Origin of the sequence: Litoribrevibacter euphylliae (assembly GCF_042646085.1) — a bacterium.
GTDB lineage: Bacteria > Pseudomonadota > Gammaproteobacteria > Pseudomonadales > Litoribrevibacteraceae > Litoribrevibacter > Litoribrevibacter euphylliae.
The window spans coordinates 1-57,671 of record NZ_JBHRSZ010000005.1 but is presented as its reverse complement, the minus strand read 5'-3'; the positions used below and the strand labels follow the sequence as shown (position 1 = coordinate 57,671).

51 protein-coding genes (1 of these 51 running past the window's edge) are annotated in these 57,671 nt (G+C 45.0%); 39 read left to right on the top strand and 12 right to left on the bottom strand.

What is annotated here, in order from left to right; translation table 11 throughout:
* The 4 genes from alr to ACFOEK_RS13075 all read left to right on the top strand — a co-directional run.
* A protein-coding gene (gene alr, locus ACFOEK_RS13090) for an alanine racemase (protein ID WP_386721660.1) crosses the window boundary here: on the top strand, nucleotides 1–222 show its final stretch. It extends 855 nt beyond the left edge of the window; 222 of the gene's 1,077 nt are visible here — the last part of the coding sequence; the start codon falls outside the window, past its left edge; its stop codon occupies nucleotides 220–222.
* Nucleotides 223–255: 33 nt separating this feature from the next.
* On the top strand, nucleotides 256–1,083 hold the full coding sequence (locus ACFOEK_RS13085; RefSeq protein WP_386721658.1) for a methyltransferase domain-containing protein: 828 nt from the start codon (nucleotides 256–258) through the stop codon (nucleotides 1,081–1,083).
* 309 nt (nucleotides 1,084–1,392) lie between these two features.
* A complete protein-coding gene (locus ACFOEK_RS13080; protein ID WP_386721656.1) occupies nucleotides 1,393–3,195 on the top strand; it encodes a sensor domain-containing diguanylate cyclase in 1,803 nt (600 codons plus the stop codon).
* A 124-nt stretch (nucleotides 3,196–3,319) separates the two neighbouring features.
* Entirely contained in the window at nucleotides 3,320–3,775 is a 456-nt protein-coding gene (locus ACFOEK_RS13075) for a DUF4288 domain-containing protein (RefSeq protein WP_386721654.1), read from the top strand.
* Nucleotides 3,776–3,835: 60 nt separating this feature from the next.
* On the opposite strand, the gene ACFOEK_RS13070 is transcribed toward ACFOEK_RS13075, so the two are convergent.
* Complete coding sequence (locus tag ACFOEK_RS13070) at nucleotides 3,836–5,197, bottom strand: adenylate/guanylate cyclase domain-containing protein (protein ID WP_386721652.1); 1,362 nt, start codon at nucleotides 5,195–5,197, stop codon at nucleotides 3,836–3,838.
* Between the two features lie 215 nt (nucleotides 5,198–5,412).
* Here ACFOEK_RS13070 and serB point away from each other — a divergent pair, with 215 nt between their 5' ends.
* Nucleotides 5,413–6,627, top strand: a complete 1,215-nt coding sequence (gene serB / locus ACFOEK_RS13065; RefSeq protein ID WP_386721650.1) for a phosphoserine phosphatase SerB — start codon at nucleotides 5,413–5,415, stop codon at nucleotides 6,625–6,627.
* Between the two features lie 91 nt (nucleotides 6,628–6,718).
* Here the strand turns inward: serB and ACFOEK_RS13060 are convergent, their stop codons facing one another.
* The 3 genes from ACFOEK_RS13060 to epmB all read right to left on the bottom strand — a co-directional run bounded on the left by ACFOEK_RS13060 (nucleotide 6,719) and on the right by epmB (nucleotide 11,940).
* On the bottom strand, nucleotides 6,719–8,806 hold the full coding sequence (locus ACFOEK_RS13060) for an EAL domain-containing response regulator (RefSeq protein ID WP_386721648.1): 2,088 nt from the start codon (nucleotides 8,804–8,806) through the stop codon (nucleotides 6,719–6,721).
* Between the two features lie 78 nt (nucleotides 8,807–8,884).
* On the bottom strand, nucleotides 8,885–10,717 hold the full coding sequence (locus ACFOEK_RS13055) for a GTPase (RefSeq protein WP_386721646.1): 1,833 nt from the start codon (nucleotides 10,715–10,717) through the stop codon (nucleotides 8,885–8,887).
* 215 nt (nucleotides 10,718–10,932) lie between these two features.
* A complete protein-coding gene (epmB, locus tag ACFOEK_RS13050) occupies nucleotides 10,933–11,940 on the bottom strand; it encodes an EF-P beta-lysylation protein EpmB (protein WP_386721644.1) in 1,008 nt (335 codons plus the stop codon).
* Nucleotides 11,941–11,974: 34 nt separating this feature from the next.
* Here epmB and efp point away from each other — a divergent pair, with 34 nt between their 5' ends.
* Both efp and epmA read left to right on the top strand, forming a co-directional pair.
* Nucleotides 11,975–12,541 carry an elongation factor P gene (gene efp, locus ACFOEK_RS13045; RefSeq protein WP_386721642.1) on the top strand — a complete coding sequence of 189 codons (567 nt, stop codon included), beginning with the start codon at nucleotides 11,975–11,977 and terminating at the stop codon, nucleotides 12,539–12,541.
* Between the two features lie 96 nt (nucleotides 12,542–12,637).
* The gene (gene epmA, locus ACFOEK_RS13040) at nucleotides 12,638–13,603 is read left to right on the top strand and encodes an EF-P lysine aminoacylase EpmA (RefSeq protein WP_386721640.1); all 966 of its coding nucleotides are present in this window, start codon (nucleotides 12,638–12,640) and stop codon (nucleotides 13,601–13,603) included.
* 40 nt (nucleotides 13,604–13,643) lie between these two features.
* Here the strand turns inward: epmA and asd are convergent, their stop codons facing one another.
* The 3 genes from asd to ACFOEK_RS13025 form a co-directional block, all read right to left on the bottom strand.
* Entirely contained in the window at nucleotides 13,644–14,501 is an 858-nt protein-coding gene (gene asd, locus ACFOEK_RS13035; protein WP_386721638.1) for an archaetidylserine decarboxylase, read from the bottom strand.
* Between the two features lie 162 nt (nucleotides 14,502–14,663).
* The gene (locus tag ACFOEK_RS13030) at nucleotides 14,664–15,512 is read right to left on the bottom strand and encodes a sulfurtransferase (protein WP_386721636.1); all 849 of its coding nucleotides are present in this window, start codon (nucleotides 15,510–15,512) and stop codon (nucleotides 14,664–14,666) included.
* A gap of 85 nt (nucleotides 15,513–15,597) precedes the next feature.
* The gene (locus ACFOEK_RS13025) at nucleotides 15,598–17,313 is read right to left on the bottom strand and encodes an HDOD domain-containing protein (RefSeq protein WP_386721634.1); all 1,716 of its coding nucleotides are present in this window, start codon (nucleotides 17,311–17,313) and stop codon (nucleotides 15,598–15,600) included.
* Between the two features lie 311 nt (nucleotides 17,314–17,624).
* Here ACFOEK_RS13025 and motA point away from each other — a divergent pair, with 311 nt between their 5' ends.
* Together motA and motB are read left to right on the top strand one after the other, a co-directional pair.
* Nucleotides 17,625–18,476 carry a flagellar motor stator protein MotA gene (gene motA, locus ACFOEK_RS13020; protein ID WP_386721632.1) on the top strand — a complete coding sequence of 284 codons (852 nt, stop codon included), beginning with the start codon at nucleotides 17,625–17,627 and terminating at the stop codon, nucleotides 18,474–18,476.
* 52 nt (nucleotides 18,477–18,528) lie between these two features.
* Nucleotides 18,529–19,581: a flagellar motor protein MotB gene (gene motB, locus ACFOEK_RS13015; protein ID WP_386721630.1), complete on the top strand. Its 1,053-nt coding sequence runs from the start codon at nucleotides 18,529–18,531 to the stop codon at nucleotides 19,579–19,581.
* Nucleotides 19,582–19,603: 22 nt separating this feature from the next.
* On the opposite strand, the gene rsgA is transcribed toward motB, so the two are convergent.
* A complete protein-coding gene (rsgA, locus tag ACFOEK_RS13010) occupies nucleotides 19,604–20,632 on the bottom strand; it encodes a small ribosomal subunit biogenesis GTPase RsgA (RefSeq protein ID WP_386721628.1) in 1,029 nt (342 codons plus the stop codon).
* 189 nt (nucleotides 20,633–20,821) lie between these two features.
* Here rsgA and orn point away from each other — a divergent pair, with 189 nt between their 5' ends.
* Nucleotides 20,822–21,367, top strand: coding sequence for an oligoribonuclease (gene orn, locus ACFOEK_RS13005; protein ID WP_386721626.1), 546 nt, complete (start codon nucleotides 20,822–20,824; stop codon nucleotides 21,365–21,367).
* 117 nt (nucleotides 21,368–21,484) lie between these two features.
* On the opposite strand, the gene queG is transcribed toward orn, so the two are convergent.
* Complete coding sequence (gene queG, locus ACFOEK_RS13000) at nucleotides 21,485–22,600, bottom strand: tRNA epoxyqueuosine(34) reductase QueG (protein WP_386721624.1); 1,116 nt, start codon at nucleotides 22,598–22,600, stop codon at nucleotides 21,485–21,487.
* A gap of 65 nt (nucleotides 22,601–22,665) precedes the next feature.
* On the opposite strand from queG, the gene tsaE reads away from it, so the two are divergent.
* From tsaE to mqo, 20 genes are all read left to right on the top strand, one after another.
* The gene (tsaE, locus tag ACFOEK_RS12995; RefSeq protein WP_386721622.1) at nucleotides 22,666–23,145 is read left to right on the top strand and encodes a tRNA (adenosine(37)-N6)-threonylcarbamoyltransferase complex ATPase subunit type 1 TsaE; all 480 of its coding nucleotides are present in this window, start codon (nucleotides 22,666–22,668) and stop codon (nucleotides 23,143–23,145) included.
* Between the two features lie 26 nt (nucleotides 23,146–23,171).
* On the top strand, nucleotides 23,172–24,608 hold the full coding sequence (locus ACFOEK_RS12990) for an N-acetylmuramoyl-L-alanine amidase (RefSeq protein ID WP_386721620.1): 1,437 nt from the start codon (nucleotides 23,172–23,174) through the stop codon (nucleotides 24,606–24,608).
* A 43-nt stretch (nucleotides 24,609–24,651) separates the two neighbouring features.
* On the top strand, nucleotides 24,652–26,565 hold the full coding sequence (gene mutL / locus ACFOEK_RS12985) for a DNA mismatch repair endonuclease MutL (RefSeq protein WP_386721618.1): 1,914 nt from the start codon (nucleotides 24,652–24,654) through the stop codon (nucleotides 26,563–26,565).
* Between the two features lie 148 nt (nucleotides 26,566–26,713).
* On the top strand, nucleotides 26,714–27,631 hold the full coding sequence (gene miaA, locus ACFOEK_RS12980; RefSeq protein WP_386721963.1) for a tRNA (adenosine(37)-N6)-dimethylallyltransferase MiaA: 918 nt from the start codon (nucleotides 26,714–26,716) through the stop codon (nucleotides 27,629–27,631).
* 147 nt (nucleotides 27,632–27,778) lie between these two features.
* Nucleotides 27,779–28,030: an RNA chaperone Hfq gene (gene hfq, locus ACFOEK_RS12975; RefSeq protein WP_386721616.1), complete on the top strand. Its 252-nt coding sequence runs from the start codon at nucleotides 27,779–27,781 to the stop codon at nucleotides 28,028–28,030.
* A gap of 160 nt (nucleotides 28,031–28,190) precedes the next feature.
* On the top strand, nucleotides 28,191–29,501 hold the full coding sequence (gene hflX / locus ACFOEK_RS12970; protein ID WP_386721614.1) for a ribosome rescue GTPase HflX: 1,311 nt from the start codon (nucleotides 28,191–28,193) through the stop codon (nucleotides 29,499–29,501).
* A gap of 87 nt (nucleotides 29,502–29,588) precedes the next feature.
* On the top strand, nucleotides 29,589–30,743 hold the full coding sequence (gene hflK / locus ACFOEK_RS12965; RefSeq protein WP_386721612.1) for an FtsH protease activity modulator HflK: 1,155 nt from the start codon (nucleotides 29,589–29,591) through the stop codon (nucleotides 30,741–30,743).
* Entirely contained in the window at nucleotides 30,743–31,615 is an 873-nt protein-coding gene (gene hflC, locus ACFOEK_RS12960; RefSeq protein WP_386721610.1) for a protease modulator HflC, read from the top strand. Before hflK ends, hflC begins: the two co-directional genes overlap by 1 nt.
* A 104-nt stretch (nucleotides 31,616–31,719) precedes the next feature.
* Nucleotides 31,720–31,917, top strand: coding sequence for a DUF2065 domain-containing protein (locus ACFOEK_RS12955; protein ID WP_386721609.1), 198 nt, complete (start codon nucleotides 31,720–31,722; stop codon nucleotides 31,915–31,917).
* A 46-nt stretch (nucleotides 31,918–31,963) separates the two neighbouring features.
* Nucleotides 31,964–33,133, top strand: coding sequence for an ATP phosphoribosyltransferase regulatory subunit (locus tag ACFOEK_RS12950; protein ID WP_386721607.1), 1,170 nt, complete (start codon nucleotides 31,964–31,966; stop codon nucleotides 33,131–33,133).
* Between the two features lie 86 nt (nucleotides 33,134–33,219).
* Nucleotides 33,220–34,512 (top strand): adenylosuccinate synthase, encoded by a 1,293-nt coding sequence (locus ACFOEK_RS12945; protein WP_386721605.1) that lies wholly within the window; start codon nucleotides 33,220–33,222, stop codon nucleotides 34,510–34,512.
* Nucleotides 34,513–34,656: 144 nt separating this feature from the next.
* The gene (gene rnr / locus ACFOEK_RS12940; RefSeq protein ID WP_386721603.1) at nucleotides 34,657–37,089 is read left to right on the top strand and encodes a ribonuclease R; all 2,433 of its coding nucleotides are present in this window, start codon (nucleotides 34,657–34,659) and stop codon (nucleotides 37,087–37,089) included.
* Between the two features lie 66 nt (nucleotides 37,090–37,155).
* A complete protein-coding gene (rlmB, locus tag ACFOEK_RS12935) occupies nucleotides 37,156–37,914 on the top strand; it encodes a 23S rRNA (guanosine(2251)-2'-O)-methyltransferase RlmB (protein ID WP_386721601.1) in 759 nt (252 codons plus the stop codon).
* A gap of 157 nt (nucleotides 37,915–38,071) precedes the next feature.
* A complete protein-coding gene (locus ACFOEK_RS12930; RefSeq protein ID WP_386721599.1) occupies nucleotides 38,072–38,566 on the top strand; it encodes a DUF2059 domain-containing protein in 495 nt (164 codons plus the stop codon).
* 156 nt (nucleotides 38,567–38,722) lie between these two features.
* Nucleotides 38,723–39,142 carry a 30S ribosomal protein S6 gene (gene rpsF / locus ACFOEK_RS12925; RefSeq protein WP_386721597.1) on the top strand — a complete coding sequence of 140 codons (420 nt, stop codon included), beginning with the start codon at nucleotides 38,723–38,725 and terminating at the stop codon, nucleotides 39,140–39,142.
* A 23-nt stretch (nucleotides 39,143–39,165) separates the two neighbouring features.
* Complete coding sequence (rpsR, locus tag ACFOEK_RS12920) at nucleotides 39,166–39,393, top strand: 30S ribosomal protein S18 (RefSeq protein ID WP_386721595.1); 228 nt, start codon at nucleotides 39,166–39,168, stop codon at nucleotides 39,391–39,393.
* Nucleotides 39,394–39,407: 14 nt separating this feature from the next.
* Complete coding sequence (locus tag ACFOEK_RS12915) at nucleotides 39,408–40,268, top strand: hypothetical protein (protein WP_386721593.1); 861 nt, start codon at nucleotides 39,408–39,410, stop codon at nucleotides 40,266–40,268.
* Between the two features lie 23 nt (nucleotides 40,269–40,291).
* Entirely contained in the window at nucleotides 40,292–40,738 is a 447-nt protein-coding gene (gene rplI / locus ACFOEK_RS12910; protein WP_386721591.1) for a 50S ribosomal protein L9, read from the top strand.
* A gap of 192 nt (nucleotides 40,739–40,930) precedes the next feature.
* Nucleotides 40,931–42,322, top strand: coding sequence for a replicative DNA helicase (gene dnaB / locus ACFOEK_RS12905; protein WP_386721589.1), 1,392 nt, complete (start codon nucleotides 40,931–40,933; stop codon nucleotides 42,320–42,322).
* A 288-nt stretch (nucleotides 42,323–42,610) separates the two neighbouring features.
* The gene (gene mqo, locus ACFOEK_RS12900) at nucleotides 42,611–44,092 is read left to right on the top strand and encodes a malate dehydrogenase (quinone) (protein ID WP_386721587.1); all 1,482 of its coding nucleotides are present in this window, start codon (nucleotides 42,611–42,613) and stop codon (nucleotides 44,090–44,092) included.
* A gap of 75 nt (nucleotides 44,093–44,167) precedes the next feature.
* Here the strand turns inward: mqo and ACFOEK_RS12895 are convergent, their stop codons facing one another.
* A complete protein-coding gene (locus ACFOEK_RS12895; protein WP_386721961.1) occupies nucleotides 44,168–45,001 on the bottom strand; it encodes an outer membrane protein assembly factor BamD in 834 nt (277 codons plus the stop codon).
* Nucleotides 45,002–45,150: 149 nt separating this feature from the next.
* Here ACFOEK_RS12895 and rluD point away from each other — a divergent pair, with 149 nt between their 5' ends.
* The 3 genes from rluD (at nucleotide 45,151) to clpB (ending at nucleotide 49,596) form a co-directional block, all read left to right on the top strand.
* Nucleotides 45,151–46,098 (top strand): 23S rRNA pseudouridine(1911/1915/1917) synthase RluD, encoded by a 948-nt coding sequence (gene rluD, locus ACFOEK_RS12890; RefSeq protein ID WP_386721585.1) that lies wholly within the window; start codon nucleotides 45,151–45,153, stop codon nucleotides 46,096–46,098.
* Between the two features lie 41 nt (nucleotides 46,099–46,139).
* Complete coding sequence (gene pgeF, locus ACFOEK_RS12885) at nucleotides 46,140–46,892, top strand: peptidoglycan editing factor PgeF (RefSeq protein WP_386721583.1); 753 nt, start codon at nucleotides 46,140–46,142, stop codon at nucleotides 46,890–46,892.
* Nucleotides 46,893–47,022: 130 nt separating this feature from the next.
* Entirely contained in the window at nucleotides 47,023–49,596 is a 2,574-nt protein-coding gene (gene clpB / locus ACFOEK_RS12880; RefSeq protein ID WP_386721581.1) for an ATP-dependent chaperone ClpB, read from the top strand.
* Nucleotides 49,597–49,707: 111 nt separating this feature from the next.
* Here clpB and ACFOEK_RS12875 read toward each other — a convergent pair whose 3' ends face one another.
* Nucleotides 49,708–50,784, bottom strand: a complete 1,077-nt coding sequence (locus tag ACFOEK_RS12875; protein WP_386721579.1) for an alpha/beta fold hydrolase — start codon at nucleotides 50,782–50,784, stop codon at nucleotides 49,708–49,710.
* Nucleotides 50,785–50,956: 172 nt separating this feature from the next.
* On the bottom strand, nucleotides 50,957–51,397 hold the full coding sequence (locus ACFOEK_RS12870; protein WP_386721577.1) for a DUF4124 domain-containing protein: 441 nt from the start codon (nucleotides 51,395–51,397) through the stop codon (nucleotides 50,957–50,959).
* Nucleotides 51,398–51,586: 189 nt separating this feature from the next.
* Between ACFOEK_RS12870 and ACFOEK_RS12865 the strand changes: the two genes are divergently transcribed.
* The 6 genes from ACFOEK_RS12865 (at nucleotide 51,587) to ACFOEK_RS12840 (ending at nucleotide 57,568) form a co-directional block, all read left to right on the top strand.
* Nucleotides 51,587–51,760 (top strand): hypothetical protein, encoded by a 174-nt coding sequence (locus ACFOEK_RS12865; protein ID WP_386721575.1) that lies wholly within the window; start codon nucleotides 51,587–51,589, stop codon nucleotides 51,758–51,760.
* A gap of 53 nt (nucleotides 51,761–51,813) precedes the next feature.
* Nucleotides 51,814–53,532 carry an acetolactate synthase 3 large subunit gene (locus tag ACFOEK_RS12860; protein WP_386721573.1) on the top strand — a complete coding sequence of 573 codons (1,719 nt, stop codon included), beginning with the start codon at nucleotides 51,814–51,816 and terminating at the stop codon, nucleotides 53,530–53,532.
* Nucleotides 53,532–54,023, top strand: coding sequence for an acetolactate synthase small subunit (gene ilvN / locus ACFOEK_RS12855; RefSeq protein WP_386721571.1), 492 nt, complete (start codon nucleotides 53,532–53,534; stop codon nucleotides 54,021–54,023). The genes ACFOEK_RS12860 and ilvN overlap by 1 nt, the downstream gene beginning before the upstream one ends.
* A 118-nt stretch (nucleotides 54,024–54,141) precedes the next feature.
* Nucleotides 54,142–55,161, top strand: coding sequence for a ketol-acid reductoisomerase (gene ilvC, locus ACFOEK_RS12850; RefSeq protein ID WP_386721569.1), 1,020 nt, complete (start codon nucleotides 54,142–54,144; stop codon nucleotides 55,159–55,161).
* A gap of 136 nt (nucleotides 55,162–55,297) precedes the next feature.
* Nucleotides 55,298–56,095 carry a CDP-diacylglycerol--serine O-phosphatidyltransferase gene (gene pssA / locus ACFOEK_RS12845; RefSeq protein WP_386721567.1) on the top strand — a complete coding sequence of 266 codons (798 nt, stop codon included), beginning with the start codon at nucleotides 55,298–55,300 and terminating at the stop codon, nucleotides 56,093–56,095.
* A gap of 177 nt (nucleotides 56,096–56,272) precedes the next feature.
* The gene (locus tag ACFOEK_RS12840) at nucleotides 56,273–57,568 is read left to right on the top strand and encodes a hypothetical protein (protein WP_386721565.1); all 1,296 of its coding nucleotides are present in this window, start codon (nucleotides 56,273–56,275) and stop codon (nucleotides 57,566–57,568) included.
* The last annotated feature ends 103 nt before the right edge of the window (nucleotides 57,569–57,671 follow it).

Genomic DNA, 57,671 nt, shown 5'->3' with positions numbered 1-57,671 from the left:
CCTTGTTATTTGAACGGTGTATACACCGAACTGGTTGGTAGAGTCTCTATGGACATGTTGACTGTCGATGTGAGTCATATCCCGGATGTTGCTCTGGGTGATCAGGTCGAGTTATGGGGTGAACACGTTCCTGTTGAGCAGGTAGCAGCGCACTGCGGCACGATAGGCTATGAATTGCTGACAGGTTTAACCAATCGAGTGGCGTTTCATTATGTGCGTTAATGAAATTCTGTCGTGTTGTTGGGTGTTTAAGGCATGAGTCACCTTGACCGAAACTTTGATGACATTGCTGAGCATTTCCAAAAGAAAATCTATGGTTCTCAGAAAGGGCATATCAGGCTCTCTCGGCTATGGAGTGATTTTCAAAATTACTTGCCTGAGCTATTTTCATTATCGAATTTGTCGGTACTGGATGCTGGTGGTGGTTTTGGACAGTTAAGCTTTGAATTGGCTAAGACTGGTCACAGTGCTGTGCTTTCTGATATTTCTCAAGAAATGTTATTGTTGGCCAAACAATCCCATCAAGAAAATATGAGTGAATCTGAGCTTAATGGTTCAATTGACTATATTCATGCGCCGATACAGGAATTGAATCAACACATTTCTCCTACTTCTTTTGACTTTGTGATGTGTCATGCGGTGCTTGAATGGGTTGTGGATCCGAAGGATGTACTTACTGATGTAATACATTTCTTAAAACCAGGCGGATGGTTCTCCTTTACGGTGTATAACAAAAGTGCGGTGTACTTCAGAAATCTTTTAAAGGGTAACTTTCGCTGGGTAGACCGGTGGATGGAACAAATGGAAGACCCTGATGCTGACCCGGCGCTGACTATGATTAAAGGTCGTAGTTTGACACCGCCAGGTCCAATTCATCCTGATACAGTGGAGGCTTGGCTGTTAGAATTGGATTGTCAGTTAATTAAGCGAACGGGCGTGCGAGTATTGGATGATTATTTGAATAAGCACTTAACCAAAGGGCACTCTCAAGAAGACATTCTGGAAAAAGAAGCGTATTTTGGGATTCGAGCTCCCTATAATAAAATGGGTCGATACGTTCATTTTATAGGAAGAAAGTTATAGTAAGGCGATGAATTCCGTATTGGGAGTTTATTCTGTTGTATACGATTAAGAACTGTTGGTGCTTGAGATTCGATGCCCAAAGAACTAAGGTATCGCTCAATCTTTTTCCGATCATAATAACGATTAAACGGTCATCTTTTGAGTTTGCTCTTTAGAAACATAATGCCTGGCTTGGCCTGTAAAGGTGGGCTAATCTCTTTTTGTTGCTATCTTGCTGCCTTAAGCATAATTGGCCTCTTTTTTACGTTTAATCACGCTCAGGCCGCTTCTGACTTTTTTCCTCGGCTGGATTTGGCTGGCCTGGATCGCGTGAGCGATCAACAAATCTCTGAAAACTTGTACGTCTATAAAGATATTGAAGGGCAGGCCAGTCTAGAGGAAGTTCTACTTTCTTCGCTGGAATGGCAAAGCCAGGTTAAAGGCGAATTGAGCGCTGAATTGCCCGTCGCTTGGCAGACTGTTGATCATAACCCTCCAAACTTTGGTTACTCTTCTTCCGTTTACTGGTTTCACTTGCCTTTACTGAATGCTGCGCACTTTGGATCTGAGTGGGTCGTAGAGGTGGCTTATCCCGTATTGGATTATGTGGACTTATATGTTGTTAAAGACGGAGATGTTCAGAGCTTTTATAAGTTAGGTGATAAGCAGCCTTTTTCTAACCGAGTGTTTGAGCATAGAAACTTTCGGATCCCTGTCACCTTATCGCCCCTTGATCAAGTCGATATTTATATTCGTGTGAAGACCAGTAGTGCCGTTCAAGTACCTGTCCGATTATGGGGGTATGGCGGGGTTATGAAGCATGATCAGCTAGATGTTCTGATTTTAGGCGTTTACTTTGGGTTACTGGTGGTAATGGCACTATATAACGCCTTGATCTTCTTAACCGTGCGCCAGAAAAGTAATCTCTATTATGTGCTCTACGTGGTGAGCTATGGACTCTTTCAGGCGTCCTTAATCGGTCTTGCTTATCAATATATATGGCCTTCGGGTATTCATTGGAATGATCAGAGTATTCTGGTGAGTTTGGCTTTGTCTTTGGTGTTTGGCACCATGTTCATTCGCTCTTATTTGGATTTACGACTTAGTTCGCCAAGACTTGAGTTGTTTTATCGTGCCGCCACTTGGTTAGGGTTGGTGTGCATCTTCCTATCTTTTGTTCTTTCCTATGACTTTATGATTCGGGTGATGGTCTACTCAAGTACAATTATTTGTCTGGGTGCTATGGCTGGTGGTTTGTATTTATGGCGTTCGATTGGTCGATCAATCCAGTATTTCACGTTAGCTTGGTTATTTTTATTTGCTGGTGGTTTGATATTGGCGTTGAATAAATTTGGTATCTTGCCTAGGAATCTATTTACTGAGAACGCCTCCCTTTATGGTTCGGCTGTACAAGTGATTCTGCTGTCGATGGCCTTGGTTGAGCAAATCAATATGGAGCGTAAAAAGCGATTTGCTGCACAGCAGCGAGCTATCGTTCAAGAGAGATTGGCGCGAGAAGCTCAAGAGCATGCCTTAACACTTCAACGCCAAGATAATGAGCGTTTGGAGCAGCGAGTGCTTGAGCGTACAGCAGAGCTTGAAGCGTTGAATGATAAGCTTCAAGAACTGACGATTCGAGACAGCTTGACCAGTTTGTATAACCGTCGTTATTTGGATATGAAGGCGGAAGAGGAATATAAGCGTGCTCAGCGTGACAGAAACGCCTTAGCAGTATTAATCATGGATCTGGATAACTTTAAGCAGATTAATGACTGTTATGGCCATCAATTTGGTGATGCTTGTTTAGTGGCTACCGCAAAAGTGCTGAGTGATAATGTTCAGCGAACTTCTGATACCGTTGCCCGTTATGGCGGTGAGGAATTTGTCGCTATTCTGCCAGGGGCTTCCAAAGAAAAGGCGCGGTACTTGGCTGAAATGATTCGCTTGAATATCATGTCACTTGAGATGATGTTTGAAGGCAAGCGAGTTCCCTTGTCGATGAGTATCGGTTTTGTATCGACCAAACCGAAAGAGGCGGGCCGATATGAAGAGCTCATTAAATTGGCCGATGAAGCTTTATATCAGGCAAAAGACGAAGGCCGGAATCGGGTGATTGGCGCTAACGAGTCTTAAGAGATCGCTGAAATAGCCATGAGTTTAGATTGAATATGGCTTCAAGAGTACAATGGATGAAAGAAAGCGATTGTAAGCTAAGCCAAATTTACTACAATGCGAGTATCTTACTTAGGAGCTCAACATGAACTGGTACGCCGTTAAAACGCTATATCGCACCTTCACCGATGGATTTGTGGAAAATCCAGATGAGGATTTTCGTGAAGATTTGGATATGCTCGAAGAGCGGATTGTTCTTTTAAGAGCAGATTCATTTGATGATGCCATTGAGCAGGCTGAGCGAGAGGCTCGTGAATATGCGCGTGTTGAGCAGACTAATCCATATGGGCAGCGTATTTGTATCAATTATATCGAAGCCTGTGACGCCTATATGTTGGGTGAAGCGCCTTCAGAGTCAGTGGAAGTCTTCAGTAGTACCTCGCTGATTAACCGTGAGACTTCGGATTCTGAAATCATGGATATGCGCTTAGGCGCAGTGTCAGATGATGACGAGCGTTTCAGTAAAAAGTTCTTAAGTCAGGAATTTGAATCAGAGGGTAATGACGACGATATCATCAATACCATTGATGAGGAGTGGTAGTCAGTAAGCTCTGCTAGTTTCTTTTAAGTGCTTTGTTCTCTATTGTGTAAGAGCACTTCCTCAGGCTGGTTGACGTAAGGACGCAATGTGTTTCACTTGTCGCTCAATCAGCTGATCGTAACTGTCTTCTAAGCTGCTCACTTGATATACCAGTAAACTCTGTTGAGTGCCTAGGCTGTAAGGTCCTTTGCATATCACCTTGTTTTCCAGTTCTGGCTCTTTTCTCGCCTGTTCACTGAGTAATATTTGCCCTGGTTTTGCCAGGCTAGCCAATTGCGCGGCCTCAAAAATGACATCTCCGAAGATTGCCATTGACGCTTGTTCTGGCGTATCAAAACAGAATACTTCACCTGAATGAATGGCAATTTGGAACTTGAGTAATGGTTTGGAGAGGGATAGCCGTTGTTGATTGTAGTTATTCAATAAACGGTATAAAAAACTTGCCGCGCAGACGGCGTGTAAACAGTGATCGTTCATTTTTTGGGGGGCGCCAAAGATGATTGTTAACCCGTTTGCTTGTACTTGAACGAAACCATTATAGAGCTTGGCAGCTTGCTGTAATAAATTGACGTACTCTGAGATTAGGCGTGCACTGTCGCGTTTGGATAATGTTGAATTGATATTCTCGAGTCCAAGCGCTTTTACGTACAGCACGGAAGAATACCGGGCTCGGACAGAAAGCTCGTTAGTTTCTGATTCTTTGGCGGCCTGATGTAGCGCCTGGGGATTCAAAAGTTGACTTAGGTTGTTATCTAATTCTTGTTGATCTAAAAGTTTTTGCTGAAATAGCACCACTTCATTCTCGAGCGGTTTAAGCTCTAAGAAACTGCTCTTATAGCTGTCTTCTCGTTGAGGTGACTTAATGCGATGAGCTAATGAAGTCACTTTCATTTCATAGATATGAAACAAAGAGCGCATCAAAATAATGCCAAGAATCCATACCGCCACGGAAATTAATATGATTTGGCTGGTGGTTTGATTGAGGATTTCCTCGATTGCATTTGTTGATAAAACGACAGTGACGCTGCCCAAAGTTGTGTCATTGGCGGTAATTTCGGATGAGCTGGTCACTCGTTTCGAGATGCTAGCCACGTTTTTTCGATTGGCGTATGCCAGAATTTCTTGAGAAGGGCTGTAGAAGGTGATGCTGTCCAGTTGCCGTTTATCAATGCTCTCTTGTGCATAAACTTGAAGGCTCAGACGATCATTGGTCTGGATCAGCGGGCGTGCAGTTTGAGCTGCTTGTTCGGCGGTAGTGGTGACAATCGAACGGTATTGATGAATTAAATCTGATCGGACATGAATGTCCAGTTGGTTCCAGGTTAACCAGCTGGTAACGCTCAGTAAGACGGTAAATAAAAGTACAAAGATGGTATGTAGCGACTTGAGTTTTGAAACGACTGCGGAGAAAAACTGTTTCACGGCTGAGTACACACTAAAATGAAAGGCTATAGTTATAATTGTTGTCGGAAATACAGGATTTGCATAACTGAGATTGGAAAAAACCAGTATATCGTGGGAGCGTATTAAATAGAATAAGAGCCTCTTATTTTCTATCGGACTCTGTTAACATTCGAACCTGAAATTTTTCATACTAAACGTCCATTTTAACGACGGCATTTCATACAGGTTTTGTAGTGAAAGAAATTATTCTGATCAACTTATCCGGTCCGGATAAGCCGGGAGTTACTTCTTCTGTAACAGCCCTTCTCGCTAAGCATAACGTAAATATTCTAGATATTGGTCAGGCTGTGATACATAACACACTTGCCTTAGGTATTTTGGCTGAGTTTTCGGGAGCTGATTCTTGGCCTGCATTAAAAGAGGTGTTGTTCTGCGTAAATGAAATGGGGATGCAATCGCGTTTCTCACCAGTCTCAGCAGAAAGTTATCAGGAATGGGTGTCTGACAAGGGGAAAGATCGTCACATTGTTACCTTGTTGTCCCGAAAGATTACCGCTGAGCATATTGCACGGGTTTCGTCGATTATTGCTGAATTCGGTTTGAACATCGATAACATCAGTCGTTTGTCCGGGCGCATTGGACTGAATGACAGCCGTGAACGAGAGAAAGCCTGTGTTGAACTTTCGATTCGAGGCGATGCGGAAAATGTTCCTGACTTGAAAGCGAAGTTTTTGGAAGTGTCAGCTGAACTGGAATTGGATATCGCAGTTCAAAAAGACGATATGTACCGTCGGACGCGTCGTTTAGTGTGCTTCGACATGGATTCCACACTTATTGAAGCCGAAGTGATCGATGAGTTAGCAAAGGAAGCGGGGGTTGGCGAGCAGGTTGCTGAGATCACTGAACTGGCCATGCAGGGCGAGATCGATTTTGATGAAAGTTTTAGGCGCCGGGTTGCATTGCTTAAAGGGCTGGACGAGTCGGTATTGGCGTCGATTGCGGATCGTTTGAAGTTGACTGAAGGGGCTGAGCAATTACTCAGTGCGTTAAACACTCTGGGCTATAAAACCGCCATTCTTTCGGGTGGCTTTACTTATTTTGCTCGTCATTTGCAGAAGAAGTTAAACATTGACTATGTTCATGCCAACGAGTTGGACATTAAAGATGGCAAGGTTACAGGCGACGTTACCGGTACGATAGTCAATGGCGATCGTAAAGCTGAATTGCTTAAAGAAATTGCTGAGCGTGAAGGTATTGTTCTTGATCAGGTGATTGCGGTTGGTGATGGTGCCAATGATTTACCTATGCTCAGTGTGGCTGGTTTGGGGGTTGCTTTCCGAGCGAAGCCTCTGGTTCGTAAGACCGCAAAGCATGCCATATCTAACTTAGGCTTAGATGCAATTCTTTACCTAATCGGAATGCGTGATCGAGACGAAGTGCACCTGTAAGGTAAGGTTAAACATTAAAAAAGCACCGATGGGTGCTTTTTTAATGTCAGTTATAACAGACTTGATGATGTAGGGTGACTTTAGAGGCTCCCTAGATGTCACCGCCAAAGTCATAGTCCATAGTGTTGGACGGTGCTTGTAGAAAGTACCCTTGGATATAATTTACCCCAGTTTGCCACAGTTGAGCCAGCGTCGAGGCACTTTCAATCATTGGTACAATAGACAGCTTTCCTTGTCCTTGGATGGTGTTGATCATATCTGTCAGCTCTTCGAAGCCTTCATCGCTCTTTTCGATTTGAGACGTATAAGAGCCGTCAATTTTGATGTACTCAAGCACAAGGTGTTTCAGAGTGTTGTACGGATTTGTGGCGCATCCAAAATGACTGATTGATACTTTACACTTCAGCTCGGCAAGCTTCTGGGTGAACTCTTTCGCTTGTTTCAAATGGGTAATGGCGTCTTCTTCAGCAATTTGGAAAACGATGGCGTCATTTGGTAATCGCGCGGCGCGTAATGCTTTACTGATCCATGAAGGTAATGTCGGTTCAAGTAAACTGGCGGCTGTAATGTTAATGAAGAGCACAGTGTGGTGACCTTTGGCTAAATGCGCACTTAACAGTTTAATGCTGTTAATGATCACCCACTTATCCATCGCCAGAGACATGCCGTGGAGATTGGCTGCTTTTAGGAATTCACCTGGTTCAACGTCGTTACCATCTTCATCAACCATGCGAATCAAAGCTTCATAGATTTCGCGAGAATCTCCTCTGAGACTGATGATTGGTTGGAATAAAACTTTTAAACGGTTATCTTCAATGGCTTGCTTAAGTTCTTCCGCCATTGCGCTCTCGCCAGAAAGTTTTGGCTTCTCTGGCACATAAAGCTCAACCACGTTTCCTTTTTCTTCGGCATTCGCTCGTGCTTTTACTACGGTGTCTGTGGCGCGAGTGAGAATTTCATTGGCACTGGTCGTGGTTTCATTAATGGGAACCAGTGAGATACTTGTGGTGACTTGAATCGTGCGATCGTTAACTTCTGAGAGATGATCTTCAATAGTTTGTCGTAAGGCTTCTGCATCTTCCTTACACTTATCTATGTCGGACTGTGGATACAAAAGGCCAAAATCATCGTCACCAATTCGTGCGCACAAGCATGAATCTCCGAGCTTGCTCTGAATAACCTGGGCTATGTCGCTTAGGATAATATCGAGGTCGGAAACGCTCACGCCAACGCTGGCAGTTGTGAAGTTATCCAGTTCAACGTACATAAAAGCAGAAGGTTGATTATGCTGAATGGCTCGTGAGCACGCGCTTTCAAGTTGTTCTGACAAGTGATTACGATTGTAGAGACCGGTTAGCAGATCCTGACTACTGATCTCTTTTAACTTGGCTTCTAGCTTCTCGTTGTCTTGATCCGGACGAATAATGACTTGGGTACAATGCTCGTTATCATAGGTGGCATCAGTAAACTCCATGATGACTTTAACATCGCTGTCGTCTGAACGAGTAACCAAACAATGGAATTCTTGTTTCGATGGATCGGTGCGATATTCTTTTAGGAATTGTTTGAATTCATCTTGGTTATTCGATGCCACCAAATCAATGATAGGGATGCAGGCAAGTTCGTCGGGATCGTCATAGTCGAACAGGTGCATGTAGGCATCATTGCTATAAATGTGCATGCCCTCATGAACGTAAGCAATCGCATCTTTTGAATTGGCGAGCAGTAAATTACAGCGCTTTTCCGCATCCTTGAGATTAATTAGAGTACTTCTTAGTTCTCTACGGTATGCGAGACTTTGTAGTTCTTTTTTGATAACGGGAAGAAGGTGATCAGAATCTTCACGCGGTGCCAAAGCGGATGCGCCATTCATCATGACTTCAACAACGCGTTCTGCTGAATACTCGTCTGTGATGATTACGCAGGGAATGTCTTTATCCTGTTTGAAGATTTCATCTATCGCATCATTGTAGGGGAGTGATTCGGCTTCATAGCGTGCAATCATTAAATCCCAGTGACCAGAATTGATGAGTTCTGAAAAAGTGTCTATAGAGTCGACGTACTCGGCACGGGTTGCGTGGCCAGAGTTTCGTAAATAACTGACCATGAGCTCGGCATCATTTTGAGAATGATCCAAAAGCAATAATTTTATGGTTTGATCAAACTTAATCTCGCGCATGTAGTGTCTAACTTAGTCCTAGTCGTTTTCTGTCCCGAAATTGACGCAGAATCATAACATGAATCGGTGGTGATGCTTCTAGAGGTTCGGCCACAGAGAATCAAAGTCATCGCCCAGTGGGGAAGATGATTTGGTTGTATTTGGTTTGTCGATATTGATGTTTGAGCTAGTAGATTTTAGTTGGAACTGATTAAAACTAGCCGTTGCTGTTAAGCGTTTGTTCAGTTGATATTGAGAGGTTTTTCCAGCCAGATTGACCATTACCTTATTGCCTACTCTGAAAGGCAGTCTAGGCGCGATAATCGACATAGGTTTGCCGATAGCTGCCAGTTCAGGGAGAAGCAGAGCGTGTAAAAACTCTGACATCGATCCGCTTTTTTGAATTAACCGAATAGCGCAAGGCGATGCAGACGGAGCCAGCAGTTCGACTCCCATCATAGTTCCTTTGTTGTTTATATGGCGTATCCAGCGGACAACCGCGATGCTCCAGCCTTGATGTTGGTTTTCTCTTAGAGCAATGATTTCACCCGACTGAGCCTTTAAGGGAACATCTGAGCTCCAGCGTAGACAGTAACCGCCAGGGCTGGTGTCCAAAGTTTCGATGACATGAATCGGTGCCTGGTGTTTTCGGATTCTTTCTCTTTCTTCTTCTGCGACCTGATTCGGCATGAAGTTAATGCTGCCCATGCCAACATCACCAAGCGAGGGCATTTTACCTCCGCCGGCATCAAAGGCGCTGGACCAAGCGTCGGTACCATTACCGACCCCGGATTGTTGGGATCTGCCGTGTAAAAAGGGATTTTCTGTGCCGCCGAGAACCACGGTTTCAACGTCTTGCCCAAGTTGTTCGTGTAGCGTTCGTTCTCCTGCTAAGTGAAAGTGCACAGACGCTAGGCCAATCAATAGTTCCATGGTGCCTTGTGCTGGTGCACGTGCAAACCCGCGTTCGGTCATGCGCCCCCAGGAAATCGTTAAATGCTGGAGTAGATTAGGCCCTATATCGTTAGGAATCTGAATGAAAAACTCGTCAGTTTTTTCCGGTAGGCTACTTTGGCGATTCAGTAAATCCACCAAGTGCTGCGTTTCTATGCCTCTCTGGGTGTCTTTATTGGAACTATTGGCTTTGATTCGATATATCGGAGGACAGTCTTCCGCAAGCAAAGCTACAAACAGTGCGTGCTTTTCGTCCGGAGCACAAACTTTTACCTGATCTACCCAAAATTCAAGCGCATCATAGGCTTTGAGTAGTTCTTGTTGTCGGATTTGGTTGGGCTTAGCGGTACCCAGCAAACAAATTCTCAGATAAGCATCTTCAATGGTTGAGTTTTCAAGTTTGCTGTTTGGCTTGTCGATGACTTTGTAATTCAGCAGACCTTTGCTTTCTGCCAGCAAGTAGAGTTGATGAATCTCTGTCCAGGTGTTGGCGGGTGTAGGTCGGTACAGTTGGTACGCGCGAACAATGGTGCGACCGAGATCCGAAATGGCTCTGTGTATACAAAAGGTCAGTAGTTTTCGATGCTTTTCACTGTTGGAAAGCTCGAGGCCTTGAGCGATGGCTATTTTGTAACCCGCTGCTAAATGAGACTGCAGGGCTTGAGCAAGATTGGCAATTTTGAGTGGCTTTTCCGGCATCACCACCGGTTGTTGCAGGTAATGTTTTCCTAGTGCGCGACAGATAAAGTAAATGGATGGGCGCAATAACTCCAATAACTGATAACGGACTTGAGGTGTTAAGTGTAAGCGGTTTAATTCAATGATGGCATGATATAAGCGTTTGGAGGTTTCACCTATGTTGGTCATAGGTAATCCGTCAACCCATGCTTGAAGACTTCGAACATTCGCGTCACAGAATGTTAATTGCGTCAGATCCTGTTCCGGGATGTTTAGCTTTATTGATTTTGGTGCACTCATGCCTAAGAACCAAGTATTCGCTTAACTGGAAACCTAAGTATAGTTTTATAATTCATGTTGGCTTAAAAATATTTCAACACAAACTTTTATAACCGCTTACGCTTTGTTTCAAGTTGCCCGAATGACAGTAAATTATTGTTATTGATATTACTTGATAATACCTTAAGAGCTAGGAATATCAACCAGTTAAACTAAGCCGGTAAAGTACGTTCAGGTCATTTTATAGGCTTTTTATAGGGGACTTCAGGCAGCTCTCGAACCAACTTTGGAACCAAGTAGCCTGAGGTGTGTTCCATCAGAGTATGAATTAATTTTAAAGCGTCTTCTTCTGGTACATCAAAGTGTTGGCTGCCTTGCACTTTATCCAGCACGTTTAGGTAATAGGGAAGAATGCCCGCCTGAAACAGTTTCTTGCTTAATAAAAGCAGAGTATCTAAGTCGTTATTGATGCCTTTGAGCAGCACCGCTTGATTTAACACCAGGCTTTTCGTGGTTTTTAAGCGTGTCACTGCGGCCGTGAATTCATCATTGATTTCACTGGGGTGATTGATGTGCATAACAAAAGTAATGGGTAAGCGGCTGGCGTTAATCCAGTGCAGCATGTCGTTATTTATTCGTGAAGGAATCACAACGGGTAAGCGTGTATGTACTCTTAATCGTTCAAGGTGTGAAATGTTATTTAGACGGCTAACGATTTGTTGTAACTGTTTGTCGTTATTGACCAGCGGATCACCGCCACTAAGAATCACTTCATCAATTTCGGTGTGATCTTCGATATACGTGATGATACGATCCAGCTGATGAGTACTCAGACGATTTTCCTGATAGGGGAAATGACGACGAAAACAGTAGCGACAGTTTACGGCACAGGCCTGAGCCCCAATAAGCAGTACCCGGTTTTTGTACTTGTGGATAAGTCCGGGAACCGGGTTAGCGTTTAACTCTTCTAACGGGTCGGTTGAGAAACCAGGGTGGTCTGCTTCTTCCTCAATAACAGGAAGTACTTGCAGTAAAAGCGGATCGGTTGGGTTGCCTTTTTGCATTCGATTTACAAAGGAAAGCGGGACTCTCAACGGAAATTGATGAATTGCTGCATCACTGAGGTTTAATTTCGAAGGATCTAACTCTAGAATATGCAGCAATTGATGAATCGACTCGATCGCGTTGGATAATTCGTGTTTCCATTGAGGCCGAGAGTCAAAGTCCGATTGGATCAGTTTCATTTTTACAACCAAATACAAAATAGAGCGAGTACGTATGGCGTCTTATTCTACCAATGATTTTCGTTCGGGTCTTAAAGTAATGTTGGATGGCGACCCTTGTGCCGTCCTTGAGAACGAATATGTAAAGCCTGGTAAAGGCCAGGCATTTAACCGAGTTAAGCTTCGTAACCTGAAATCTGGTCGAGTATGGGAGCGTACTTTCAAATCAGGCGAGTCTCTGGAAGCGGCGGATGTAATGGATATCGACATGGAATATCTGTACACCGATGGTGAATTCTGGCACTTCATGTTGACCGATGGTTCTTTTGAACAGCATGCGGCTGACGAGAAAGCGGTAGGTGAAACCATCAAATGGTTAAAAGAGCAGGATATCTACACTGTGACTTTGTACAACGGTGAGCCATTGAACGTATCGCCACCTAACTTTGTTGAGTTGGAAGTGACCGAAACTGACCCAGGTCTGAAAGGGAATACCGCTGAAGGTGGAAGCAAGCCTGCGACGTTAACCACAGGTGCTGTGGTTAAAGTGCCTTTGTTTGTGAATATCGGCGATAAGCTAAAAGTGGATACTCGAACTGGCGAATACGTTTCACGCGCATAGTTTGGAGCAATGAGATGTAGTTATTACATCTTAATCCAGAGAAGGTGGCCTAGGCCGCCTTTTTTGTTTCTACAGGATGAAAGTTTGGAATAAACGATGGTCGAAAATACATGGCAGGCGAGCGCCTCTTGGGAGGGGTTACAGCAAAGAGCGAAAACCTTATCCGAGATTCGCAGTTTCTTTTTCGAAAGAGACGTTTTGGAGGTGGATACTCCTGTGCTTATGCGCGGAGCAACCACTGATTTGCATTTGGATTCCATTGCTGCAGACGTTGATGTTGCGGGCGAAAAGGAAACCCTGTACTTCCAAACTTCTCCTGAGTTTGCATTGAAACGCTTGGTGGCTACGCATCATCGCAGTGTCTTTCAAATTGCGAAGGCGTTTCGAAATGGAGAGGCGGGGAGTCGCCATAATCCTGAATTTACGATGCTTGAATGGTATCGACCTGGTTTGAGCTTTCAGCAGCTGATGGATGAAGTTGCTGAACTGGTTGGTAGCTTGTTGTTGTTATCCCAAGTCTCCTATCATTCTTACCGCTCTCTTTTTAAACAGTATTTGAATCTTGATCCTTTCGCTGCCTCTCTTGATGTTCTTCGACGTGCTTGTATCGAACACACCGGGTGTGACATGAGTGATGAGCCATTGGAGTCGTGTTTGGATCTGTTGATGAGTCATTCGATTGAACCAAGCTTGGGGCAGGATGAATTAACCTTTGTCTATGACTTTCCGGCTGGCCAAGCGGCGTTATCCAAAGTGGCTGAGGTCGATGGTGTTTTAGTGGCCAAACGGTTCGAGCTGTATGTCTCAGGTGCAGAAATTGCGAATGGTTACGATGAACTTTTGAATGCACAAGAGCAGACGCGACGTTTTGAACAGGATAATGAGGCTCGAAAAGCGTATGGTAAGCCAGAATTACCTTGGGATAAAAAGTTGGTCGCTGCGTTAGACGCTGGGCTGCCTGAATGTAGTGGTGTTGCGTTGGGAATCGAACGGTTGTTGATGGTGCGATATGGCTATCAAAACATATCGGAGGTAATTGCCTTTCCGTATGCCAGAGTTTAATGCCTTCGATTCAAAGGCATTAAACCTGATAACAACGGGGTTAGCTGTAATCTGCGACCAGTTGACCCATACGAGTGGCGGAGCCTTCTTGTAAAGAGCCTTCCCACTCAATGCTGTCTTTCGGGAAGCAAAGAATAACGGTAGAGCCCAATTTGAAACGGCCAAGCTCATCGCCTTTATTGAGGTGAATCGCTTTTTCTCCCTCGCTTGGATAAGTCCAAGTGGTCAGCTTGCCTCTCGGTGGCGTTACTAGCCCTGCCCATACTGTTTCGATGCTGGCAACGATCATCGCTCCCACAAGCACCACCGCCATTGGACCGAACTCGGTATCAAAGATACAAGAGACACGTTCGTTACGTGCGAACAGGTTATCTACATTGTTAACAGTTGCTGGGTTTACTGAGAACAGTTTGCCTGGAATGTAAGTCATCGAGCGTAAGGTGCCAGTGAATGGCATGTGTACTCGATGATAATCTTTAGGCGAAAGGTAGATGGTTGAGAATTTACCTTGTTGGAATTCGTCTTCTAAGGCCGCATCGCCACCCAGTAATTCTTTTAGGCCAAAATCATGGCCTTTGGCCTGAAAAATACGGCCTGATTCAATATCGCCCAGTTGGCTTACCGCACCATCGGCAGGGCATGCGACGGTTTTATCGCCTTCAACAATGGTTCGGGCACCTGGCTTAAGGGCGCGGGTGAAGAAATCGTTAAAGTTTGCGTAGCTCGCAGGGTCTGGATTGGCCGCTTCCGACATATCGATACCGTATTGCTTAATAAAGGTATTGATAAATGGTGTTTTGATGGATTTAGCTTGAGATTCTGCGACTAAACGGGTCAAACGGGACAAGGCATGCTGTGGCATGATGTGCTGCGAAAGCGCAAATAAACGATCTTTCATTATGTAATTCACTTACTGTATTTGTGGGTCAGTATTTATCGTTGGTCCGTGCTTGATGATGATCGAAAGCAATGACTAAATAATGACGATGGTGTATTTCTTGTGCAGCGTGCCAATCAATATCGGTATTGACGATTCTGAGCAAGCTGCACTCAATGCTAATTAATCTTGTTCAACCGGGGTGTCAGGATCGTTGCCCCATTCGGACCAGGAGCCATCATACGCTTTATTATTTGTGTAGCCTAATGATTTGGCGACCAAATAGGTTAAGCCTGAACGACGATGGGTTTGGCAGTGCGAGATAATGGTTTTATCTTGAGTAATACCTTTGGCTGTCAGTAATTTCTTCAATTCGTCCTGAGGGCGCAAGCGGTTGGCGTTGTTTTTGTCCAGCGTGTCGGTCCACTCCAGATGCGTTGCATTCGGAATGTGGCCACCACGCGCTGCTAGAACTTTGGTGCCAGTGTATTCATCGCGTGAGCGTGCATCCCAAATGATGTGTGAGTCTGGGATGTCCGATAAGTTCTCTAGGATGAATTCTTTGGTAGCTCTTACTTCAGGGTGGACAAATTTCGCTTCGTAATCGGATGGTAAGATGTTCGGTGATTCATTACTGAGATCAAATTTCCCTGCCATCCAGGCATCTCTGCCGCCGTTTAAGAAAGAGCTTTGTGTATGGCCGAGTAGGTCGAGAGTCCAGATGAATCGACCTGCCCAAGGTCCGCCTTCATGATCGTAAACCACAACATGAGCGTCTTCTTCTAGACCAATGTCGGACATTAGCTGAGACAGTTGTTCAAGTTCAGGTAGGCGTCCGGGTGCTGGTGGCTGTGCGCACGTGAGTCGCTTGTGATCGACATAAATAGCACCAGGGATATGTCCCAGGTTGAATAATTCCTCAGTGGATAGATCCAGAATAATTAGCTTGTCTGAGATTTCGGGTTGCTGTAATGCTTGGTTGAGCTCTTCCACTTCCAGAATCAGTGGAAGCAGTGGTTTTGCAGTGGCCACGATGTTCAATCCATTAGTAAGTTGCTTTAAGTCGTCTTGTATTCTATCGAAAAACAGCCGTTAGAAAAGAGCTCAAGAGATAAACTTAGGTTGAGATTTGCTGGCTTTTTTTCAGTGTTGCTTTGCGGTCAGAGAAGTGTTCGACGCAATGACCTAATGCACGACAAAGGATTTTGAAGTATTTATAGTCTTCTTCTGTCAATTCTGAGCCTCGTTCTCCCGAATCGGCATAAATGATCACGACAGGTTTATTCTTGGCAAAAATCGATTGTATAAAAAAGTGATGAGATTGGGATGCGTTGACCAGTGCCGTTGGAATGGCGTTCCTCATTTTTGGAAAGTTGGATTGATTAATCCAGGTGCCTAATGGTTTCTGAGCAAGTTTTTGGAAAAGGCTTGGCTTGGTCAGATCAATCACTAAATCGGCCAGCTTAGGGCTGTCCATCATGCCTGACGTGTAATAGGTAACCAGCTTTGTGCATGAGCTGTTTATGAGTGCAGCGGATGAGCGCTCAAGGCCTAACCCGTATTTAATGCATTGCACCGCGGCGTTCATAAGTTCATGAATATCTTGAAAGCGCTCGGGATGTTTCAGCATGTTTGAAGTCAGTTCACTGAGCATCTGAAGGTTACGTTTGTCCTTAATCTTAGCGATATGGTTTGTTGCTAAGCCTGCCATTGTTTCAGGTTTTTGCTTGGGCGTACTGTCTTCTGATGCCTGACTATTTTTGGGGTCAGACGTTTGTTCCTGTGTTGCAACTGAAGCTTGGGCTGCTTTTGGTTTGTGAGGAATCTCATCGGTTGCCCAGCTTGGTTTGCTGACACGTGTGATATCCGAAGGGATCTGAAGCAGATGTTTCGCTGGTAATAAAATGTACGGAATTGGATGTTCTCGGGAAACTTTAATGGCAGCATCTCGAACATGGTGATAAGCCGTTTGATAATCCAATGCCATATAAGCACCATAAATAGAAATGGCTCGTTCAAAGTTTCTACCATGCCAGTTTTTATAGCTCTCTAGAGCAATGAAATTTCCTAAGAACGTAGGGAAAGTCGGGGTGTTGATCAGCAGCTTTATATCCCTGTTGACGTTGGCTGGAATACCGGACGTTTCCGGGCATGCCCTACTGATTTCAACTAATTGGCGTCGACTTGGTTTCAGCCCTTCGATCATGCTGGCTTGAGTGAAAGTAGGCAGTTGCCATAAGTTACCGAGGAATTGGCTGATATCCAGGATGGTACAGCCTAGCACTTTCTTTTGGGCTTGTTCCATTGGCATACGTTCTTCAAACGTCAGGTATTGAACGATTCGCATCTCATGGGGGGCCGCCGACCACATTAACCAAAAGCCGGTACCAGCAAAGAGCGTAGACCAATACAGTTTTTCTCTGGGTAGCAGAGGCTTAGCTTCTGCCATAGCATCGGCTTGGGCTGCGGCGTGAAGGCTATTGCACAGTGATTGTAAGTATTCCCGATGAGCAATGTTTCTTGGATTGAGTTTCAGTGTTGGCAGTTTTTTCATGATGGTACGAACTTTGTCCATACCCAGCATACTGATGGCGTGATCCGGTGAATGAATCTCTGTATTCGGGTTTTTATTCTGCTGATTCGCAAACTTGATGAGATAAAGGCAGGCAATCGGGTCTCGATGAATCAGCGCAGACAATTTGCTGAAAGCGAGATCTGACTGCTTAAGCGCAGTAATCAATTGTGCGCTAGTATTGGGTAGCAGCGGTAGGGCTTGATCTTTAATGAGATTAGCCCAGCCTTCGGCAGAATTGGGACGTTTACTTATTTCCATGGAGTCATCGTGGCCTAATTAATCATGGTAATTATCGGCAGAAGTTATAAAACCTTTTACTTAGGGATCCTCTGAAGCGTATTAGGATGGCTAAAAAACTCTTTATTTACAATCATTCTACAGACGTGTTTTATAGTAGCTTATAAAATTTATCTAATATTTATAGATTGCTGGTCGATAAGAAAAAACTAACGGTATTTGTTTGTTAAACAAGAAAATATCTGGATGTATTTAGAATCCTTGGTCCCTGTTTTAGCCATTGGTATCAAGGATCTAAAAGAGTTTCTAATTAATGGTTACATGGAGTTTCGATGCTCGTACTGCTAGGTTGGCTTATTGTAATTGGCTCTGTCGGGGGTGGTTTTGTTCTCGCTGGTGGTGAGCTTTATGCACTTTGGCACCCGCATGAAATCCTGATCATCGGCGGTGGTGCGGCAGGTGCCTTTGTTGTAGCAAATACCGGTTATACAGCCAGAGCCGCATTAGTGTGGTTGGGGCGATTAATGATGCCGTCCAAGGTAAATCAGAGTTACTACATGGATGTGTTAAGCCTACTTTTTGATCTCTTCGCCAAAAGTCGTCGTGAAGGCATGATGTCTATTGAAGCGGATTATGAAGAACCGACCAAAAGTCCTATCTTCTCTAAATACCCCTCTATCTTAATTAATCAGCAAATGACCATGTTTATTTGCGATTATTTGCGACTCGTTACCTCCGGTAATATGGCTTCTCATGAATTAGATAATCTGATGGATATTGAAATGGATGCATTGCGCCATGAGAGAGAAGCGCCCGCAGTGGGTTTGGCTCGAGTTGCTGATGCGTTACCTGGTTTCGGTATTGTGGCCGCAGTAATGGGGATCGTTCTGAGTATGGCTGCGATTGCTGAACCACCGGAAGTGCTTGGTGGTAAAGTGGCGGCGGCTTTGGTGGGTACCTTTACTGGTATCCTATTGGCTTACGGAATCATTGGGCCGGCGAGTAACGCCATTGAAAACAGAGTCCATCAAGAGATGGATGTGTATCAGTGTATTAAGGCCTGTATTGTCGCGTCTCAAAATGGCATGCCTCCTCAGTTAGCCGTTGAGTTTGGACGTAAGACCATTCCAACGCATTATCGTCCATCGTTTGCCGAGTTAGATAAGAGAGTCAGAAACCGTTAATGGGATTTGAACTTCTTCAGTCTCGTCTCTCAATGTTTGCATAGGTAGTTTAGTGGAAGAGTTTCAACCCATAATCGTTAAAAAGTCGGTCAAGAAACACGATCACCATGGTGGTTCGTGGAAGGTCGCTTTTGCCGATTTTGCGGTGGCGATGATGGCGTTTTTCTTTTTGCTGTGGATTTTGAACAGCACTAACGAAACTCAGAAAAAGGCCATTGAAGGGTATTTCAAAGACCCTGCCGGAGTGAGTGAAAGTGGTGGTAGTCGCTATGTGATTGATCTGGGCGGTAGCCCTCAGACGTTAGATGCGAACAATGAAACTCGAGGCTATGACAGTGATTACATCGACCCTCAAGGGGTGATGTCGGCGGCAGATATTGAAACGCTTGCAGAAAAGATTGAGCGTGAACGCCTTAAAGATTTGATGCAAGAGTTGTCCAAAAAGATTGAAGAGAGTGAGACGCTCAGGCCATTTAAGAACCAATTGGTGTTGGATATCACTAAGGAAGGTTTAAGAATTCAGGTGATTGATCAAACCAAGCGGCCGATGTTTGATCCGGGTGGTGCTCGATTAAAATACTACACTCGAGATATTTTGTTGGAATTGGGGGCGTTTTTGTCTCAAGTGCCTAATAAAATTAAATTGACCGGGCATACAGACTCGGCTAAATACGCCGATGATGATGACTTCGGCAACTGGGAGTTATCGTCGGATCGGGCTAATGCAGCGCGACGCACTTTGGTTGAAGGGGGGATGCCAGGAGCTAAAGTCGCTGAGGTTGTGGGGCTGGCGGATACGGTGTTGTTTGATGATAAGCGTCCGTTTGATCCGGTAAACCGTCGGATTGCCATGATTGTGTTGAATAAGAAAGCGGCCGACCAGATTCGGACTAATGCGGGAGGCGCTGCTCAGGAAAAGGATCAGACTAAGGTTATTGAACCGGTAAGGCCTCGTTCCCAACCGTTTACAAAGTCCGAAATGCAGCAGGCCACAAAACAGATCTCAGACGATCTGGGAAATATTGAACCGGATGACTTACCTTCTCCTGATCGTTTTAAAGAGGCGGAAGATAACGAGCAAATCTGGAACTTGGATGATTTTTAAGTTCCTAGCTTAATTTCCCTAATTACTCTTCCAGCGAATCAATAATCCGCCACAAACTGTTATAGCGCTCTTCTGATATCGCGCCTGTTTCAAACGCGTCCCGAATAGCGCATTGAGGTTCTGCCTGATGATTGCAGTTGCGGAACTTACAATTGCCCAGAAACGGATGCAATTCTTTGAAACCGGCAAGTATTGTGTCTTTGTCCAGATTGGTCAGTGACAGTTCTCGGATTCCTGGGGAGTCAATGAGATCACCACCTGTTGGGAAATGGTATAAGCGTGCTGTAGTCGTGGTGTGCTTTCCTTTGCGCGACGCCTCTGAAAGTTCTCCGGTTTGAATGTCGCTGCCTGGCAGTAGGGTATTGATCAGAGATGATTTTCCTACGCCTGACTGACCGACAAAGACGCTGGTTTTGTCTTTCAAACTGCTATGAAGTAGATCCAGTCCATGCTCACTTTTGCTTGAAGCAGTGATGACTTTATAACCCAGGTCTGTGTATAACTGATTTAGGTGCTCTAAGCGTTCTTTGTAGGGGCTGTCATTGAATAGATCGGCTTTGTTGATTACCAAAATCGGTTCGATGCCCCAATATTCAGCGGCAATAAAATAGCGATCGACCAACCCTTGATGAGGTTCTGGCTCTGGCGCGATGACCACCATCATTTGATCGATGTTGGCCGCAATCAGCTTCATTTCCCCACGGAAGCCAGGACGGGAAAGTTGGTTTTGGCGTTCTTGAACGGCAACGATGACACCGAGATCATCTTGACCTTCGCGCCAGACCACAAGATCGCCGGTTACGATGTCACCCAGATTGCTGCGCTTATGGCAGCGAGTAATCTGCGCATTCTCGGCATCGTAAGGGTAGGCTTCTACATCTACTTGAACCCCAAAGTGTGATACCACTCGACCCGTTTGTTCGGCTCCTAAGTCGTTATCGGAAAGGGCGGCGTCCGCTTTTGCATCTCTTTGCTCAGCTCGTTTGGCGCGTTCATCTTGAATCTTCTTGATGCGCCAGGCTTGCTGACGAGTAAGCTTACGTTTGGCCATTAAATAGAAACCCTGTGGTCTTGATGTTCGTAGAATTATGCGAAAATATCTGGTCGTAATTGTGTAAATCGCCTGAGAGTGGGCAGGATTGCTATCCGCTTCACAAAAGTCAAATGAATTTCAGGCTCGTCTATCTTGATTCTAGTTGCTAGAATTGTAAATCAGATTGAATTAACAGGTAATTTTGGGATGGCAGACAAAAGCAATTTGGTTTGGATTGATATGGAAATGACAGGATTAGACCCGGATACGGATCATATCCTTGAGATTGCTACCATAGTTACCGATTCTGATTTAAACGTTATCGCAGAAGGGCCTGTCATTGCAGTTCATCAGTCGGATGAGATTCTAGATGCAATGGATGAGTGGTGTACTCGTACGCATGGTGAGAGTGGCCTGACGGATCGTGTCAAGAAGAGCAAAATATCCGTCGAAGAGGCTGAGCGTCAAACCCTGGAGTTTTTGGAGCAGTACGTCAATGAAGGCGATTCGCCGCTGTGTGGCAACAGTGTCGGGCAGGATCGTCGCTTTATGTATCGCTACATGCCAAAACTGGAATCCTACCTTCATTATCGAATAGTCGATGTCAGTACTCTAAAAGAGCTGGCTAAACGTTGGAATCCTGGCTCATTGGACGGCTTTAATAAAGCCGGGACTCACAAGGCGTTGGATGATATTCGCGAGTCTATTGCTGAGCTTCAGCATTACCGTAAGACGTTTTTGAACATTGCCTGATCTCTGCTGAGTTAGGCTCTTTTAAGCCTCTTGCTTGTAACTTCGTAATCTTAAACTCCACTGTTTTTAAACTCTATTGTTTTTAAACCCCATTGTTCTTAAACCCCACTGTGCTTGCTAAATGATTCGATTCATTTTTTGAGATTGTTGCTCAATCGCCCATTGAATATGGGCGGCAACCATTTCTGAGGCTGCAGGTAGTTGCTTGGTTAATAATTTAATAATCTCGGTGCTGGCCGGGGCATTTCCTAATGCAATGGCAATGTTTCGTTGCCATTTTTCATAGCCTGCTCGTCGAATTGGGGAGCCTTCGGTATTTTTCAAAAACTCTGCTTCTGTCCATTGGAATAGCTCGAGTAAGGAAATATCGTCCAGTTGATGGCGGGGTGAGAAATCTTGCTCATCTGACTCTTGAGTAAACTTATTCCAAGGGCATACCATCTGACAGTCGTCGCAGCCATAAATGCGATTTCCCATCAAAGGGCGTAGGCTTTCATCAATAACGCCATCGTATTCAATCGTAAGGTATGAGATGCACTTTCTCGCATCCAAAATGTGCGGCGCTACAAAGGCATTGGTTGGGCAGAGGTCGAGGCATGACGTGCAGCTACCGCAGTGCATGCTTTCTTGTGGTGGGTCGACGGGTAACGGCAGGTTGGTAAATAGCTCGCCTAAAAAGAAGTAAGACCCTGCTTTGGCATTAATTAACATGGTGTTTTTGCCAATCCAGCCCATGCCGGCATTTTCGGCGATACCGCGTTCTAATACGGGCGCGCTGTCGACAAACGCTCGAAAACCATGATGCTCGGCCAGTTCAGAAATATCTTTGCCTAGCTGCGTAAGACGCTTACGCATGAGTTTATGATAATCGCGCCCCAAGGCGTAACGTGACACATAGGCTTTATTGGTATCTTCAAGAATCTCAAGTGCCTGATGCTGGTTTTGCATGTAGTCGAGACGAACACTGATGACTCTGAGAGTGCCTTCGTGAAGCTGCTCCGGGTGCGCTCGTAATTCCCGATGATTTTCCATCCACGCCATTTCGCCGTGTAGCTTTTGGTCGAGCCAGCTTTTCAGACGTTCGGAATGCTGAGAAACGTCGGTGGAGGTTATGCGAACATCCTGAAAACCGAGCTTCGCTCCGAGGTCTTTGATTTGTTGAGCTAACTCTTTGCTCGAAATTGAGAATTGAAGGCTATCTGAGGACATCTGACCAGTGAAAAATCTGCTCATCTTGAGTAGACTGTGTATTTTGCACCAATTTAATCAAGAACGATAGAGAGCATAATAGAGCCCGTATGTTATTTAGTCGATATTTAGATGACGAACAGCAAACCCTGATGTTGGCTGGCCAATTTGCCACAGTGATTAAGGGACGAGGTGTGGTGTATTTGCACGGGCATTTGGGTGCAGGAAAAACTACATTTTGTCGAGGTGTGTTGTCGGCCTATGGACATCAAGGTGCGGTGAAGAGTCCGACTTATACCCTAGTAGAACCTTATAAGATCGGTAGCTATCAGGTTTATCATTTTGATTTGTATCGTCTCGCAGATCCTGAAGAGTTGGAATATATGGGGATTCGAGATTACTTTGATGAGGATGGTCTCTGTTTGGTTGAATGGCCATCTCAAGGAGAAGGTGTTTTGCCTATGCCCGATCTTCATGTGCGATTACAGGCCGATGAGGGTGGTCGGTTTTTGGAAATTGAATCCTGTACCGACTATGGTCGAACGGTGCTGAATGAATTAGAACATTTCCTAAGTGAAGCAAAAGGTTAAGCGTGGCACGTAGGATTAAGGAATTTATGCTGTTACCAGGACGTATTCTAATAACGTTGTGCTTGATGTCTTTGGTTTGCTCGACGGCCTTCTCGGCGGAACAAGTGAAGAGTATCCGTGTTTGGAAGGCACCTGAGTACACGCGTATCGTATTTGATTTGACGGGGGCAATTGACCATCAGGTGTTCATGCTCAATAAGCCTGAGCGTTTGGTGTTGGATTTGTCTAATACTGTCACGCCAAAGTCGTTGTCCAAGCTCGATTTTTCCGGGAGTCCAGTGTCGGGTATCCGCCATGCTCGTCGTTCAAAGACAGATGTACGTTTTGTGCTCGATCTCAAAGAAGCGGTAAAACCTAAGAGTTTCTTGTTAAAGCCTAATGATCATTACGGCAATCGTTTGGTGGTGGATGTTTATCCTCTGAGTAAACAAGGCCAGCAAAGTGAAAGCATTCAAAGTGCTAAAACCGTGGTGGCTAACGGTAAGCGAAATGTGATCATCAGTATTGATGCCGGACACGGTGGGGAAGATCCCGGTGCTATTGGACCGGGTCGACTAATGGAAAAGAACGTCGTGCTTTCCATTGCTCGTGAGCTCAAAAGAGAAATTGATGCGATGAAGGGCTATCGTGCAGAGTTGACCCGATCGGGTGATTATTACGTCAGTCTGAGGGGGCGTACTCGTTTGGCGCGTAAGCAAAAGGCCGACTTGTTTGTGTCGATTCATGCGGATGCGTTCCATAAGAAATCTGCCCGAGGTGCATCGGTTTGGGCGTTGTCAGAACGCGGAGCTACCAGTGAAATGGGGCGTTGGTTGGCCCAGAAAGAGAATGATGCGGATTTAATTGGTGGTGTTGGTAATGTCTCTTTGGGTGATAAATCGGATGTATTGAAAGAAGTGTTGCTCGATTTATCCATGACCAGCAGTCTCAAGTCCAGTCTTGATGTTGGTAGTCTCGTATTAAGTGAAATGGGGCAAGTAGCCCGGTTGCATAAAAAGCATGTAGAGCAGGCTGGGTTTGTTGTGCTGAAGTCGCCTGATATTCCTTCAATTTTGGTTGAAACGGGGTTTATTTCAAATCCTACGGAAGCTAAAAACCTGGGGAGTCATAACTATCGTAAAAAGATTGCAAAGCGTTTGGCTCATGGCATCAAACGTTATTTCCAGGATAAGCCGCCTGTTGGGACATATTTGGCTTGGGTGAAAGCGGGTCGTCCTACAGCTCCTAAGGTTGTTCCCACTAGAGTTCATCGGGTAGAGAGTGCGAGTTCGACTCCGAAAGTGGCGTCCTCTGTATCCAGCTCTAAATCAGTGACTAAGTACAAAGTTCAACACGGTGATAGTTTGAGTCGAGTGGCTCGAAAATTCAGTGTTACGGTCAATGACCTAAAAGAAATTAATGGCCTGAAAAGCAGCATTATTCATGTTGGTCAGACGTTAAAAGTGCCTGCAAAACGTTCTTAAATTCATGTGTTTCTTATTGGAAGCTATAGCGTAAGTTTTCTTCATGTCTCGAATTCATTTACTTTCCCCAAGATTGTCGAATCAGATTGCCGCAGGTGAGGTGGTAGAACGTCCTGCATCCGTTGTAAAAGAGTTGTTGGAAAACAGTTTGGATGCTGGAGCGAAACGAGTTGATATAGATGTCGAGCAGGGCGGAGTGAAGCTTATTCGCATCCGTGATGACGGTAAAGGCATCGTTAAAGAGGACTTGGCGTTAGCGTTATCACGTCATGCGACCAGTAAGATTCTCGAATTAGATGACCTGGAGGCGGTTGGTACGTTAGGGTTTCGAGGGGAAGCGCTTGCCAGTATCAGTTCTGTTTCTCGGTTAACGTTAACATCCCGTCATGAAGAATGTGAACAGGGGTGGCAGGTGTCGGTTGAAGGGCAAGAAATGACGCCGACGGTTAAACCGGCGGCTCATAATATTGGCACAACGCTGGAAGTACGTGATCTTTTTTTCAATACCCCGGCGCGTCGCAAGTTTTTGCGTAAAGAAAAGACCGAGTTTGGTCATCTCGAAGAAGTGGTGAAACGCATTGCCTTGAGCCGCTTCGATATAGGTATTTCCCTCAAGCATAATCAGCGCATCATTCATAATTATCGTCCTGCCTCAACGGAACAGGAGCAGGCGCGTCGTGTGGCTTCAGTGTGTGGTCCGAACTTTATCCAAAATGCAGTTTCCGTTGATGTGGAAGTGGGTGATTTACGACTTTGGGGGTGGGTGGGTCTGCCTACGTTTTCGCGAAGTCAGTCCGATTTGCAGTATTTCTTTGTAAATGGGCGTGTCATTCGCGATAAATTGGTCGCACACGCGATTCGTCAGGCGTATCGCGATGTGCTTTATCATGGTCGTCATCCCGCGTTTGTGCTCTATTTGGAGCTGAATCCGGCAACAGTCGATGTCAATGTACATCCAACGAAACACGAAGTGCGTTTTCGTGATTCTCGAATGGTACATGATTTTCTATTTCGAAGCCTTCATCGTGCGTTGGCTGAAGTTACACCTGATATGCAAAAACCTACGGCCTCGACTGAATCGTTAGGTATGGCTCAAGGCGACGTTGCTTCAACAGGTGTGATGACCCAGGGTGGGATGTCGTCTCCTCAGGTTATGCCTGTTAGTGGGAAAGAAGCCGGTGTTTTTGCTGGTCAAAATAGCATGAGCTTTAATAGCGCGCCTTCATCGGGTGAGGTGAAGGAGCAAATGCAGGTTTATGGTGACCTGCATGCTGGGGCAGGCACGTCAGTTCCACAACCGTTTGTTTCTGGTAGCTACCAGGGGAATGGATTGGGTGTTTCCAGGCCAAGTCTGCCTGATTCAGATCAAGAGGTCCCGCCACTCGGGTTTGCGGTGGCTCAATTACATGGCATCTACATCCTTGCTCAAAACAAGGAAGGTATGGTGATAGTTGATATGCACGCTGCACATGAGCGAATCACCTATGAGCGTATGAAGTTGGCTTATCAGGAGCAAGGCATTCAAGCTCAACCATTACTTGTTCCGATCTCTTTAGCGGTAAGCACCAAAGAGGCGGATTGTGCTGAGCAAAATGAAGCGGTCTTTCAGTCTTTTGGTTTGTCTTTGGAGCGAATTGGTCCTGAAACATTAGTCATTCGACAAGTGCCTGTGTTGTTAAGAAATGCAAAAATTGATCAATTGGTTAGAGATGTATTGTCGGATGTGATTGAATACGGAATTAGTGATAGAATGGCCGCCCAAGCTAATGAGGTATTGGCGACTATGGCGTGTCATGGCGCTGTTCGGGCAAATAGACAGCTAACTATTCCTGAAATGAATGCGTTATTGCGTGATATGGAAGCTACTGAACGTAGTGGTCAATGTAACCACGGTCGACCTACTTGGACAAGTTTATCGATGTCAGAGCTGGATAAATTGTTCTTACGCGGACGATAGATAAAGGATCTGATTCGACCTAGGTCGAATGTGAAATTCAGTGAAACTCATTAGTATGTTTATTCAAACAAATATCGATTTAATGATCGATAGTGTGATAGGTGTTGTTTAATTGCAGTCTGTGGATAAATATCCTTCCATTTGGTTGATGGGGCCTACCGCAGCCGGCAAAACCGATTTGGCTGTAGAGCTGGTTCAGCAATGCAATTGTGAAATTATTAGCGTTGACTCAGCCTTGATTTATCGCGAAATGGACATAGGTACTGCTAAACCTGATGCAGATGTATTGTCCAAAGCACCTCATCGTTTGATTGATATTTGTGATCCTGCTGAAAGTTACTCAGCTGCAGAATTCAGAGCCGATGCTTTGAAGGCAATGGCTGAAATACGTGATGCAGGTAAAGTTCCTCTCTTAGTTGGTGGAACTATGATGTACTACAAGGTACTAAAAGAAGGTATCGCTAACCTTCCTGAAGCCGATGATGTGGTACGCCAGAAGTTATTGCAGGAAGCAGAAGTCCATGGTTGGCAGTATTTGCACGACCGATTAAGGCAGGTTGATCCTGTTTCCGCAGAAAGAATTCACCCTAATGATCCTCAGCGTTTACAGAGAGCTTTAGAGGTGTATGAGCTAACAGGGAAAACACTGACCGATCTGTGGGCCGAACAGAAAAGGGATGTACAGTGTAATTTTCCGTTTCGAACGCTAGACCTCGCTGTTGCGCCGAAAGAACGGAAACTTCTACATGAGCGAATTGAGAAAAGATTTCGACTTATGTTGGAACAAGGCTTCTTGGATGAGGTCAAAGCACTCCGAGAGCGTGGTGATTTGCATTTGAATATGCCGTCGATGCGCTCTGTTGGGTATCGTCAGGCGTGGCTCTATTTAGATGGTGAGTATGACTATGAAGAACTGGTCAATCGCGGTATCTATGCCACTCGGCAACTGGCAAAGCGACAAATTACCTGGCTTAGAAGTTGGCAAAATCTGCAATGGTTGGATTCGTTAGATCCAAACTTGATTACGTCAACCGTTCAGCAAGTTCAGGAATTTATTAAACAATAAAAGTAAATTTAGTATAGAAAGTTGTCATTTTTTTTAATTTGGTCTGAACTGTCTACAACGGTTGGTAAATAGTCACATACATTGAGCAGTCAGTACTTAATGGATTGAATGCAATAATTATTACAAACCTCTTAAGGAGAATTCGTAATGTCAAAAGGGCACTCTCTACAAGACCCTTATTTGAATGTACTTCGTAAAGAACGCATTCCTGTATCTATCTTTTTGGTGAACGGCATCAAACTGCAAGGACAAATTGAGTCGTTCGATCAGTTCGTAATTTTGCTAAAAAATACCGTAAGCCAAATGGTATATAAGCATGCAATTTCTACGATTGTTCCTTCTCGTAGCGTTCGTTTACCTCAGCAAGATGCTGTTGTGAAAGAAGGCGAAGAAGGTTAATACCTTTTTAGTTATTTACTCTGATAGTAAATAGTTATCTGCTCTCTACGGCTACATGGATTGTTTTCCAATAAAGAGCGTTTGATTAAGGCACTTAACTCAATGAAGTTATCCATTACTTTATTGAGAGTGCCTTTTTGTGTGTCTATTGGGAGGCAAATTGTTTTTTGAACGTCCTGAAGGCGGTGAGCTGGCCGTACTGGTTCACATAGACTTCTCCTCTGAACAAAACACTGAAGATGTTGATGAGTTTCAAGATCTTGTTTCTTCTGCGGGTGCTGAATCTGTTTGCTTGATTCGTGGTGCCAGAAATCAGCCAAGTCCTAAATATTTTGTAGGTACCGGAAAGCTCGATGAAATTCGACAGGCCGTAGAAATGCATGAGGCGGAAGTCGTTATCTTTAATCATGCGTTAGCGCCGGGTCAGGAAAAGAATCTGGAGCAGGTGCTTGAATGTCGAGTGCTTGATCGAACGACTCTTATCTTGGATATCTTTGCGCAGCGAGCTCGAACTCATGAAGGTAAGCTTCAGGTTGAGTTGGCGCAGCTTCAGCATATGTCGACTCGTTTGATTCGTGGTTGGACTCACCTTGAGCGTCAGAAAGGTGGGATCGGTTTGAGAGGGCCGGGTGAAACTCAGCTTGAATCGGATCGTCGTTTACTTCGTGAGCGAGTGAAGAATATTCAGAAGCGTCTTGAGAAAGTAAAGAAACAGCGTGATCAGGGGCGTCGAGCCAGACGTCGTTCGTCAACGCCAACTGTTTCAATTGTGGGATATACGAACGCCGGTAAATCTACCTTATTTAATGCATTAACTGATTCGGATGTCTACGCGGCGGACCAGTTGTTTGCTACCCTCGACCCAACGCTTAGAAAAATTACTCTTCCGAATTCGGGGCCGGTTGTGTTGGCTGATACTGTAGGTTTTATCCGGCATTTACCGCATAAGCTGGTGCAGGCCTTCCGAGCAACGCTTGAGGAAACCTGTGAGGCAGATCTTCTTCTGCATGTGACCGATGCCAGTGATGAACAGCGCTATGAAAACATCGAACAGGTTAATAATGTGTTAAAAGAAATTGGTGCACATGAAATACCTTGTTTGCATGTATTTAATAAGATTGACTGTTTGAGTAATACTGAACCGCGAGTTGAGTATGATGAAAAAGGTCGTCCAGCGCGGGTTTGGTTATCAGCTAAAGATCGACTTGGCTTTGATGGTTTATTAGAGTCGTTAGCAGATTTGCTTTCCGATGATGTGTATAAAGGTACGTGGGTACTGGAACATGTTCATTCGGCTGTGCGAGCGCGTCTCTATGAGCTAGATTTATTGGAACATGAAGAGTTTGATGATCAGGGGCGTTATGTGTTGGATGTACTTGGCCCTACGTCTGATCTTAAGCAGGTTTTAGCAAAATCAGGGATAGATCCTGACTTATACTTACCCAAGCCTGAAAAGGAAGATTGGGAGTAAATAGAAGATTTATCTACATTTTTGGAGTGCAATTGGATACACTTTTGCGCAGATTTTGGAATTTACAAACCAGTATGGAGTATCAAGATGGCTTGGAATGAGCCGGGTGGTAATAACCAGGACCCTTGGGGTGGTCGTCGTGGAAATGATGGTCCGCCAGATTTGGATGAAGTGATAAAAAAAGCAATGGATAAAATGGGTGGCTTGTTTGGTGGTAAGCCGCCAGCAGGTGGTCGCTCAGGCAGTGGATTTGGACCTCTAGCAATTGTGATATTGATTGCATTGTTCATTGCTGCTGTATATGACTCGGTTAACATTATCGACCAAAGAGAGCAGGCGGTTGTTCTTCGTTTAGGTAAATACCACGAAACCTGGGGGCCAGGTTTGCAGTGGAAGATTCCGTTAGTGGATACCATTACCAAAGAGAATGTGACGAAAGTTCAGTCTAAATCATTTTCTAACAAGATGCTGACAGAAGATGAGAATATCGTCGAAGTGTCGATTTCTGTTCAGTACGTTATCAGTGACATTAAAAGCTATGTGCTGAATGTTAGAAGCCCTCAAAGCAGTTTAAGTCAAGCGGCGGAAAGTGCTTTAAGGCATGAAGTGGGTTCTTCCGAAATGCATTTCGTGCTTACCGAAGGTCGTGAAACCATTGCGTCTGAAGTACAGATTCGTATTCAGAGTTATTTGGATGCGTATGGCACAGGTCTTACTGTGAGTAAAGTGAATTTGGAGGGTGCACATGCGCCGGATGAAGTTCAAGATGCTTTCTTGGATGTAACCAAGGCACGTGAAGATGAAGTTCGTCTAAGAAACGAAGCGGAAACGTATGCAAATGGTATTATCCCAGAGGCGCGTGGTCAGGCCCAACGTCAATTAGAAGAAGCAAACGCTTATAAAGAGCAAGTGATTGCAAAAGCCATTGGTGAAACGTCTCGCTTTAATCAGTTGTTGGTTGAATATAAGCGCTCGCCTGACGTGACTCGTGAACGTCTTTATATTGATACGGTTCAAAGTGTATTGGCTTCAACACCGAAAGTTTTGGTGGATGTTGAAGGTGGTAATAACATGATGTATCTACCGTTGGATAAGATCGTTAATAAGCAGGTTAGTAACTCTGTTGCTCAGTCGAGTGGTCAAAATCTGACTGCATCTGATCTTGATAAGGTAACTCGTCAGGTGATTGATGAGATTCGTCAGCGTCAATCAAGCGTACGTCGCACCAGGGAGTTAAGATAATGTCATCTAGAAGTTTATTTGTTTCTATCTTTATTCTGCTGTCTTTAGTGGTTGCATCGAATGTACTGTATATCGTTAAAGAAACCGAGCGTGGCGTTTTACTTCGCTTTGGTGAGGTTGTTGACGCGAACTTGAAACCCGGTTTGCATGCCAAGGTGCCTTGGATGCACAAAGTTCGTAAGTTCGATGCGCGTGTTTTGACTTTGGACTACACCCCTCAGTCTTATTTAACACAAGATAAGAAGCCATTGATTGTGGATTCGTTTGTGAAATGGCGAATTAAGGATGTTTCCAAGTTCTATACGGCGACATCGGGTGATGAAGTTGCTGCATCTCGTCTATTGGCCTCTCGTGTAGATGACGGTTTGCGTAAGCAGTTTGCTCAGCGTACGGTTCATGAGGTAATTTCCGGTGAACGTGATGAGTTGATGGATGAGCTGACTGCCAAGCTGAATCAGGTGGTGTTGGCGGATATCGGTGTTGAACTACTGGATATTCGTGTGAAAGGCATTGAGCTTCCTGAGCGAGTAAACGAAGACGTATATAAACGTATGCGTTCAGAGCGTGAGCGTGAAGCTCGTGAGTATCGTTCACGTGGTCGTGAGCTGGCTGAAGGGATTCGTGCGGATGCAGATCGTCGTAAGACTATTATTGAAGCGAACGCCTATCGTGAAGCGGAGAAAATTCGTGGTGAGGGTGATGCGCAATCTGCCAGAATCTATGCGGAAGCTTTCAACAAAGATCCTGAGTTTTATTCTTTTGTGCGTAGTTTAAAAGCGTATCAAGAGACCTTCAGTGCTGATTCAGACGTGATGATTTTGGATTCTGACAGTGACTTCTTCAAATACTTAGGAGCACCGAAGGTAAAATAGACAAATGATCCCGTAATTTACTGGGGTTATTTATTTACTTCGTGTTATGATACCGCACCGGGTCTAAGACCCGGTTTTTTTGTGTTTATTAAAGCCTGATTTTTATGTCGGATGAATTTCTGCACAGTTTACTTGCTGGGTTTTGTTTGATGCTGGTATTTGAAGGGATCTTACCTTTTCTTGTACCGCAGCAATGGCGCGAGACAATCTCTCGCATTGCTCAAATGGATGATCAATCCATCAGGAAAATCGGGCTTTGCTCCATGATTACAGGCATTGTTCTTCTTTACATACTAGTCTGAATGTCTGTGGAAATGTCTTCTTTAGGATAGAAGTGAGAATCGGTGTATGACGATTGCGGATCGCTGGCTTTTGCCTGATGGAGTGGAAGATATTCTGCCTCCAAAAGCCGAACAAATTGAGACTTTGCGATCAAAACTATTGGATTTGTACAAGTCTTGGGGATATGACCAAGTAATGCCTCCGATGATGGAGTACCTTGAGTCCTTGCTCACAGGGGCAGGTCATGAACTGGATACCCAGACATTTAAGGTGACAGATCAATTGAATGGCCGAATGATGGGCATTCGTGCGGATATTACACCGCAAGTAGCGCGAATTGATGCGCATTCTTTGGCGCGTGAAGGTGTTTCACGGTTCTGCTACGCCGGTCAAGTTTTGCATACTAATCCTGCGCATACGATGGATACACGTAACCCAATACAGTTGGGTGCTGAGGTATATGGTCATGCGGGGATTGCCAGCGATTTCGAAGTGATATCACTGGTTTTAGAGTCTTTAAAACTGTCAAAGATTGAGTCTATTACTCTGGATCTTGGGCATGTAGGTGTTTTTCGCAGTTTAATGGAAAAAGCCGCTTTGGATTCCGATCAAGAAAAAGCGTTGTTTGATATTCTTCGACGTAAAGCCTTACCTGAACTTGAAAGCTTCATTCCTGAGCACTTTAAGAACCAGTCTCTGGGTGAAGCCGTCAGGCAACTTGCTTACGTTTGTGGTGGTGCGGAGATTCTGAACAATGTTCGTGAATTGGTTGCTCCGCTATCGGCAGATGCCGTAGAGGCCGTTGATACATTGAAACAGTTGGTCGGCCGCCTTCAATGCTGTTATCCAAAGGTTAATTTGTACATCGATTTTAGCGAATTGCGTGGTTACAACTATCATACCGGAGTTGTGTTTGCGGCGTACAAAACCGGTGGAAGCCAGCCGTTAGCCTCTGGTGGTCGTTATGATGAGACTGGAAAGGTCTTTGGTCGTGCACGTCCTGCAACTGGTTTTAGCTTGAACCTTCTGAAAGTAGCAGATGTGAGCTCTCAGTCGATTGACCAACAAAAGTTGGTGTTGGTACCGGATGAGGATTCAGAAGAGTTGGCAAAGGCGGTTGAGCAACTAAGAACTCAAGGACATCGTGTGGTGCGACAATTGACAGACTCTGATGCAGAGATCTGCGATGCAGTGTTAAGTCAGGTTGATGGTCAATGGACTGTGGTGGATCGTTGATCCACTGGATTCGAGAATTCTAGCCAGATTAAATCTGGTGAATTGTTTATAAACTAAGTGTTTAGCGTGGTCTAGAGAAAGAAACTATGGGCAAGAACGTCGTGGTTTTAGGCACCCAGTGGGGTGACGAAGGTAAAGGTAAGATCGTTGATTTGTTAACTGAGCAGACAGCTGCTGTTGTTCGTTATCAAGGTGGTCATAATGCGGGTCATACGTTGGTGGTTAACGGTGAGAAAACAGTTCTTCACTTGATTCCATCTGGTATCCTTCGTGAAAACGTTACCTGCATGATTGGTAATGGCGTTGTGTTGTCTCCAGAAGCGTTGCTGAAAGAGATTGCTAAGCTTGAAGAGCAAGGCGTGCCTGTTCGTGAGCGTTTGAAAATTAGTCCAGCGTGTCCATTGATTCTTCCTTATCACGTAGCACTTGATCAAGCGCGAGAAGTCGCTCGTGGCAAGCAAAAGATTGGTACGACTGGCCGTGGTATTGGTCCTGCGTACGAGGATAAAGTTGCTCGTCGTGGCCTGCGTCTTGGCGATCTTCTAAACAAAGATAAGTTTGCTGAAAAACTGAAAGAAGTATTGGAATATCATAACTTTGTATTGACCAACTACTTTAAAGCGGATGCCTTGGATTTCGATCAGGTGTTAGCTGAAGCTTTGGAAATGGGTGAACAATTGTCACCAATGGTCGCAGATGTAACGTGTTTGTTGCACGAGCTTCGTGAGCAAGGCGCTAATATCATGTTCGAAGGTGCGCAAGGTTCATTGCTGGATATCGACCATGGTACATACCCATTCGTAACGTCGTCTAATACGACTGCCGGTGGCACTGCAACCGGTAGTGGGTTTGGCCCGTTATACTTGGATTACATTCTAGGTATTACCAAGGCTTACACTACGCGTGTTGGTTCCGGTCCATTCCCGACGGAGTTGTTTGATGATGTAGGTGCTGGTCTGGCTGAACGTGGTCATGAGTTTGGTTCTACGACTGGTCGAGCTCGTCGTTGTGGTTGGTTTGATGCTGTTGCGTTGAAACATGCGATTCAAGTCAACAGTGTGTCAGGTATTTGTTTGACCAAACTTGATGTGCTTGATGGCATGGATGAAGTTAAAGTGTGTGTTGGTTATAAGAAAGCTGGTGCTGAGTGTACTACGCCAATGCATTCTGACGACTACGAAGGCTTGGAACCAGTCTATGAAAGTTTGCCAGGTTGGACTGAGTCAACGGTAGGTGCCAAATCTATGGATGACTTGCCTGCAAACGCTAAGGCATACATTGAGTATGTCGAAAAAGTAATCGGTGCGCCGATTGACATTATATCAACCGGCCCCGACCGAGCAGAAACGATTGTTAAGCGTGATCCATTCAACGCTTAAAAACGAAAAAGGGGCATTAGGCCCCTTTTTTAATGTAACGGAAAGTAGGTAAGCGGTTAATCATTCAGTGCTTGGATATATGTAATACACTGTCTGATATACACATGGAAATTGTTTGCTTAACTTTCAATATAGGATATGAATTTGAAAGACCCTTACAGTCAGCGAGAAGCTGATAAATATGAAAATCCCGTACCGAGTCGCGAGTTAATTACTTCGTTTTTGGAAGAAGCGAAGAAGGCGCTTACACATGCTCAACTGTGTGCGGCAATGCAACTCTTTGATGACGAGCGTATCGAGGCGATGCGGCGTCGTTTGATTGCGATGGCCAGAGATGGTCAATTGATTACGGATAAGCAGCAGAGATATAAACCAATTTCTGCTATCCCAACCATTGATGGTCGAGTCATAGGTCATCGTGATGGTTATGGCTTCGTGCAGCCACAAGATGGGTCGCCAGATCTTTATTTGCATGCACGAGAAATGAATAAGGTGTTTGACGGTGATGTAGTTCGTGCCATGGTGAGTGGCATTGACCATAAAGGACGCCGTGAGGCCAGGATTATTCAGGTGTTGGAACGTAAAACGCTCGAATTGGTTGGGCGCTATTACCCTGAAGGGCGTGGTGGCTTTGTTGTGCCGGACAGTCGTCGTATGTCTCAGGAGATTTTCATTCCAGAAGGCGCGGAGGGCGAAGCTAAGTCCGGGCAGTATGTTGTAGTGGAAATTGAGCGTCAGCCTTCCAGAAAAGAAAAAGCAGCAGGGCGAGTGTTAAAAGTCCTAGGTGATCACTTAGCTCCGGGAATGGAAATCGAAGTAGCGCTTCATACTTATGATGTGCCTCATCAGTGGCCTGAGACGTTATTGAGTGAGGTTGCTCACTTTACGGATCAGGTGGCGGAAAACGATAAGTTGCATCGAGTGGACTTGCGGAAGCTTCCACTGGTTACCATTGATGGTGAAGATGCAAAAGATTTCGATGATGCGGTTTATTGTGAAAAGAAAAAATCAGGTGGTTGGCGGTTAATTGTTGCCATTGCCGATGTTTCTAATTACGTAAAAATTAACACCGAGTTAGATAAGGAAGCACAGAACCGGGCAACTTCTGTCTATTTTCCAGGGCACGTAGTGCCTATGCTGCCTGAAGTGTTGTCGAATGGTTTGTGTTCGTTAAATCCGAATGTGGATCGTTTGGCGATGGTCTGCGAGATGAGCATCAGTGCTTCGGGTAAATTAACTCGCTATAAGTTTTACGAAGCGGTGATTCGGTCGCATGCGCGCTTAACATATAATCGTGTGGCCGCGCTTATTGAAAAGCCAAGATCAAAAGAGGCTCAGCATTTTAAGGCTGAGTTTCCTGAAATTGTTCCTTATGTACAAGAACTTTATGCCTTGTACCATCAGCTGGTCGCAAGACGTGAAGAGCGTGGAGCGATGGATTTTGATACGGTTGAAACTCGCATCGTGTTCTCTCCTGATCGTAAAATTGAAACGATCGTACCTGTTGTGCGTAACGATGCGCATCGTATCATTGAAGAGTGCATGCTTTGTGCGAATGTGGCTGCTGCACGCTTTTTAAGAAAGCATAATCTGGAAGGTTTGTATCGGGTTCATGAAGGACCGAAAGAGCAGAAACTAATCAACTTGAAAGAGTTTTTGTTTGAGCGGAGCTTGGTTCTGGAAGGTGGTATGAAGCCAACGCCAGGTGATTATCTGCAGTTGGCTCAGCAGATCGAGGGACGACCAGATAAGCATTTGATTCAGACCATGATGTTGCGATCATTGAGTCAGGCGGCTTATCAACCAGATAATCAGGGGCATTTCGGTTTGGCTTTCCCTGAATATACTCACTTCACATCGCCAATTCGTCGTTACCCGGATTTGCTAGTACACAGGGCGATTCGAAGTGTGATTCGTTCCGAACAGTCAGAGTACCATGAAAGTACAAATGTTCAGCGTGTTGATTCGGCGGCGCCTTTGCGCCGTGAAAGAATATATCCGTATGATATGGCATCTTTGTTGGCATTAGGCGAGCAATGCTCTATGGCTGAACGTCGAGCGGATGATGCGTCTCGTGATGTGATGGCTTTCCTTAAGTGTGAATACATGCAGGAGCATGTGGGGGAAGTGTTCCCAGGTGTGATTTCTGCGGTGACGGGCTTTGGTTTGTTTGTCGAACTAACCGATGTGTTCGTGGAAGGGCTCATTCATGTCAGCAACCTAACGAAAGAGTATTTTGAGTTCGATCAGGCTCGACACATGCTGATTGGTGAACGCTCAGGAACGGCTTATGCGTTGGGCGACAGTGTTGATGTTCGAATTGTCCGAGTGGATTTGGACGAGCGCAAGATTGATCTTGAGCTTGTGGATCATAAAAATTCCGTCAGAGTCAGGAAGTCCAAGAAGAAAGCTAACCTCAATGAATCCTTAGGGCCGAAGAAGAACGGTCGAGGCAAGGGTGGTCCGAAGCGGAGATCATCCAAAGCGTCTGATGCTTCTCCGAAAGCCAAAAAGCCGAAAAAGCACAGAAAGGGGTCTTCGACAAAAGCGAAGTCAAAGACTCAGAAGAAAAAGTAAGGCTGATCTGGGGTTAAAGATTAGTTAACAAGCAGTAAGTAATAACGTAGTTAAGGTAAGATCGTCATGGCGAAAGCTGAATCCTCAGTGGCTTCAAATTATGTGTTTGGTATCAATGCAGTTTCCTCATTGTTGAAGAAAAATGCCAAAGACATAGGTACGTTGTATGTACTCTCAGGGAAGCGCAATCAACGCGTAAATGACCTGATGGATGTGGCTCGTAAACTACATATCCGGGTTGAACGTGTAGATGCAGAATTCTTTGATGAAAAGCAGTTAGAGGGTGTGCACCAAGGCGTTTTGGCTGAGACTCAAATTAATTACGCTAAAGACGAAGCATTTCTTGATCAGTTACTGGAATCGATTGATGAGCCGCCGTTCTTGTTGGTGCTGGACGGTGTGACCGATCCCCACAACATTGGTGCCTGTTTAAGAACGGCTGATGCGGCTGGTATTCACGCTGTTATTGCGCCAAAAGATAAGTCGGGTACGTTAAATGGCACTGCTATTAAAGTCGCGTGTGGTGCGGCTGAAAATACGCCGTTTATTTCTGTAACCAATTTGGCGCGTTGCTTGAAGAAGTTACAGGATAAAGGGATTTGGATTACCGGTACGGCGGGTGAGGCGACGACTTCTATTTATCAAGCGGATCTCACTGGGCCAACGGCCATCGTGATGGGTGCGGAAGGTAAGGGGATGCGACGTCTGACTCGAGAGGCTTGTGATCACTTGGTGTTCATGCCGATGTCAGGCGAAGTAAGCAGCTTAAATGTTTCTGTGGCTACGGGTGTGATTCTGTTTGAAGCTGTTCGACAGCGCTCTTAGGGCTCGTAGATGATTTTACTGAGTGGTCAAGAATTGAGACGTCGTTATCAATTCTAGGTCATTAGTATTGCAAATACTTGGTTATTTCTTATGTTACCGTATGTAACTGTGTGGCTTTGTCAGCTTCATGACTTTCAACCTTTTGGTAGTAAGAGCGATGCTTTTTAAATTATCTCTTCCGTGTTTTTTATTGTTCTTCAGTGCTGGGGCATTGGCGACTTCTGAGCACTTGGTTCGTGAAGAGGTTGCACGCTTTTTTGAGTTGACTCAGGCGATTGATGTTGGGCCAGTGAAAAAGCGTGTCGGCGTATTGATTAATCGTAGGCTTCGTCATAATAATTCAGGTATTCAACGAGAGCATTATCAAGCGGTAGAGCAGGTGGTTGCTCGCGAAGTTGATAACCTGAGTGCTCAAAAATTTTTCTTTGAAGAGTATTATCAGGTTTATAAACAGCATTACACGTTAGATGAGCTCCGAGAGATTAATGCGTTTTTTTCATCGGATGTGGGTAAAAAATTTATCCACGGTCGCCAGGATCTTCATCAAGATGTTAGTACGACAACGGTTAAGATGATCCATCGTTTAGTCGATACCATTGCACCCAAGGTGCAACAGACACTGGCTCGTTCGGGCTATGATGTTGATCTTTAGTTGTCGGGATATTCTTTCCTAAATTTCTTGATTGTTTTTCATCCAATCTATAAAATTCCCGCCTCCCTTGAATGTACGTTTTGTACCGAGGGTTTTTCTTTCTCCTTGCCTCACCCTGAAACAGTGGGAGGCTATTAACCCATAAGGAGCATTTATATGCGTCATTATGAAATCGTTTTTCTGGTTCACCCAGATCAAAGCGAACAAGTACCTGCGATGATCGAGCGTTATCGTTCAACTATCGAAACGACTGGTGGTGCTATCCACCGTCTAGAAGACTGGGGTCGTCGTCAACTAGCTTACCCAATCAACAAAATTCACAAAGCACACTATGTTCTTTTGAACGTTGAGTGTGGTGATGAAGCGTTGGAAGAGTTGAACAACAACTTCCGTTATAACGATGCGGTTCTTCGTAACATGGTTATCCGTCGTAAAGCTGCGGTAACTGACGTATCTCCAATCAAAGCTGCAGATTCTAAAGAGCGTCGTCCACGTGATGAAGCTAAGCCAGAAACTGCTGAAGCTGCACCTGCTCAAACTGAAGAAGCACCTGCTTCAGAAGAATCAGCAGAATAATCTGATATTTAAGGAGATATATAATGGCTCGTTTTTTCCGTCGTAGAAAATTCTGTCGCTTCACCGCTGAAGGTGTTTCTGAGATCGATTACAAAGATCTAGACACTTTGAAAGGCTACATCACTGAAACTGGCAAAATCGTACCAAGCCGTATCACTGGTACAAAAGCTAAGTATCAGCGTCAATTAGCGACTGCTATTAAGCGTGCACGTTACGTGGCTCTATTGCCATACACTGACGCACACGAATAATTCAGGAGAAGTTCATGCTTTGGCTGGCTCGAACAGCGTTGACTAGCCGTCTGCATGCAATTTCTCTGGCGGTAATGTTTGTCTTACTGCCATTTTTTACTTGGCTAGGGGCTGCAATTGCAGCGTTAGTTACTCTAGCCAGGGGCCCCAAAGAAGGTGGAGTCTGTTTTGCGGTTGCTTTAATTCCCTGTGCATATTTTGCAGTGGAAAGTCAGCGAATGGATTTAATTCACTTGTTCATCACTTGGTTGTTAGCCGTGGTGCTTTGGTGGTCGAAATCATGGGTATATGTTTTGGGGGCTATGGTTGTTGCTGGCGTAGTTCAGCACAGCGTCTTTCCTGCTCTTACGGATTCACAGCTTATTGAGCTAACGGCCGCAATGAATCAGATGATTCAAGAAATTGCAGCGCAGAATCCTGAAGCAGTAAAGGTTGAGCTTCCATCTCAGGTGTTATATGCCGGAAGTGCACAACTTGTGGTTGTGTTAGGCAGTTTAATTAGTCTGATGTTTGCGCGCTATATGCAGGCAGCGGTTTATAACCCTGAAGGGTTTCGAAAAGAGTTTCACTCCATTCGTTTACCTTACAGCATGATGGCTTCGTTACTGGGTATTGCTTTCTTGTTAAGCGTGCTGGGTGAAGCGTGGGTAGGCTACATTCCTATGTTGGCTTTGCCGTTGGTGATTGCTGGTATATCCCTGGTGCATGGCAGTGTTGCAATTAAAAAACTCGGTGGGAACTGGTTGGTACTGTTTTACGTAAGTTTGGTACTGATGAGTTCTCTAACTCTTTTACTACTGATTGTATTTTCTGCATTAGATAGTGTGTTTGACGTTCGTTCAAAGCTCACTAATGCGAATGAAATTGATCAGTAATAGTAACTTTTGAGGACAGCGAGATGGAAATTATTCTACTCGAACGTGTTGGTAAACTTGGTAATCTTGGTGACAAGGTTACTGTTAAGTCAGGTTACGGTCGTAACTTCCTTATCCCTTTCGGTAAGGCTGTACCTGCAACTGCAACAAACGTTGCTGATTTTGAAGCGCGTCGTGCTGAGCTTGAAAAAGCAGCAGCTGAAAAACTAACTGCAGCAGAAGCGCGTGCAGAGCAAATCAATGGTTTCACTTTGAACATCGCAGCAAACGCTGGTGACGAAGGTAAGCTATTCGGTTCAATTGGTCCTCGTGACATTGCTGAAGCAATGACTGAAGCAGGCGTTGAAGCTTCTAAAGCAGAAGTTCGCATGCCTGAAGGTCCAATTCGTAACGTTGGTGAGTTTGAAATTGACGTTCAAGTTCACAGTGACGTTACTGCTACTCTTAACGTAACAGTTGTTGCTGAATAAGAGTACGTGACTGTACTGATAGAGAAATGATGTAAGTCGTTTTTCTTTGAGATGGCCTGACTATCTCCAGAAGGCATCGGTGGTTTATACTGCCGGTGCTTTTTTGTTTTTTGTCGTTTGATAATATTTATCTGATTTTTGAACTCGTATAGGTTTCTTGGTTGTACCGAGCACTGAGAGCGTTAGGAAGCTATGTCTGAAACTGAAGATCTGGATTTAATCCGTAAGCCGCCTTTTTCCCTGGAAGCGGAGCAATCCGTATTAGGCGGATTGATGCTGGATAATGAAGCGTGGGATGGTGTTGCTGAAAAATTGATGGAGCGTGACTTTTATGAAGCTTCGCACCGTCAGATATACAGTGTGATGACTCAGTTGGTCATAAAGGAAAAGCCCATTGATCCCTTGACGCTAAGTGATGAATTGGAGCGTCTGGACGAGCTAGAAGAGATTGGTGGTCAGGCTTATCTTGCAGAATTAGCGCACAATACCCCCACGTCTTCTAATATTTTGGCCTATGCCGATATCGTGCGTGAGCGTTCGGTGATTCGTCAGTTGCTGTCGGAAGTGTCGAGTATTGCTGATCGGGCTTATCGTCCTGAAGGTGCCAACAGTGATGAAATTTTAGATGATGCAGAACGGCGCATCCTCCAGATCGCTGAATCCAGAAATAAGAAAGATGCGGGTCCTCAGCATATTAAACCCGTACTAAAGAACACCCTTGATAACATTGAAATGCTGGTGAAGCAGGGTGGTGATATTACGGGTGTGACTACCGGGTTTACAGAACTCGATAAAATGACATCGGGAATGCAGTCTTCGGATTTGATTATCGTGGCGGCGCGTCCTTCGATGGGTAAAACCACTTTTGCGATGAACTTGGTAGAGAACGCCTTGCTTCGTAGTAAAGACGGGTGCCCGGCATTAGTGTTCAGTTTAGAGATGCCTTCCGAGCAAATTGTGATGAGGATGATTGCCTCATTGGGCGGTATTAACCAGACTGAAGTTCGAACTGGTAAGCTTAATGAAGAAGGTTGGAGTAAGCTCAGTGCAGCCGTCACTATGTTGAATGATAAACCTCTCTTCATTGATGATCAGGCTGGTCTGACGCCGAACGAGATGAAAGCGCGTGCTCGTCGTGTTCATCGTGAGTGTCAGGAGTACGGCGGTCTTGGATTAATCATGGTGGACTACCTTCAGTTGATGCGAGTGCCTGGATTTGAAAACAATCGAACCCAGGAAATTTCTGAGATTTCCCGTTCTTTAAAAGCCTTGGCAAAAGAACTTGAATGCCCGGTTGTGGCCTTGGCGCAGTTAAACCGTAGTTTGGAGCAGCGTCCGAATAAGCGTCCGGTGAACTCGGACCTTCGTGAATCCGGTGCGATTGAGCAGGATGCGGACGTAATCATGTTTATTTACCGGGATGCGGTGTACAACGAAGAATCTCCTCCTGAGCGAGCTGAAATCATTATTGGTAAGCAACGTAACGGCCCTATTGGTTCCATGCCAATTAAGTTTGAAGGTGCGTTTTCCCGGTTTGTTGATGCAATGCCAGATGAATATGAAGCTTGGGCGAATGAGGAGTAAACTCGTTCGCATTTAGATTCATAAAATTACAAGATAGCGAACATATGTGTTGGCTAATTCGAGCAAAAGCAATTTTTATTGTGTATAATGCGCCCGCGCTTGTAAGCCGCATTGGTACTGGGCTGGGGGTGCCTGAATCTGGTGCAGGCTGCTATTCTATAGTGCATATTTGTACACTTTCCTGTCTCTGAGAGACGATGAAATTCATTGGAAGCGAATAAGTGCTCGTTAGAAGTACGTGTTTCTAAGTTGTTATTTGAGTAAATAATTCTTGGTAAGGCGAAGGTAATGGCTGTAAAAACAACTGATGTATTGCTAGTCGGTGGCGGTGTCATGAGTGCAACTCTGGGAACTATGCTCCAGCAGTTGGATCCCTCCTTGAAAATCACCATGATCGAACGACTAGATCATGTAGCACACGAAAGTACAGATGGCTGGAATAATGCAGGTACCGGACATGCTGGTTACTGCGAATTGAATTACACTCCTCAAGTTGCTGATGGTTCAGTTGAGATTGATCGTGCATTGGGCATCAATGCTGCGTTTGAGTCCTCTCTACAGTTATGGTCCTATCTGGTTAAGAATGGCCTTCTACCTGAACCGTCAAATTTCATTAATCCTGTGCCGCATCTGAGCTTTGTATGGGGTGATGACGATGTTGCGTTCCTACGTGAGCGTCATCAAAAACTGTCTGCTCATCACTTATTTGAAGGTATGGAGTACAGCGAAGATGCTAGTACGCTTCAAGAGTGGATGCCATTGGTAATGAATGGTCGTCAGACCGATAAAGCGGTTGCGGCTACACGTGTTAAGCACGGCAGTGATGTTGACTTTGGTTCCTTGACGCGCAGTATGGTTGAGAATCTAACGCGATCTGAAAACTTTGAGTTAAATCTCAATACGTCAGTGGTCAAGTTGGTTCAGCGTGAGAATGGCGTATGGAAAGTAAGGACCAAAGAGAATGATACGAAACTGGTTCAAACGTACGATGCTAATTTCGTCTTCCTGGGAGCAGGAGGTGGTGCCTTACCTTTGCTTCAGAAGTCGGGTATACCTGAGCGTAAAGGCTATGGCGGTTTCCCGGTAAGTGGCCAGTGGTTGGTTTGTAAGAAGCCGGAAATTGTTCAGAAACATTCTTCTAAGGTGTATGGAAAGGCGGCCATTGGTGCGCCTCCGATGTCTGTACCTCATTTGGATACCCGTATTATTAACGGTGAGCCTGCGTTGTTGTTTGGCCCATTTGCTGGCTTTACCACTAAGTTCTTGAAGAAAGGCTCTAAGATGGATCTCTTCGGGTCGGTCAAGGGTAACAACCTTGCGCCAATGATGTCTGTTGGTGTCAATAATATGGATCTTACTCGTTACCTGATTAGTGAAGTTATGCAGTCTCATGCAGAACGTTGTGAGTCGTTAAGAAACTACTTCCCTGAGGCCAAAGACGAAGACTGGACTTTGGCAAAAGCTGGACAGCGCGTTCAAATCATTAAGAAAGATGACAGTGGCAAAGGCAAGCTGGAATTCGGTACTGAAATGGTTGCCTCTTCTGATGGATCACTAGCGGCTCTGTTAGGTGCATCGCCGGGTGCTTCAACAGCAGTTCAAGCTATGGTCGAAGTGATTGAGCGTTGTTTCAAAGAGCGTATTGGTCAGTCGGAGTGGAAGGGCAAGATGAAGGAGATGATTCCTTCTTATGGCGAGGACTTGGTCTCTAATGCTGATCTGCTTAGAGAGGTGAGAGCGAAGACGTTAGATACCTTGAAGCTTGTATGATTTAACTTACGTTTTCATGAAAAAGGCCAGCATCAAAATGCTGGCCTTTTTTGTTTCGTAATGTTCTTGGTTAGACTAACCGAGCAGTCCAAATGTCAGGATATTTAAGAACGAACGTTGATCGTTGGAATGTACGTCTTCAATGACGAGTTGCTTGTTGCCGTCAAGCTTCGGATAGTCTGGATAGTTTGTTACCAAGACTTGGAGGGTATCATTAGCCAGATTGTTTAAACCGAGTTTCTGATATGACTCGATCATAATGGCAAGACCTTCAGGAACAACGCTGCTGCCTTGGAAACGTGAAACAATGAACTGTCCCCGGTTGGCTGCTGCAGCAAAGGCTTGGCGACGAATCAAATAGCGCGCAGCATACACTTCATGCTTAGCCAGGTAATCTCGTAAATGGATCATGCGCTGACGTGCGTCGGCTGCGTATGGGCTGTTCGGAAAGCGATTTAGGAAGTCGTTAAACTCTCTAAATGCGTCTTCCATAATGGCCATGTCGCGTTCTGCGCGGTCTATCGCTACAAAGGCATCGAAGAAACCTCGCGTCATATAATAAGTGGAAAGACCGCGCACATAATACGCGTAATCAACCTTTGGATGACGAGGGTGCAGTCTTAGAAAACGTTCTGCGGTAGCATGAGCATTGGTGTGATCGTCCAATTCCATGTAGTTAAACATGAGCTCAAGTTTGGCTTGTTCGGCATAACGACCAAAGGGATAGAAGTTTTCTAGGGCAGATAATTCTTTAATGGCCTGGAAATATTGTTCGGTATCCATGAGCTCTTGAGCATCGCTGTAATACTCAAGTTCGGTTTTTTCGGGCTCATCGGGCTTTTTTTCGTCACTGGCGCAACCAGTGAGTATGGAAAAAAATAATAGAACGAAAGCGAATCTTTTTAACATCATAGACGGGCAATAGATATAATGAGACTTTAGGCCAAGCATTTAAGCATACATCAGCCAGGGGTTACAGTGATTTGGTTGGGTTTTTGCGGAATATTAGATCTGGTGTCATTGAAAAAGTTGCGTAGTAAAAGGTAATCAAAATAGGTATGTCTCGCCAAATTGAAGAATCACTTACTGTTCCTGAATCCATGGCTGGTCAGCGGGTGGATCAAATAGCCTCTCAATTGTTTGAAGAGTACTCTCGTTCTCGTTTGCAGGGCTGGATTAAGTCTGGGGAATTGACGGTAGATGGAAAGAACTTAAAAGCAAAAGAGAAACTGTGGGGAGGTGAGCAAGTTGCTATCTCAGCTGAGTTGGAAGATGTGAATCAATGGGCGGCAGAGGATATTCCGTTAGATGTCGTTTATGAAGATGATGATATCTTGGTGATTAATAAGCCAGTTGGTTTGGTCGTGCATCCGGCCGCAGGTCATTATGATGGTACTCTGCTAAATGCGCTCTTGTATCACTATCCTGGCATAGAAGTGGTGCCGCGTTGCGGGATTGTGCATCGTTTGGATATGGATACCTCGGGCTTGATGGTGATCGCAAAGAATATTGAAGCTCAGAACGATTTGGTTGATCAGTTGCAAACGCGTGAGATGGGGCGTGAATATGAAGCTGTCGTTCAGGGCGTAATGACGGGCGGCGGCGTTGTTGATGAGCCCATCGGTCGTCACCCTGTGAATCGTAAACGACAGGCGGTGGTTGCAACCGGGAAGCCAGCAGTTACACATTATCGAGTGTTAGAGCGTTTTAAGCATCATACTCATCTGCGTTTAAAACTAGAGACTGGTCGAACCCACCAGATTCGCGTGCATATGTCGCATCTGGGGTACCCTTTGATTGGTGATGCCGTATATGCCGGGCGAATGAGAGTGCCAAAAGGAGCATCTGAGCAGTTGCTGGAAATGGTCAGAGGCTTTGGTCGTCAAGCGCTTCATGCCAAACGCTTGGAGTTAATTCATCCGAGAACCGGTGATGATATGGCGTGGGAAATTGATTTGCCTGATGATATGTTAAATCTTTTGGCTTGTTTGTCTGAAGAGCAATAGCTCATAAGGTAAGCAAGTATTCACATGGGCGGGGTTTGATGATGTCGGAACAATCAAAAGACAGCTTGATTTGGGCGGACTGGCCAGCTCCAGCGCATATTAAAGCGTGTGTGAGTACGCGCTATGGCGGTTTTAGTGACGCCCCGTATGAATCTCTGAATATGGGGGATCATGTGGGTGATGATCCTTCTTGTGTGGTTAAGAATCGCGCCAAGTTTCTTCATCTGGCTGGTTTAAAGTATGTGGGTCAATGGCTGAATCAGGTGCACGGCATACATGTGGTGGATGCGGAAGATGATGGCAAGGTACGGGAGGGGGATGCGGTTAAAACGGATCGACCCAATGTGCCTTGTGTGGTGATGACAGCCGATTGTTTGCCGGTCTTTTTTACCGATAAGGCAGGCTCAAAAGTAGCGGTGGCTCATGCTGGATGGCGAGGTTTGGCATCCGGTATTCTGGAAGCGACCATCGAGTCGTTGGGGTTAACTCCTGAAACCTTGATGGTGTGGTTGGGGCCAGCGATCAGCCGCCACTACTTTGAAGTGGGGCCAGAAGTTCGTCGGGAGTTTATCGAACATGATTTGGCTGCAGACAAAGCGTTTCATCCCGATTATATGTCGCGAGGCAAATACTATGCAGACCTCTATGAGTTGGCGCGATTGCGGCTGAATCATGTGGGCGTCACTGACATCTATGGTGGTCAGTACTGTACCTGGCAGGATGATCGCTTTTATTCTTACCGAAGAGAAGGTACGACCGGGCGTATGGCCTCTATGATATGGATCAAAAAATAATCACTTCTGGTGGTTGTTGCTCTTGAAACCCTCCCTAACTGCCCCTATCTATTTCTCAAGAAAACAATAAGTCAGGACGTCCTATTCTAATGATCTAACGTGACTGGCTTCTTATTGAGGAATAGTTTTTATGCGAATTGATCGATTAACCAGTAAGTTGCAAGTGGCCTTGTCGGATGCTCAGTCTCTTGCGATTGGCCGTGATCATAACTTTATCGAGCCTGTGCATTTGATGCAGGCTTTATTGCAAGATTCCAATAATTCACTTGCCCCTGTGATCCAAAAAGCAGGCGGTGATGTGTCTGCCGTTAAATCCGGTCTTGAAGAGCATTTGCAGCAGTTGCCTACCATCTCAGGCAGTGATGGCGATGTGCACATGTCCAATGACATGGGGCGCTTATTGAATCGTGCTGATAAATTAGCCCAGCAGAAAAATGACCAATACATTTCCAGTGAATTGATTCTATTGGCGGCGCTTGAGGATAAAGGTCGTTTGGGTGAAATCCTGAAGAAAGCGGGTCTGACCAAAGAGGCTTTGCAAAAAGCCATTGATGACGTGCGTGGGGGGGAGTCTGTGAAAAGTCCAGAAGCAGAAGATCAGCGACAGGCGCTGGATAAGTACACGGTAGATTTGACTGAGAAAGCGGAAGAAGGAAAGTTGGACCCGGTTATTGGCCGCGATGATGAAATTCGTCGCACGATTCAGGTGCTTCAGCGTCGTCGTAAGAATAACCCTGTGTTGATTGGTGAGCCGGGCGTCGGTAAAACCGCTATTGTTGAAGGTTTGGCGCAGCGTATCATTAATAACGAAGTTCCGGATGGCTTGAAGAATAAGCGCGTTCTTTCTTTGGATATGGGGTCTTTGGTTGCAGGGGCTAAATATCGAGGCGAGTTCGAAGAGCGTTTAAAGGCTGTTTTGAATGAGCTGGCGAAACAGGAAGGTCAAATCATTCTGTTCATTGATGAGCTTCATACCATGGTGGGCGCTGGTAAGAGTGAAGGCTCTATGGATGCAGGAAATATGCTGAAGCCTGCCTTGGCGCGAGGCGAACTGCATTGTGTGGGAGCGACGACACTGGATGAATACCGTCAATATATTGAGAAAGATGCGGCGCTTGAGCGTCGCTTCCAAAAGGTGTTGGTGGATGAGCCTACAGAAGAAGATACCATCGCCATTCTTCGCGGTTTAAAAGAACGTTATGAAGTTCACCATGGTGTGGAGATTACTGATTCAGCGATCATCGCGGCGTCGAAACTCTCTCATCGTTATATTGCAGATCGCCAGTTGCCGGATAAGGCGATTGATTTGGTGGATGAGGCAGCCAGTCGTATTCGTATGGAGATTGACTCCAAGCCTGAAAACTTAGACCGTCTTGAGCGTCGCTTGATTCAGCTGAAGATTGAGGCAGAAGCCTTGAAGAAAGAAAGTGACCCGGCGTCCAAGAAGCGTTTGGAAGAGTTGATGAACACCATCAACCGTGTTCAGAAAGAGTATGCGGATCTGGAAGAAGTGTGGCTGGCAGAAAAAGCCTCATTGCAGGGTGAACATCAAGTAAAAGCCGACTTGGAAAAAGCGCGGATTGATCTCGAAACGGCGCGTCGTAATGGTGATCTTACACTGATGTCAGAGTTGCAATACGGCACCATTCCAATGCTTGAAAAAGAGTTGGAGCGTGCGAGTAAGGCGCAATCGGAAGAGAAAACCTTGCTCCGTAATCGAGTTACTGAAGAAGAGATAGCGGAGGTAATCTCTCGTTGGACCGGTATTCCTGTATCCAAAATGCTGGAAGGGGAGCGTGAGAAATTGCTGCGAATGGAAGATGCCTTGCACGAACGCTTAGTTGGACAAGATGAGGCGGTCATGGCTGTTTCTAATGCGGTGCGTCGTTCTCGTGCTGGTCTTGCCGACCCTAATCGTCCGAATGGCTCGTTCTTGTTCTTAGGGCCGACCGGTGTCGGTAAGACGGAACTGTGTAAGTCACTTGCGGCCTTCTTATTTGATACGGAAGATGCCATGGTTCGGATTGATATGTCTGAATTTATGGAGAAACACTCGGTCGCACGTTTGATTGGTGCCCCTCCTGGCTATGTTGGTTATGAAGAGGGTGGTTATCTGACGGAAGCGGTACGTCGTAAGCCGTATTCAGTGTTGTTATTGGATGAAGTTGAAAAGGCACATCCAGATGTCTTCAATATTCTGCTCCAGGTGTTGGAAGATGGGCGCTTAACTGACGGCCAAGGCAGGACGGTCGATTTCCGCAATACCGTGATTGTGATGACCTCAAACCTAGGCTCTGAAGTGGTTCAAGGTCGGACTGATGAGTTAGACTACGAAGAAATGAAAACGCTGGTTATGGAGGTAGTAGGTCAGCATTTCCGTCCAGAGTTTATTAATCGTATCGATGAAACTGTGGTGTTCCATGCGTTAGGTCGGGAACAAATTGCCGGTATTGCCAGTATTCAGTTGGAGCGTTTGTATCAGCGTTTGGCTGATCGAGATATGAAGCTGGAGTTATCCGAGCAGTTAATGTCGACGATCTGTGAAGCTGGTTTTGATCCTGTTTATGGCGCTCGTCCGTTGAAGCGTGCAATACAACGTTATCTTGAGAATCCATTGGCGGAAGCCTTGCTGAGTGGTGAGTTTATACCGGGTGATGTGATTAAGGCCGAAATTCAGGAGGATAAGGTCAGTTTCTCAAAATAATCCCATTAACCAATAATTAACCACTAAAAAAGGCCTGATGACCCTAGCAATCTTGTAGTCATTCAGGCCTTTTTTATTTGGCAGTAAATTGAGTGTGAGGGTAAAAGAGTATTAAGCGGCTGGGGCTAGTTCAACTTCTGTGGCTGGTTGCTCTTGGCTTTCCTCTTTAGAGGCTGTTTTAACCTCGGTTTTTACCGGCTGTGGATTCTCATCTTTTAGGAATTTAATAAGATCTTTCACCGTTTGTTTAGGTGTTTCTTCCATCGGTACGTGTCCAACGCCAGGGTAGACGATGGTTTGTGTATTAGTGATGTCGCGCTCCCAATTAGGAATTTGCGAGGTTGGTACCCACTTGTCTGCTTCGCCCCACATTAATAGCGTCGGTGCTTGGATGCGGTTGAACGGGAAATCTTCTTGTCCCGGTTTGCTCTTCTCGTAAATTAACTTTAGAACTTCGGCGTAAGATTCACGATTGCCTTTTCTCATGCTCAATTGAACATATCGACGCATGTGTTCAGGTTTGATTCGGTTCTTATCTCCGTATACTTCTTCGACGTTCATGCTGACCATCAAAGGTGGAACGACTTTCTTTGAAATGTGCCAGATGCCAGGCATATTGGCCATGCGAATGACCCAAGGAACATCTTGTGGGTAGGCAACCGGATCTAATAAAACCAGTTTCGATACGCGCTCTGGATAGGCAGCAGCGTAGTGAGCACTCATATAACCGCCCAATGAGTTACCTGCGAGGGCAAACTGTTCAAGCTCTAACATGTGAGAAAAGCTGTTGATGAAGGTGATGAATTCATCTTTATCGTAATTCATGTCTTCTGTTAGAGGGCCTGTTAGACCAAACCCAGGCAAATCCATTCGGATAACACGGTAGTTTTTCTCTAGAGTTTTGGCCCAGTCATCCCAGGTGTGCAATGAAGACATGATGCCGTGCAAGAGAATGATCGGTTCGCCTTCGCCTTTGTCTTTATAGTGAACGCGCAGACCTTTATAGGCGTACCACTTGGAATCTTCATCAGTGTACTCGTCTTCGATGTCTTCTTGGCTAATGGTCGCTAATCCCATGGCGTGAATGCCGGATGGGCTGGCTTTCATTGCTGAACCGAAACTGGAGCAACCAGAAATGAAGGCGATTGAAAGGGTAAATAGGAGTGCTATTCGTATTTTATTCATCATCAGATGGCTCCTTCGTAGCAGCCTGTTATTTTTGTTATTGGTGAAATAATAACTAATTTGATGCGATGCCGTTAGCCATAAAGTGGCTAACGGTGCACATTTCTGAGAAGAGAGGGTAGCGACTTGGACGGTTTACTCAAGAGTAAGGTCCGGTATTTCAGGAATTCGTCGTTTATTGACACTTGTCGGCCAGTTTTGTTTTTAGATCAGAGATTTGCTGCTGGCGTTGTTCTTCGGTCAGCATCACTACACTGCCGTCTTTGTTTTTCTGTTTGATTTGGTTTTTAGCAATCATTAGGTCTAGGCGTTCTTTGATGCCTTTGCAGTAGTTTGCAAGCTCTTCCGCATCGTATATTTCTGAGCCGTCATTGGAGGTCTCTTCGCTGCTGGGTTGCTCCGATTTTTTTGTGGGGGCCATCGATGACGTTGGCCCGGAATGTTGTCCTGAAGTATGAACCGGAGTCGAGGCGTACACTTTTGAAGGCTGATTGCCGTAATGTGTGGTGCCGTTCTCATCGACCCATTTGTAGTATGTGTCTGCTATTGCTACACAAGGCAGTGAGGTTAAGCAGGTAAACAGCAGTGCTAAGGAAAAAGGTTTTATTGTTTTCATGTTCTTTTCTCAGAAAATTTAAAGACTATATTAGTGTAACCTAAAAAAAATACCTGATAAGTCAAGAGACAGGGTTTCTTCTATTGACTTTAATACGAGTGATGTCAAAATATCCAGCTCCAAAATGAGTCAAGATAATTGGGCAACCCCCTGAATCAAACCTCATCTGGTACATAAGCAAGTAGCCGCATGGCTTATGTAGCCTGTCTCCAATCCGGTTTTTGGTCAACCACTAGAAACTTAGGATACAACGCCAAAAAAGCGTTACCGGAGCAACCTTACGATGGCCGAACCAGCTGTGTACGTTGCTTTGATAATGTGGTGCATCTAGATATGATTTCGCTGCTGGCGTTAGCGGCGTAAATGTAAAAATAATTCGTGTAAAATTTGCACATTTCTTGTTAGAGGACTCAAAGGTGGAATTACTTTCCGGCGGAGATATGCTTATTCGTGCTCTTAGAGACGAAGGCGTAGAGTATATTTATGGTTATCCGGGCGGTGCAGCCCTGCATATTTATGATGCTTTGTATCGCCAGTCTGATGTGAAGCACGTGCTCGTCCGTCATGAGCAAGCAGCGACACATATGGCTGACGGTTACGCGCGTGCATCCGGTAAAGCTGGTGTTGTGCTTGTGACTTCAGGTCCTGGTGCAACGAATACGGTTACTGGTATTGCTACGGCCTATATGGATTCCATTCCTATGGTTGTGCTGACTGCTCAGGTTCCTACTCATCTGATTGGTGAAGATGCGTTCCAGGAAACCGACATGATCGGTGTTTCTCGTCCTATCGTAAAACACAGCATGTCTGTGAAATCTCCGGAAGAGATCCCAGAGGTCGTAAAGAAAGCATTCTATATTGCTGAGTCAGGTCGTCCAGGCCCAGTAGTTGTCGATATTCCTAAGAATATGACATTGCCAAATGAGCGTTATGAGTACAGCTACCCAAGCAAGGTGAAGTTACGTTCTTATAACCCGGCAGTTAAAGGTCACACCGGTCAAATCAAGAAAGCCGTGGATATGATCTTTGAAGCTAAGCGTCCGGTCATCTATGCCGGTGGTGGGGTTATTTTAGGTAAGGCCAGTGCGCAGCTTACCGAATTAGCAAAGATTTTGGATGTTCCTGTTACCAATACCTTAATGGGCTTAGGTTCTTATCCTGCTTCTGATCGCCAATATGTTGGTATGTTGGGTATGCATGGTACCTACGAAGCGAACATGACCATGCATCACAGTGACCTGATCATTGCTATTGGTGCGCGTTTTGATGACCGGGTAACGAATAACACTGCGAAGTTCTGTCCAAACGCAAAAATCGTTCATGTCGATATTGACCCTGCGTCGATTTCTAAAACCATTGATGCGCATGTACCTATCGTTGGTCCGGTAGATCAAGTTTTGAATGAAATGTTGGACTTGGTTAAATCTGCTAAGAAAGAAATTGAAAAAGAAGCGTTGGCAAGCTGGTGGCGTCAGGTTGATGAGTGGAAAGCTTATCACGGTATGCGCTATAGCACTGAAAGTGAGTTTATTAAGCCTCAGCAAGCCATTGAAACTCTGCATAAAGTTACCAAAGGTGATGCTTACGTTACTTCTGACGTAGGGCAGCATCAGATGTTTGCTGCGCAGTACTACAAGTTTGATAAGCCGAACCGTTGGATTAACTCAGGTGGCTTGGGCACGATGGGCTTTGGTCTTCCTGCGGCTATGGGAATTAAACTGAATTATCCAGACAACGATGTAGTTTGTGTTACGGGTGAAGGTAGTTTCCAGATGAATATTCAGGAGCTATCAACCTGTAAGCAATACAACTTGCCAGTGAAAATTCTTAACTTGAACAACCAGGCGTTGGGTATGGTTAAGCAATGGCAGGATTTGAACTACGAAGCGCGTCACGCTCATTCGTATATGGAATCTTTGCCTGACTTCCAGAAGTTGATTGAAGCGTATGGTCATGTGGCGATGCGTATTGAAAAGCTAAGTGATCTTGAAGATGCAATGACGGAAGCCTTTGCAATGAAAGATCGTCTGGTATTTATGGATGTAATGGTTGATCCGACTGAACATGTATACCCAATGCAGGTACCGACTGGATCAATGAGAGATATGATGTTGAGTAAGACGGAGCGTACCTAATGAGACACATTATTTCAGTATTACTGGAGAATGAGCCGGGTGCGTTGTCGCGTGTTGTTGGTTTGTTCTCTCAGAGAAACTACAACATTGAAACCTTAACGGTAGCTCCAACAGAAGATCCGACATTATCTCGTTTGACGGTTACGACCATTGGTTCAGACAAAGTGATCGAGCAAATCACCAAGCAGTTAAACAAGCTGGTGGAAGTGGTTAAGTTGGTTGATTTGACCGAAGGTGCTCACGTAGAGCGTGAACTGTTGTTGATCAAGGTTCGTGCGTCAGGTGCGCAGCGTGCTGAGATTAAGCGTACGGCGGATGTTTTTCGCGCCCAAATCATTGATATGACACCCTCTGTGTACACCATTCAAGTGGTAGGTACGTCTGAAAAGTTAGACGCATTTATCCAGGCCATTGGTAACGCATCTGTTCTTGAAGTGGTTCGTTCAGGTGTGTCTGGCATTGCACGTGGTGAGAAGGTGCTGGGCCTATAAGGTCGGCTATAAAACACTTCTGCTGGCGTTATTTTGAGCAGTAGGCTGACGTCGGTAGAAAAAGACTATACAATGCCGGGCTTTATTAGGCTCGGCGACTGAAAAATCGAGGAATACCATGCAAGTTTATTACGATAAAGATTGTAACATCGAGATCATCAAAGGTAAGAAAGTAACTATCGTTGGTTACGGTTCTCAAGGTCATGCGCACGCATGTAACCTTAAGGATTCAGGTGTGGATGTAACTGTTGCTCTACGTAAAGGTTCATCTTCAATTGCTAAAGCGGAAGCACATGGCCTTCAGGTTATGGACAATGTTGCAGATGCTGTAGCTCAAGCTGATCTTGTTATGATCTTGACTCCGGACGAGTTCCAATCTCAGCTTTATAAGCAAGACATTGAGCCAAACTTGAAAGACGGTGCGACGCTTGCATTTGCTCACGGTTTCGCAATCCATTACAACCAGATCGTTCCTCGTAAAGATCTAGACGTAATCATGATCGCTCCTAAAGCACCTGGTCACACTGTCCGTTCTGAATTTGTTCGTGGTGGTGGTATTCCTGATCTTATCGCTATTTTCCAGGATGCTTCTGGTAACGCGAAAGACGTAGCGCTTTCTTATGCGTCAGGCGTAGGTGGTGGTCGTACTGGTATCATCGAAACTACATTCAAAGATGAAACTGAAACTGACTTGTTCGGTGAGCAGGCAGTTCTTTGTGGTGGTGCTGTTGAGCTTGTTAAAATGGGCTTCGAAACTCTTACTGAAGCTGGTTATGCTCCAGAAATGGCATATTTCGAGTGTCTTCACGAGTTGAAATTGATCGTAGACCTAATGTTCGAAGGTGGCATCGCGAACATGAACTACTCAATCTCTAACAACGCTGAGTACGGTGAGTACGTTACTGGTCCTCGCGTAATCAATGAAGAGTCTCGTAAAGCAATGCGCGCTGCGTTGAAAGACATTCAAGACGGTGTTTATGCTAAGAAATTCATCTTAGAAGGTCAGTCTAACTACCCAGAGATGACAGCATGGCGTCGTAACAACGCTGCTCACCCAATTGAGCAGGTTGGTGGTAAGCTACGTGAGATGATGCCTTGGATTGCAGCGAACAAAATCGTTGACCAAGAGAAGAACTAAGTTCTGATTTTGCAGTCTCAAAAGCGCGGTTTTGATACCGCGCTTTTTTTATGCCTGAAAGGAAATACGTTTTTCTTCATTGGCTTGTCATCGAAATTTCCCTAAAATTGACGGGATATTTTTTGGGGTAGTGAATATGTCTAAGTTGGAAGATCAAAAAGAAACAGATGCGTCCGTTCCTGAAAGCGTAGAAACATCTGAAGAAAATACTCAGGAAGAAGTTAAGAAGGCAAGACACAAGGGTGTCTATCTGTTGCCTAATATGTTTACCACTGCGGCACTGTTTTCAGGGTTCTATGCAGTAGTGGCTTCAATGAATGGTCACTTTGAGAAAGCAGCAATTGCAATCTTTGTTGCCATGATCTTGGATGGATTGGATGGTCGAGTTGCTCGTCTAACCAATACTCAGAGTGATTTTGGTGCTCAATATGACAGTCTGTCTGACATGGTTGCTTTTGGTATGGCGCCGGCATTGGTGGCATTTACTTGGTCTCTGCAGTCATTAGGTCAGGTGGGGTGGGTGTCGTCCTTTATCTTTGTGGCTTGTGCTGCATTAAGACTAGCGCGCTTTAATACACAAATTGATATCGTTGATAAGAAGTATTTTATTGGCTTGGCTAGTCCAGCGGCAGCTGCGATCGTTGCGGGCATGGTTTGGACTTATTCTGAAAGTGGAGTTAATGGTACAGACATCTCTTGGTTTGCCGCCATTGTTGTTGCTGTGGCGGGTATTTTGATGGTGAGCAATGTTCGTTACACCAGCTTTAAAGACTTTGATTTAAAAAACAAAGTGCCTTTTATAGCTTTGATCTCAATGGTGTTGGTAATCGCATTGGTATCTCTTGATCCAGCCAGAGTGCTTTGGGTTGGCTTTATGATTTATGCTGTTTCTGGTCCTGTCATGATGCTCTGGGAAAAGCGTAAGTCCCCCTAAGTCTATTTTGTTAGTGAAAAGGCGAGCTATTGGCTCGCCTTTTTTGTTTCTTTACGACGGATTCCTGAAATAAATGGAAGGTGTCCGGAAAGTCCATGAAAGCGTCATTTCTTTTCAATTGAGGCTATGGATCTGTGGCTTAGCATTGGTCAAAACAATAAAAATAAAGGATCAATGATGACTCATGCATGCTTTAAGTTTGTTATCTGTGGTTGTTTAATGATTTTTGCTGAACTTTGTAAGGCTGAGTTAATGCCCTTAGGAGATGAAGCTCTTTCATCTGTAACGGGACAGGCATTTATTACGATTGACGAGCCTGATCCAATCGTTCAGGACACGACTACATATAAATACACGCGTATTAATTTAGGCATGGATATTGAGACAATATTAAATGCAGATGAGCTTGTATTGGGGCGATACAGCGATGAGCGTGATATTACCAATTCTGGTGCCGACATCGATATGCGTGATGTGGCGTTAGGGAAATACTTTAATCCGCATGACTATTATCAAGTGAATAGCCAAGGCGATATTGTTTATGGCAGTGATGGTTACCCAAAACCAGACCCTGATAAATTTCCCATTAATCCTCAGACTGGCGAACAGTTTACGATGTCTGATGCAGGGGCTCCTATGCCATTTTCAGTAAGAGATCCATTTATTGAGTTTGCTTTTAAAGAAGAAAATGGTGTTCAAAGTATTGCCGGTTTTCGGCTTGGCTTTGGTGGCGCTTCGGGGGCGTTTACTACGGATATTAAATCCTTATCTGGTAATCTAGATGTAATTATTGAAGATACAGCGAAAGCTTTAGGTACCCAGGATCCGGATGGCTTCTTTGGTATTCTTTTGAAATATGTGGCGCCGATTCTTTTGGGTGATAGTAAGTTATCGACGCGTGCTGTATTACAGCAAGGGCCTAATGACCCTAATCCTGGGCAGAAACTCGACTATCGTGCGACCCATATTGGAGTAGAGGATGGAACAAACTTCCGAGTGGATGCCAGTGATGTGGGAGTGTTGAATTGGTTTCTACTAAAAACATCGATGGACTTATTTGCGCCTCCCGACTCGGGGGCAACGACAACCTGTACCAGTCGAAATTTCTTGGGTAGTTGTACAGGGGGGGATATCGATCTATATACGAGTGACTGCCAAGTAGCAGGAATCGAAACCTGTTTCCCTTTGGATAAGTATCAAACATTAGATATAGGTAATGGTGATCAGGCAAGAGGTATGTTTTTGGGTGCCCAGGTCGAAAGTTTACCTTGGCGAACTGATCTGTTTATTCCTGCTGACCCAAATGATCCGTTAACGAATGGTGAGTATGTGGAAGGAATTATGAATGCGGGTAAAGGGTTTTATTTAAATATTCCTACCGGTGGAATCAATTTGGATTTAAAGGAAGCAGTAAATAACGGTTTGCCTAGGCACAGCACGCGATACACCGATGCAAGCTTGGGGTTGTTCTAAATTAATATCGTGTGCGCATTATAAAAAAGGCGAGCATTGCTCGTCTTTTTGCGTTTTAGGAGCGTGCCTTTTGTTGGGATTGTCTTTTTCAGTGCGTGATTTC

Excerpts from the sequence above, each read along its gene's own strand:
- ACFOEK_RS13085 (WP_386721658.1), top strand. The coding sequence starts at position 256 with ATGAGTCACCTTGACCGAAACTTTGATGACATTGCTGAGCATTTCCAA.
- ACFOEK_RS13075 (WP_386721654.1), top strand. The coding sequence starts at position 3,320 with ATGAACTGGTACGCCGTTAAAACGCTATATCGCACCTTCACCGATGGA.
- ACFOEK_RS13060 (WP_386721648.1), bottom strand. The coding sequence starts at position 8,806 with ATGCGCGAGATTAAGTTTGATCAAACCATAAAATTATTGCTTTTGGAT.
- ACFOEK_RS13055 (WP_386721646.1), bottom strand. The coding sequence starts at position 10,717 with ATGAGTGCACCAAAATCAATAAAGCTAAACATCCCGGAACAGGATCTG.
- epmB (WP_386721644.1), bottom strand. The coding sequence starts at position 11,940 with ATGAAACTGATCCAATCGGACTTTGACTCTCGGCCTCAATGGAAACAC.
- efp (WP_386721642.1), top strand. The coding sequence starts at position 11,975 with ATGGCGTCTTATTCTACCAATGATTTTCGTTCGGGTCTTAAAGTAATG.
- epmA (WP_386721640.1), top strand. The coding sequence starts at position 12,638 with ATGGTCGAAAATACATGGCAGGCGAGCGCCTCTTGGGAGGGGTTACAG.
- asd (WP_386721638.1), bottom strand. The coding sequence starts at position 14,501 with ATGAAAGATCGTTTATTTGCGCTTTCGCAGCACATCATGCCACAGCAT.
- ACFOEK_RS13025 (WP_386721634.1), bottom strand. The coding sequence starts at position 17,313 with ATGGAAATAAGTAAACGTCCCAATTCTGCCGAAGGCTGGGCTAATCTC.
- motA (WP_386721632.1), top strand. The coding sequence starts at position 17,625 with ATGCTCGTACTGCTAGGTTGGCTTATTGTAATTGGCTCTGTCGGGGGT.
- rsgA (WP_386721628.1), bottom strand. The coding sequence starts at position 20,632 with ATGGCCAAACGTAAGCTTACTCGTCAGCAAGCCTGGCGCATCAAGAAG.
- orn (WP_386721626.1), top strand. The coding sequence starts at position 20,822 with ATGGCAGACAAAAGCAATTTGGTTTGGATTGATATGGAAATGACAGGA.
- queG (WP_386721624.1), bottom strand. The coding sequence starts at position 22,600 with ATGAGCAGATTTTTCACTGGTCAGATGTCCTCAGATAGCCTTCAATTC.
- tsaE (WP_386721622.1), top strand. The coding sequence starts at position 22,666 with ATGTTATTTAGTCGATATTTAGATGACGAACAGCAAACCCTGATGTTG.
- ACFOEK_RS12990 (WP_386721620.1), top strand. The coding sequence starts at position 23,172 with ATGCTGTTACCAGGACGTATTCTAATAACGTTGTGCTTGATGTCTTTG.
- mutL (WP_386721618.1), top strand. The coding sequence starts at position 24,652 with ATGTCTCGAATTCATTTACTTTCCCCAAGATTGTCGAATCAGATTGCC.
- miaA (WP_386721963.1), top strand. The coding sequence starts at position 26,714 with ATGGGGCCTACCGCAGCCGGCAAAACCGATTTGGCTGTAGAGCTGGTT.
- hfq (WP_386721616.1), top strand. The coding sequence starts at position 27,779 with ATGTCAAAAGGGCACTCTCTACAAGACCCTTATTTGAATGTACTTCGT.
- hflK (WP_386721612.1), top strand. The coding sequence starts at position 29,589 with ATGGCTTGGAATGAGCCGGGTGGTAATAACCAGGACCCTTGGGGTGGT.
- hflC (WP_386721610.1), top strand. The coding sequence starts at position 30,743 with ATGTCATCTAGAAGTTTATTTGTTTCTATCTTTATTCTGCTGTCTTTA.
- ACFOEK_RS12955 (WP_386721609.1), top strand. The coding sequence starts at position 31,720 with ATGTCGGATGAATTTCTGCACAGTTTACTTGCTGGGTTTTGTTTGATG.
- ACFOEK_RS12950 (WP_386721607.1), top strand. The coding sequence starts at position 31,964 with ATGACGATTGCGGATCGCTGGCTTTTGCCTGATGGAGTGGAAGATATT.
- ACFOEK_RS12945 (WP_386721605.1), top strand. The coding sequence starts at position 33,220 with ATGGGCAAGAACGTCGTGGTTTTAGGCACCCAGTGGGGTGACGAAGGT.
- rlmB (WP_386721601.1), top strand. The coding sequence starts at position 37,156 with ATGGCGAAAGCTGAATCCTCAGTGGCTTCAAATTATGTGTTTGGTATC.
- ACFOEK_RS12930 (WP_386721599.1), top strand. The coding sequence starts at position 38,072 with ATGCTTTTTAAATTATCTCTTCCGTGTTTTTTATTGTTCTTCAGTGCT.
- rpsF (WP_386721597.1), top strand. The coding sequence starts at position 38,723 with ATGCGTCATTATGAAATCGTTTTTCTGGTTCACCCAGATCAAAGCGAA.
- rpsR (WP_386721595.1), top strand. The coding sequence starts at position 39,166 with ATGGCTCGTTTTTTCCGTCGTAGAAAATTCTGTCGCTTCACCGCTGAA.
- ACFOEK_RS12915 (WP_386721593.1), top strand. The coding sequence starts at position 39,408 with ATGCTTTGGCTGGCTCGAACAGCGTTGACTAGCCGTCTGCATGCAATT.
- rplI (WP_386721591.1), top strand. The coding sequence starts at position 40,292 with ATGGAAATTATTCTACTCGAACGTGTTGGTAAACTTGGTAATCTTGGT.
- dnaB (WP_386721589.1), top strand. The coding sequence starts at position 40,931 with ATGTCTGAAACTGAAGATCTGGATTTAATCCGTAAGCCGCCTTTTTCC.
- mqo (WP_386721587.1), top strand. The coding sequence starts at position 42,611 with ATGGCTGTAAAAACAACTGATGTATTGCTAGTCGGTGGCGGTGTCATG.
- ACFOEK_RS12895 (WP_386721961.1), bottom strand. The coding sequence starts at position 45,001 with ATGTTAAAAAGATTCGCTTTCGTTCTATTATTTTTTTCCATACTCACT.
- rluD (WP_386721585.1), top strand. The coding sequence starts at position 45,151 with ATGTCTCGCCAAATTGAAGAATCACTTACTGTTCCTGAATCCATGGCT.
- pgeF (WP_386721583.1), top strand. The coding sequence starts at position 46,140 with ATGTCGGAACAATCAAAAGACAGCTTGATTTGGGCGGACTGGCCAGCT.
- clpB (WP_386721581.1), top strand. The coding sequence starts at position 47,023 with ATGCGAATTGATCGATTAACCAGTAAGTTGCAAGTGGCCTTGTCGGAT.
- ACFOEK_RS12875 (WP_386721579.1), bottom strand. The coding sequence starts at position 50,784 with ATGATGAATAAAATACGAATAGCACTCCTATTTACCCTTTCAATCGCC.
- ACFOEK_RS12870 (WP_386721577.1), bottom strand. The coding sequence starts at position 51,397 with ATGAAAACAATAAAACCTTTTTCCTTAGCACTGCTGTTTACCTGCTTA.
- ACFOEK_RS12865 (WP_386721575.1), top strand. The coding sequence starts at position 51,587 with ATGGCTTATGTAGCCTGTCTCCAATCCGGTTTTTGGTCAACCACTAGA.
- ilvN (WP_386721571.1), top strand. The coding sequence starts at position 53,532 with ATGAGACACATTATTTCAGTATTACTGGAGAATGAGCCGGGTGCGTTG.
- ilvC (WP_386721569.1), top strand. The coding sequence starts at position 54,142 with ATGCAAGTTTATTACGATAAAGATTGTAACATCGAGATCATCAAAGGT.
- pssA (WP_386721567.1), top strand. The coding sequence starts at position 55,298 with ATGTCTAAGTTGGAAGATCAAAAAGAAACAGATGCGTCCGTTCCTGAA.
- ACFOEK_RS12840 (WP_386721565.1), top strand. The coding sequence starts at position 56,273 with ATGACTCATGCATGCTTTAAGTTTGTTATCTGTGGTTGTTTAATGATT.